Raw genomic sequence first — 53,560 nt, forward strand, 5'->3', positions numbered from 1 at the left:
CATGAATAGTACCGTAACGACGCCGATAATAATCAGCTGTGTACTAAAGCTATTTGGTACATCTGTTAGGAACGATAAACCACCGTTAATTTGAACGGCACCAAATCCTAATGTTGTCGCAACACCAACGATTGTTGCAAAAACCGCTAGCGTATCAATAACTTTACCAAAAAGACCATTCACGCGCTCACCAAAAATTGGATATAAAGTCGCACTAATTAAGCCGGGACGATCATGTCTAAATTTAAAGTATGCAAGAACTAACGCCACAATGGCATAAATTGCCCAGGCATGAATACCCCAGTGGAAAAACGAATACTGCAAAGCTTCCTTAATGGCAGCGGGTGAACCAGTTTCTGCCGTAGGCGCATTAACAGCGAAATGGGACATCGGTTCCGCTGTACCCCAGAAAACCAGTCCAATACCCATACCAGCACTAAATAGCATGGCAAACCAGCTTAACCTTGTAAATTCAGGCTTCTCGTCGGGCTTTCCTAGCTTAATTTTCCCGTACGGTGTGAAAATAATAAACACACAAAAAATAACTAACAGTGTTACAAGAATTAGATAATACCACCCAAACTTATTCGAAATAAATGTTTGGGCACTCGCCGTCAACGACTGTAATGTGTCTGGAGAGATAGCTCCCCAAGCAACCATTAATAAACTTATAATGAGCGTGCTCCAAAACACGGAGGATACTTTTCCTCTCATACACTTCACCTCTACTTAAAATAATTTTCTTTTCCTATAGCTTAAGAATTAGTACCTTTTTACCTATATCTACATATACCACTATAAAAAATGTCGAAACACCGAATTTTGAATCTAAACTAACTCATTTTCGAGATTTTTCAATTAACGTTGCATTTTATAAGGATTTTAAATAAAAAACCGACTTGAAAATTTATTTTTTCTGCTTTCGACTGTTTGCCTTCTTCGTTTTAACACTCTTCGTTCCTGGCTGTTTTTTTATCCACTTCAAATAACGACGAATTCGATCGTCTTCTTTGAGCTGTGGAATGGTATTGAGCCTAATAGCAAGCTCCTTGTTCGTATAAAGAGCATGGATTTGCTTATGACAAGGCACACATAGCCAGGCGGTTGGTTTGAAAGAACCGCCTTCCTCTTTAGGGGTTAAATGGTGAAGCGTGCATTTGGTAACCGTTCTTCCACATAATTCACACACCTCCATCTAAACACCCCTCTGTAAGGTATTGTTTGTTACTTTGATAAGAGCTATTCAAACTACATAAATGCCTTAAGTTCTAGCGATTAGATGCTCAGAATATCTTTTATTTCATCTTCAGATAGACTAGAGATCATCGTTTCTCCAGGTTGGATAACTTTCTCTATGAGTTCTTTTTTCTTTTGCTGAAGCTCATAAATTTTCTCTTCAATGGTACCCTGGGTAATTAACCTCATAACTTGAACAACTTTTTTCTGTCCGATTCGGTGAGCTCGTCCCGCAGCCTGTTCCTCAACAGCTGGATTCCACCACAGATCATACAAAATAACCGTATCGGCGCCAGTTAAATTTAAACCTGTTCCTCCTGCTTTCAATGAGATAAGAAAAATTTCATTCTCACCATCATTGAATCGCTCGGTCATTTCAACTCGATCTTTCGAAGGAGTCTGACCATCCAAGTAGAAAGCGGAATAGCCTAAATCCGTTAACTTGTGATGAATGATCTTTAACATGCTCGAGAATTGCGAAAAGATCAGGAGACGTTTCTTGTTTTCGATTGATGTCGTAACAATATCTAAAAGCTGCTCAAGTTTACCCGATTGACCCTGGTAATTTTCAACGAATAAAGACGGATGGCAGCATAGCTGCCTTAAACGAGTAAGTCCAGCTAGTATTTTCATGCGGTTTTTTTGGAAACCTTCGCCTGCAAGGCTCTCTTTAGTTTCCTGCTGAATACGGTGCAAGTAGCCAATGTACAGTTCTTTTTGCTGCTTTGTTAGCTCTGATACTTGAACCGTCTCAATCTTATCAGGAAGCTCTTTAAGTACATCCTTCTTCACACGCCTTAGAATAAATGGCTTTACCATTCTCGAAATTCGCTCATGTGGTAAATTTCTGAACGTGGATTGATCCGGGAAGAATCCAGGCATAATCGAGTGAAAAAGTGCCCATAGTTCATCAAGTGAATTCTCAATTGGAGTTCCGCTGAGTGCAAACCGCTTCTTAGCACTTAACTGTCTCACAGCTTGTGAGGTCTTTGTGGCAGGATTCTTAATTGCCTGAGCCTCATCAAGAATAACGGAATCAAATTGAATGGTTTCATAATGGGCAATATCTTGCCTGAGCGTCGGATATGAAGTTATCCAAACATCTGGCTGAAGCCCTTGACTTAGAAGCTCTTTCCGCTCATTTGGCGTACCAGTATTCACTTCAATCTGAAGTCCAGGAGCAAATTTCTCAAACTCCTTTTTCCAGTTATAAATAAGTGATGCTGGTGCGACAACTAGCGCCATCGCTTCTGGATTGTCTTTTTTCTCAGACAGCAAGTAGGCAATGCTTTGCAATGTCTTACCTAGTCCCATGTCATCTGCAAGAATCCCACCCAACTGATAATGGGCAAGGGCTTTTAGCCATTGATATCCCGTCATCTGGTACGAGCGAAGATCAGCTTCTAGCCCTGTTGGAAGATCAAACTGAAGGTCTTCCGGGTGCTTTAAACGAGAGATAAGGTCTCGAAAAGCCTTGCTATAACGTGAAGCGTGCTTTCCACCGCTCATTCTTTCGTCGAGCTGGAGCCCTCTATAGAGTGGCAGATGAAGCTCTCCTCTTTCGATATCTTTTTCTTTTATATTCAGGTCGTCGAATAGCTGACTAACATGTTGAAAATCTTCATTTTCAATTGAAACGAAGGCACCATTCGCAAGGCGATAATAGCGATCTTTTTCGATCACAGCTTTAAGAATATGAGAAATTTCTTCTTCATCTAATCCCTTCATGTCAAAGCTTACATCAAGCCAATTTCCACTATGATCCATATCTACTGATGTTACCGGAGCCGATGATTCATCCAATAACCAACCTCGAGCAGATTCTGTTAGAAAAACATCAGCCAGGTCATTTAGTTCTGGGATCGTCCAGTAAAGAAAGTCAAATATTACCGCTTCATCTTCTGCATATAGCTCTTTACCGTTGAATTTTAGTGATGCTTGTTCAATAAGAGACATAATCGTTTGTTCCTTTTCACTGTCTCTTAAGACAATGCCTCCCTGGTCATTTACGATCCGGGAATCATCTTTAAAAGGATTGATCACATCTTCGCCATATTCATATTCAACGTTAACTAGAAGTCGCTGTCCTTCTGCATTTACATAGACTCTCGCTCGCAAATCAGGGTTAATGATTTTTTCATTGATCTGTTCAGAGATCGTTACATCCCCAAGCTTTTTGAGACCTGGTACGACCTGAGAAAGGAATGGTTCAATCTGTGTTTGAGAAATGGATAAGTCACTTTTTCTAGCCGCACTTCGAAAATGAGACAGATCCCTTAATAAGGACTGCTGTTTTTTCGACAGTTTGTAAAGCTTCTCATCATGAAATAACCATCCATAAGTAGGAAAATAAGCGGCACTTTGAAACCCATTTAACTGTAGTACGTAATCATCATCCCGCTGTTCAATTTCAAACGAAAATGGTAACCCACCATCAAAAAGCTCGGTCTCTTCATAAAGCGTCCGATTGTATTCAAACCGAATCAATCGATTTTGCTTTAAAAACTCTGAAAGAAACTCGTTCGCTGTCAGTGGGGGTAAAATCAATTCACGGTTTTCAGTAAAACGCCCCCAGTTATCAGGTAAATCCAAATAAACCTTCTCATTCCTTCTTATTGCGAGTAGAAGTTGAATAAAAGGCTCATCGAGTTCATGAAACGTATGTTCATCTGGTTCATAACTGAACTTTTTCGTAAACAAATAAGATTGCTCATCAAGAACCGCATCTAGAAATGCGCGAATATCTTTCACGACATATAAACGGTTTATCCCCACTTTAAGTTCAAGAGTCCACGGAGAATCTCCTTGAGATTTACGAAGCGTTGGGTAAGAGCTCGCTTTCAATGTAAACTCAATCTTCAACTGATCCGATCTCAATCTTGAGCGGTTCGCTTCGGGTTGATAATCACTTAATACTTGAATGAGCTGATTTGTTTCACTGTAGCTTCGTGGTGATTGAGGTACCTGTGATGGTTTTTCCTTTTCACTTTCTTCCGGCCCCTTCTCGCTAATTGCAATAAGCACAGCAGCAAGATGCTTACAAGTGCCATATGTTTCAAATGCTTGACACTCACAAGACCCAAACCAGTTATCACCAAGTAGCTCAATTAACACGCCATATTCAGAACTTCCGTTTACATAAGCTCGATAAGACTGATCTTCTTTATCATATGTAAGCTCAGATACGCGCCCATTCTGAAAATAGGTGAGACCTCTTTGATAGAAGCTCACTGGAAAACGTTCTTTTATTTCACTTTTAGTAAACATAGAAAAATGCTTCATATCCACATCACATCAATTCCAATGGTAGTAGTAACCTTCATTATACAATTTTCCACATCTTCTTCAAAATATTGCGCGACCCAAAAGAGCATAATAGCATATTTTTCCCTGAATTCAAAATGAGACTTCTAATTTAGGCCGTTTGGACATGTATTAAAGAAAGAGGAATTCCTTATTTCAAGGTTACATTCGTTACGATTAATGATCTCTAGATGTTTGACTCATTCGAGTGAACCCTTCACTTCATTCGAATAAATCAAATATCTATCCACTCCAACAGCCTGCTCAAAAGTATTTATCTTGAATCAGAATACATAGATAAAAGGAGATTGCTCGCCATGCTAGAAATTGCTATTGCTCACATTATCTTAGGCTTATCAATTGCTGCTCCGCTCGGTCCAATTAACATTGAAATCATGAAGCGAGGAATTCATAAAGGGTTTTGGTCTTCTCTCTTCGTAGGAGCAGGTGGAATGAGTGCAGACCTTGTACTCATGTATTTGATGTACTTCGGTATTGCAACTTTTGTTAAGCTGACTATTGTCCAAATTAGTTTAATGATTCTCGGAGCCATTATCTTAACGATTTCAGGGATTCAAGGCTTTCGATCTCAAGTAAGTTTTGATGAAGACGAGGACAAAGAAAAAACGGGTTTATTTCATTCCTACGCAACCGGTTTTATGATCGCTGCATTTAATCCAATGAACCTTCTTTTCTGGCTAGGTATTTACGGATCAGTGCTTAGCGTTTCACTGCAACAGCCAGACAAATGGCAGGCCTTTTTCTTATCTGCACTCGTTTTCATTGGGATCGGCCTTTGGAATGTCAATCTTTGTATGACCGTCCACTTCGGAAAATCACTAATGAAACCTCGAACGCTCCGCGCGATTAGTGTAACCGCCAGTCTCGTATTATTATTTTTTGGTTTACGGTTCGGCTACCTTGCAGCTGAAATGATTTTCGTTGCTTCAAAATAGGATTGGCTATGCAGCCAATCCTATTACGTCTTCATTTATGACTACGAATGTTTTGAAGAAGCATTCTCGTTACAATGATGCGTTTACGTAAAATAAACATAAGCTGCAATGCCTGCTATAGCGAGAACGCTCACAAGAAGATAAATAGCGGAAATGGTGACCGTTGTATTCTTCGCTTTCTTCCCATACCCAGGATCACTTTTTCCGGCAACCATTAGCGTACCAATTAAAATAATAACAAGAAAAATAACAATAAGCGTTGTTGCAATTGTGATCATCCCCATCCCTCCCTACCTTCATCATACACTGTCTCCTTTCTGTAATAAACCTGCAAAAGTGTGACACATTTGTTATGATAGAAAACATGTGCGTTTTCGCACAAAAAATAAGAAAGAAAAAGGAGAGTATCTATGAGGAGAGGAATCTTAGTCCTAGTCATTGCAGCACTTTCAATTCTAGCAGCTTGTGGATCTGGAGAAAGTGAAGAATCGAAAGGAACGGTTACGTTTGGATTAAACAACTGGGCTGAAAATATCGCCGTTTCAAATATGTGGAAAGTGATACTTGAAGAAAAAGGATACGACATTGAACTAAAATCAATGGAAAAGTCACCAGTTTGGGCTGGTATTTCACAAGGCGACCTTGATGTAGCAGCAGAGGTTTGGCTACCTACGACTGATAAACCACTATATGAAGAGTACAAAGAAGATGTTGAGATGCAAGAAACATGGTATGAGGGTACTGGTCTTGGCCTCGTTGTTCCTTCGTATATGGATATCAATAGTATAGAAGAACTGAACGACAAAAAAAGCGAACTTGGATTAGAGCAAATTGTTGGAATTGATCCTGGCGCTAGCTTGATGGAAATGAGCAGAACGGCTGTTGATGAATATGAATTAAATTATGACCTTGTCGATAGCTCTGGTCCAGCGATGATGAGTGAGCTTAAGAAAGCTTATGAAGACGAAGAACCTATTATTGTCACGCTGTGGAATCCTCACTGGGCTTTTGCAGAATATGACTTAAAGTACCTGGAAGATCCCAAAAATGTCTTTGGTGAAGCGGACGATATTTACTTTATGACAAGAACAGATTTCAGTGACGATCACCCTGAAATCGTTAAGTGGATGAACAATTGGAAGATGGATGATGATTCACTCGGTAGTCTAATGGCAACGATTAAGAATGCTGACGACACCGAAACAGGCGCAAAGCAGTGGGTTGAAGAGAACGAAGAGCTTGTCTCTCAATGGACTGAATAACGGCCTGAACTCATCTTCGAATTCTTTATCTATTAGCTCTCATGAATGGCTTTATTTTTTAGTTCATTTGTTTGACTAACCAATATGAAAAGGAACCCGAATGGGTTCCTTTTCGTTATTTGACGTTATATTTAAGAATGTGTCAAATCATTTTCTGCAACAACTTTGCCAATCGTCTTTCCTGATTCAAGTCGTGCATGAGCGTCACCGATTGTAGTAAAAGTAAAGCTTTGTTCATCCAAAACCGGCTTTAATATGCCGTGATCTACCATATGCGCAACGCGGTTTAGAATGTCTCCGTGATGCTCTCTTCCTTCATTCGTTAACATCGGAACGAGCATTAAAACACCATGGTACGAAGCACTTTTCACATAAAGTTGTGTCATATCGTGTTCACCACTGCCAACAATACAGGCAACGTCTCCGCCATTTTTCACTGCTTGAAATGACTTTTCCATGTTATCTCCGCCTACTGTATCAAAAACAGCATCGAAACCTTTTCCATCTGTATAGTGATTAACATATTCTTCGACAGACGTTTCTTTATAATTGATCGCGTAATCAGCACCGAGTTCTTGACCCATCTTCATTTTCTCATTCGTTGAAGCTGTCGTATAGACGATGGCACCTAGTGATTTAGCAATCTGAATAGCGATGTGCCCAACGCCGCCTGTCGCACCGTGAATAAGAACATTTTGTCCTGGCTTTACATTGATTCGATCAATGAGCGCTTCCCACGCCGTGATAGAGATGAGCGGCAATGCGGCAGCTTCTTTCATAGATAAACGCGCTGGTTTCTTAGCTACAAGCTTTTGATCAACAATCATTTGTTCACGCAGTGCTCCGTCGAGGCCTTTTACTCCGCCTGCACAAGCAAATACTTCGTCACCTTTTTTAAACGCGCTTCCTTCATATGCTTCCTCCACAATGCCAGCTACATCTCCATGTAGAACGGCTGGAAATGCTGGAGCAAACGCTTCTGCTTGACCAGATCGTATTTTCATATCCACTGGATTAACGCTTGTTGCTTTCACGTTAATTCTCACTTCACCAGCTTTTAATTCTCTTGATGAGAGCTCTTCTATACGAAAATTTGATGGTGCTCCAAATTCGTTAATCACAACTGCTTTCATGACTAAACACCCTTCCTGGTTCTAATTCAAATTACCTTGTTCATTCTTCTGCGTTTCCCCGATATCTTTCTAAACAAACAGGTATTTCATTCAGAATTTATGACCAAACTCATTATACAGCCGGTCATTATCTTTTCATAATAAAAGGTGCTGTCAGATGACCGGCCTATCAATGCAAGTCATTGAAGTGGCCCTTCTCACTAGTTTGAGAAGGGCTTCTTCACGTTCATTTGGATATGGTTAGTAAGCTGGATGTATCTTGATTACGAAATCCTATTGATGATGTTATTTACCTCTGAGACGCTATCTCGAATTATTTCCTCCGCGGATTTCGAAGTACTCAACCGTGGGTTTTGCCCCGACCACAATGACATCCATTCAGGATGATTTTGCTCAGCTGCTTGTTTACGAATCTCTTTTGTTAAAGTGTTTAACACTGGGTAACCAGGAAACATGGGTAAGTTAGATTCAGTCATTTCGGTCATAAAATCATTTTTTATACCACGAGCAGACTTCCCACTAAATACGGGTGTGATCATTGTTTGTTCTTCCGTGCTCGTTAATATCGCTTGTTTGTGAAGAAGGTGAGCCCCACTTTCTTGACACGTCACAAATGCTGTTCCCATCTGAACAGCTCCAGCTCCAAGAACAAGCATACTGAGAATTCCTCGTCCATCCATGATTCCACCAGCCGCTATAACAGGAATATTTATGACATCAACCGTTTGTGGGATAAGAGAGGAAATACCGACAAGGGACGAATCAACTTCACTTTCAAAAGTGCCGCGATGTCCACCCGCTTCTGCCCCTTGCATCACCACAAGATCCATTCCGCTTTTTTCATTGATAATGGCTTCATTTACCGTCGTTGCCGTTCCGATAAGGATAATTCCTTTACGCTTTAGTTGCTGAACTTCCTCTTTTGAAGGAATTCCAAAAGTAAAGCTACATACGGGTACATCTTCCTCTATTAAAATCTTAAGCTTTTCTTTGTATTCTTTTTTTAAAGCCGAAAAAGGCTTCTCTTTATAACTATAGTCTTCTATACCAAGTTTTGTAGCATAGCGCTGAAGCACCTGCTTCGTCTGCTCCACCACTTCATTGGAGGAGTGATCCTCCTCAGGAATAAACAAGTTAACAGCAAAAGCCCTTGACGTGAACTGTTTAATGTCTTTTATCGCGATCCGCATTTGATCAGGTGTCATGTACCCAGCCCCTAAGCTGCCTAAGCCTCCCGTATTCGATACAGAAGCAACTAATTGAGGTGTTGTCACCCCTCCGGCCATCCCCGCCTGTACGATCGGATATTCGATGTTTAATATGGAAGTTACGAGAGTTTCATTCCACAAGACTACCATCTTCCTTTCTATCTCTTCCTTTGCCCTTTCAAATACTTCTTTATAAAAAGAATGACTCCTTCCAATTACGCTGAGGAATTTATATTGCAATTCGATTGATCTACCGCTATGATAATGTTAACCAAATATACATAAATGGTTAACATTATTGTCGCAGGGGGGAATGAGTCTTGAAAGAAAACGCTTATTTGCCTGAGGAATGGCATGTTGTCGTGGAACAAGCAATGGAAGCTTATGTCACTAAAGAAGAATTCCAAGCATTCTTAATAGAATATAGCCTACAAAAAGCGTGTATCAAAAGCCAGGAGTAAATTCTCCTGGCTTTTTAGTTGCAAAGAACGAAGCTATATAACTGGATATTTTAGAATAGCCTGAGGCCCTGAGCGCCCGTTCTTTTTCTTATTAGTATGAATAAACCCCGCTCCTAAATAAATCTTCTTAGCTGCTTCATTGTCTTCATTAACCCCAAGAACGATTTCATGACAATTAGGGAAATGCCTTTTTACAAACTGTTCTAGCAGCTGTAAAGAGGCTTTCGCAATCCCTCTTCCTTGCTCAGGTCGATTGATTGAATACGCTCTTAACAGAACGGCCTTAGTATTATCTGAATACGAGAAGGTATCATCCCCACGATCTAGAACGAAAAAGCCAACTGGCTGATCCTTTTCCATAATAACCACAGGAAAGCGATCATGATCGATCTGGCATTTCTCATATGCAGGGACTGGCATCGACGTGAAAGCGAGCTGCCTTTCATCTAGAGTGAATGATTTCAATGCACTAATATGATCCTTTTCAGCTTTCACAAGATAGATGTTTTCTTCTTTAACCCTCACATGAAAGACTCCTCTCCAACCTAACTCTTTTGTTCATTATTACTCGTCAACTAAGAGAATTCAATATGACAGTAAGATAAAGAAGCGCTCCTAATTATAGGAGCGCTTCTTTCATTGCTTTTCACGTCTAGCAAAATCAACAAATCTAAATTTATCAAGACGGTGCCTGGATTCAGTATACTCAATTAATGTGGTGTCATTTAGATAAACGTAGTTTCGAACCACGACAACATGATTGTAATCATGCAAATCCAAGTAGAAACGATCCTCTTCATCCGCCTCTTCCACTACAATTTCCTTTTTAGCATAGCTTACGACAAGGCCAAGGTCATTCTCTAAATAATCATAGATCGAATTCTCACAAATTGTTTTTGTGAGCTCTGGAACAAATTCTACTGGAAAATAATCGCGATCAAGTATAATTTTCTCTCCATCTATTTCACGAGCTCTTACAACATGCCATACTTGTGCATTGTCTTTTAGCTCCAACTGCTCAGCAACCCATTTCGATGGAAGTTTTTTTTCTAGATCATGAACGATGGTACGAGAAGAGCGATTCATTTTTTGAGAAATTTCCTTAAAGCTCACAAGACCAGAAACCGGAAATTCATAGCGGTTAAGGTCGAGAACGACAGATCCTCGCGCTTTAATTTTCTGAATCAAACCATTTTGAGAAAGCAAATTAAGAGCTTTACGAATCGTCTCTCGCGATGTTCCGTACGCTTCCGCTAACTCGTGTTCTGAAGGTAATTTAGTATTCGGTTGATAGGTACCATTTTGTATATTCAGAGAGAGATCATTATATATTTGCTGGTACTTGGTTTGCTTCATAGACTCACCTTGCCTTAGTTAGATGATAAGCAATCGACTCATATGGTCGCAATGACACTTTCTTGAAAGTGTTAGGGGTGTCTTCATAATTCGATAATAGAACCTCTGCATGATAACCATTTACTTCCACATCTTCCGGAAGTTCAAACGTTACTTCACTTTCATAGAAATTATTGATCACAAGAAGCTTTTCATTTTCACCGTTCCTTACATAAGCGAAAAGCTGTGGGTGTTCAGCTAAAAGAAGCTCATAGTCACCGTATGTGATCAAATCCATATTTTTTCTAAGTGCGATTAGCTTCTGATAATGTTCAAATACTGAATGACTCTCATTAAGAGTATCTTCGACGTTAATGTCTTCATAGTTTTTCGCAACGGGTATCCATGGTTCCCCTGTTGTAAACCCAGCGTTAGCTTCTGAATTCCATTGAACAGGCGTTCTTGAGTTATCTCTTGATTTATGACGCAAAATCTCGAGTACTTCCTCTTCACTATACCCTTTTTCCTCTTTAAGAATGGAGTAAATATTCAACGATTCTACATCGCGATAAGATGAGATCGCATCAAACTTTGGATTCGTCATCCCAATTTCTTCTCCCTGATAAATATACGGAGTACCTTGCATCAGGTGCATTGTTGTCGCTAGCATTTTGGCTGACTCACGTCTGTACTCCCCGTCATTCCCGTAGCGTGATACGATTCGGGGCTGGTCATGGTTACACCAGAAGAGGGCATTCCAGCCTCCACCTTCATACATTTCCGCCTGCCATGTTGATAGAATTTCTTTTAGCTTTAGGAAATCAAAATCGGCTACAGACCACTTTTCTCCATCAGGATAATCGACTTTTAAATGATGGAAATTGAATGTCATGCTCAATTCATTTCGCTTAGGATTAGAGTATTTAATGCAGTTGTCAATCGTTGTGGAAGACATTTCCCCAACCGTCATGCTGTTATATTTCATAAACACATTGCGATTCATTTCGTTCATATACTCATGCACTTTTGGACCATCTGTATAAAATTTACGTCCGTCTCCAGGCGCTACAGAACCATCATCATTTGGGAAATTCTGATCTTTCGAAATAAGGTTAATCACATCGAGACGAAAACCATCGACCCCTTTTTCAAACCAGAATGTCATCATATCATACACTTCATCTCTTACTTTTTCATTCTCCCAGTTAAGATCAGCCTGTGTGACATCAAAAAGATGCAAGTAATATTGACCGGTTTCTTTATCAAACTGCCACGCATTACCACCGAATTTTGACTGCCAGTTTGTTGGTTCTGCTCCATTTACGCCATCTTTCCAGATGTAATAGTCTCGATAAGGATTATCCTTTGATTTACGAGACTCGACGAACCACTGATGCTCGGTAGACGTATGATTCACAACGATATCCATAATGATCTTAATGTCTTTTGAATGGGCTTCTTGAAGAAGACGATCGAAATCCTCCATTGTTCCATACTCTTCATAAATACTAAAGTAGTCTCGAATATCATATCCATTGTCATTCTGAGGTGAATCATAGATCGGTGTTAGCCAAACGACATCCACTCCAAGTTCACTTAAATAATCCAGCTTTTCAATAATGCCTTGAATATCCCCCGTACCGTAACCAGTCGTATCGTTAAAGCTTTTCGGATAAATTTGATAAACGACTGACTTCTTCCACCATGGTTGTTGCATATCAATCAACTCCTAATTGTATACTTGAAAAAACAAACAAAGGCGATACCATCGGAGCAGCTTAAGTGCCTGATGATATCGCTCCTTTTTATTTACTCGCTTACTTTTCTAACTTTCCCATACAAGAATGTTAAAACAAATGGTACGACGAGTGCGATGGCCATCCCCATAAAGAAAGCACCCCAGTATTCTTTAAAGATTGAAAGGAATCCTGGTATACCACCTACACCGATCGATGTCGCTTCAACACCACTAACCGTAATAACAAGACCAGCCACAGCTGAACCAATAATTGCTGCAAAGAATGGGAACTTAAAGCGTAAATTCACACCGAATAGCGCAGGTTCAGTGACGCCAAGGAAAGCAGAGACTGCTGAAGTACCTGCAAGTCCTTTCGTTTTCTCATTACGTGTAATCAGCATCATCGCAAGTGCCGCTGCACCCTGGGCGATGTTGGAAAGTGCCAGCATCGGCCATAAGAATGCGCTTCCCGTACTGCCGATTAACTGCAAATCTACAGCAAGGAACGTATGGTGCATTCCCGTGATAACGAGTGGCGCATATAAAGCCCCATACACTAATCCACCAATAGCTGGTGCAAAATCAAATAATCCAATAAAACCATCCGTTAAGAGATTTGCAATCCAGAATGTCACCGGTCCAATAAGAGTAAACGCTAGGAATCCAGTTACAAGAAGGGCAACAGGAGCCACTATGAGCATTTGAATAGAATCTGGAATCCGCTTATTAAGAAACGTTTCAATTTTGGCTAATATATAAGCTGACACAAGAACAGGCAAGACTTGCCCTTGATACCCAATCTTCTCTATTTCAAGTCCGAACAAATTCCATGTTGGAATATCGTCGGCTTCTCCATATGCCCATGCATTGAGGAGATCAGGGTGAACGAGAATAAGACCTAGAACAATACCGAGCAATGGACTTCCGCCAAATTGCTTCGCTGCTGACCAACCAATTAAACCAGGTAAAAAGACGAAGGCTGTGTTAGCAATCAGGTTAATAATACTCGCTAAATCTGCCCACTGTGGGTACACCTCTACAAGTGGATCACTAAAGAAAATATCCGGTGCTGTGAGAATATTATTAATCCCAAGAAGCAAACCAGCTGTTACGATTGCAGGTAAAATCGGGATAAAAATATCAGCAAGTGTTTTCACACCGCGCTGGAGGATATTTTGCTTACTTGCAGCCGCATCCTTCACGTCCTGTTTGGACGCGCTTTCAATATCTGCCATCTCAGCAAAGATCTTAAATACTTTATCAACGGTTCCTTGACCGATAACTACCTGAAACTGCCCATTCGCCGAAAAAGAACCTTTGACAAGCTCATTCTCTTCAAGTGCTTTTGTATCTACTTTACTTTCATCATGCAAAACAAGACGCAGACGGGTTACACAATGTGTTGCGGTCGAAATATTTTCCTTACCGCCTATGGCTTCCAGGATCTGTTCGACAGACTCTCGATTAATCGCCATGTTTTCTTCCCCCTTAGAAATAATTAGATAGATCCTAAGAGAGTTGATGTATAGCGCACTCTCTTAGGAACTTCATAACTTTATCCTTTTACTTTGGTTGTCATAATTTCAGTCTCATTTGATGCGCCGACTGTATATTTCTTCTCAACATTTTCAAGAACATCAGCATTTGTAATAATCACAGGAGTGATCGTACTCGCTGCTTTCTCCTTAACAAGATCAAGATCAACTGTGATGAGAGGATCGCCAACTTTTACCTTGTCGCCTTCTTTTACGTGACCTTCAAATCCTTCTCCACCCATGTTAACTGTTTCTAAACCGACGTGGATTAAAATTTCAAGACCTGATTCAGATTCAATTCCAACCGCATGTTTCGTATGGAAAAACTGGATTACTTTCCCGTTGACTGGTGAAACGACTTTTCCGTCTTTTGGATCAATCGCAACCCCGTCTCCCATCATTTTTTGTGAAAATGTTGGATCTGGAACTTTTTCAAGTTCAACAACATCTCCGTTTAAAGGAGCGAAAATAACCTCTTCTGAAGGCTTTTCTTTTTTACCAAATAGTTTTTTCAACATAAGAACATTCCCCTTTCAACCGCTTTCATTTATATCCTATCTTGTCTATACAAGTTTAGCTTACACATGCAGTTTATCTTGTATAGACAAGTTAGTCAACTATAATACTCAACTTTTAAATCACATTTCTAAGGGGGAAGATGTGATTCGATAAATAATTTCCCTGATTGTCATATCCTAAACGCTGATACATGTTTCAAATTTCTCGAAAACGTATACAAAAGGAATAAGGAGTGATCATATGGAAAAGCACCAAATAAAAACGATAACGTTTGAAGACGATGGTAACATTCCAAACAACCGGTTCCATCCGCTTATTCTTTATCCAGGAGCGCTAGATCATCCCGGAAATTGCATGAAGATTTTCAAAGAAAACAATTGGACTAATGCGTGGGAGAATGGCGTGTTTTCTTACCATCATTATCACAGTAACAGCCACGAAGTACTTGGGGTGATCGAAGGATCGGCTTCCATCACATTTGGAGGAGAAAACGGAAAGACAGTTGAAGTGACAGTAGGAGATGTCGTAGTCATTCCAGCTGGTGTGGGACATAAAAAAGAAGCATCCTCGGGTGGTTTCCGCGTAGTAGAGGCTTATCCAAACGGTATGCCCCACGATCTTAGAACAGGAAAAGCCGATGAACGAAAAGAAGCCATCGATAACATTGAGAACGTTCCATTGCCTGCAACAGATCCGATTTTTGGTGTTAATGAACCACTACTTAACGTTTGGGGCCGCTAGAACATAGCAAAAGACGCCTTTATAGGCGTCTTTTTTAGGAAGAAGTATATTCAGATTTCTTAAAACCTGGCACCGTTCTTTCGTAAAAGTCCAGGTTATCAGGATGATGCGCAATACGGCTGTCAGAGTGAAGAGAATCGATGGAAACCATCTCTTCATCAGTTAAATGAAAATCAAAAATAGCTGCATTCTCTTTAATCCGCTCGCTATGGGAGGACTTCACGTTCAATAAAATCTGATGCTGAAGACACCATCTAAGAACAATTTGTGCAGGTGTTTTACCATACCGTTCGCTAACTGCTTGAATCACCGGATTCTTTAACACCTGACCTCGTTTTAACGGTGACCATGCCTGGACCTGAATTCCTTTTGATCGACAGTAATCTCTTAGTTCACCCTGTATTAACTCAGGGTGTAACTCAATTTGATTGAGAACAGGTTTGACAGTTGAGATCCGAGAAATGGCTTCTAGATGGTGCGTCTCAAAGTTACTAACACCAATAGCACATACCTTTCCTTCATGATAGAGCTTCTCTAGCGCTTGCCATGTTTCAAGAAATAAGTGAGGAACTGGCCAGTGAATTAAATACAAATCAAGATAATCAGTGCCCAATCGTTCCAGCGATCTTTCAAAAGCAGCAAGCGTTGCATTATAACCCTGCTCATCGTTCCAAACTTTAGAAGTAATAAATAGTTCATCGCGTGGAATTCCGGAGTCCTTAATCGCGCGACCCACCGCTTCTTCATTCTCATAATAGGAAGCTGTATCAATGCCGCGGTACCCGGTTTCAATGGCAACTTTAACAGCGCTGTAGGCATCTTCCCCTTTTAGTTTAAAAGCACCAAAACCAAGATAAGGCATTTTAACACCGTTTGATAGAACAGCCGTTTTCTCAATCCCCATCTTATTTCGCCTCCTTCTTCAATCACCTTACTCTCTAAATAAATCTGACTTCCTTCTCTAAACTATTTCTTAAGACGCTATGCTATTCCTTACACAAGCTTGCGGTATTCATTAATAAAAACTGTGGGATCCTTTTTGATAATAAATGATTCAACACCACTATTTGTATGAAGATATAAAAAACCATAAAGCGTCGATTGAAATCGATAGGACATATCAAAGACATCTTTGATCGCAAAATGTTTATGTCCAACAACTATCCGATCTTCATATAGTTCTAAATCGTGCTCCTGCTCTAGCGTTTTCTGTTCCGTACGTTCCATTTTTCGAATTACCTTGATAAATGGGTGAGATAAAATAAATTTCAAGTTCATCATCCTATTCTTCTATCATTCTACATATTATCACTCAGTTCCTCTTTAAGAGAAAGGGTAATAAAGAAAAAGAGCAGACCTTTACTGGTCCGCCCCGTTCTTTCGTATCAGTTCATGATAAGCATTAAGCTCAATCATTATATCTTATCTTTATTTGCCTTCAATCGCTTCAATAATTTTATTTGCAGCACTTTCACTTGATTGTGGATTTTGTCCTGTAATTAAATTACCGTCACGAACGGAATAAACTGACCAGTTCTCGCCTAGCTCAAAGTTAGCACCTTTTTCACGTAATTTGGTTTCAAGTAAGAATGGCATTTGTTCAACAAGCCCCATTTCTCGCTCTTCAGAATCAGTAAAGGCACTTACTTTTTTCCCTTTTACAAGAGGTGTACCGTCTTTATAAGTTACGTTCACAAGTCCTGCTGGACCGTGGCAAACGGATCCGATAATGTTATCTGCTTCAGCTTGTTCCTGAAGGATATGTTGAAGAACTTCGCTATCAGGGAAGTCGAACATCGTTCCGTGACCGCCAGGTAGAAAGACAACGTCAAAGTTGTTTGCATCTTCTTTTGTTACTTTAGTTGTATTTTTCAGTTGGTTTTGAGCGTCTTCCCATTCTTTCGGATCTTCTTCTGGGATACTATTTGGATCAAGCTCTACTTCGCCACCTTGAATGGAAGTGACTTTGATGTCATACCCTTTTTCCTTGAAGATGTTATAAGGGACAGCGAACTCCTCAAGCCATAGTCCTGTTTTGTGATCTGAATCGATTTCTGTATGATTTGTTACGACCATTAATACTTTAGTCAATTGAATTCCTCTCCTTTATCTTCTAAGTACTTGTTAGTCTTTATGACCACTTTAGTACAATACCCGATGTTCAGAAAAGTATTCATGGGTTTGAAGAATCCAGAAAATTTTCTAATATAACAATTGAGGGATAATGAAAAACAAATAGAACACATTGAGAAAGATGGCACTCATAACAAGAAGAGTGTTTTTCTTCTTAATTTGGAGGATATAAAGAACGATCCAAAGAACAAATAATCCGATTGGAACGAACAGATAGTTATTATTTTCAGCTAACTTTAAAACACCGAGGAGTTCTAAAATAGAGTATGGAACAATAATGACTCCAAGAATAATATTGATAAGATGAATCCATTTTCTTTCAAGAGCTTTCACTAGAAATGTATCTCCTTTCTGAAAGAACCGATTTCACTAACTATTCTATTTTCCATCTCTATTGATGAAGAGTCAACGATCAATTTGACGAGGGCTTTTCAAACAGCATCCTTCTTTTCTTCACTCTTTCTGCTCCATAATTTGGTCTTTTTCTAATCATATCGTCGGGTATTTGATCAAAATCGTCGAATAGACTCCTTTTCCTCCGAATGCTGTCTCTTGTAGAGGACAATCATTCAAGGAGGAATAAAGATGAAACACAAAATGAAACTCGTAGCAGCGCTACTTATTTCTAGCATCATTTTTGTAGCCACGCCTTCATTTGCTTCTGCAGCATTTGATTCTGTCAACCAACAAGGCGACTCAGGGGGAGAAGTTAAGGAACTGCAAGACTATCTTATGACGAAAGGGCTATTCCCCTACCACACTGCAACAGGCTATTACGGAGAGATCACTGAAAAAGCCGTGAAGAATTTTCAGATGAATCGCAATCTCCAAGTAGATGGGATTGCAGGACCAGAAACAAAACAGGCCCTTCAAGTCCTAAGACGTGGAGACATTGGAAAACAAGTCATACATATACAAAGCCAGCTTAATCAAGCGGGATATGAGAGCGATGCAGATGGGATATATGGTTCAGGTACAGCTACAATTGTAGAGGAATTCCAACGAGACAACGGCCTTTCAGCTGATGGGATTGCAGGGCCATCCACACGTAGAGCGTTAGATCAAATGGCTGCACCAGGTTCAGCTGCAGGGAAAGAATTCACGGCAGAAAGCACCGCATATACAGCCGATTGCACCGGATGTTCTGGTGTTACTAAGATGGGAATCAATTTAGACAAATACCCGGACGCCAAAGTGATCGCCGTTGATCCGGATATGATTCCACTTGGCTCCATTGTGGAAGTTGAAGGATATGGCACTGCCATTGCTGCAGACATTGGTGGCGATATTAATCACAATCGTATTGATGTGTTTATTCCAAGTCAGCAAGCCGCCCTCAATTGGGGACGAAAAGATGTTAAAATACGCGTCATTGAATAAGAAAAAGAACAGGCATTCCATATTTGGAGTACCTGTTCTTTTTTTATGATTTATTCGTTGCATGCTTTCCACGCTGCTGCAGTTTAATTAATCGATACGTATGTGTAAAGATTACTTTTAACACCGCATAAGTTGGAATCGCAAGAATGAGTCCTAGGAATCCAGCGAGACTGCTGGCAACCAATAGTAATAAAATAATCGTTAGTGGATGGATATCAAGTTTTCTTCCCATCACAAGAGGTGAAACAAGGTTACTTTCTATTTGTTGAATTACGATCACAACAAGAACAACCCATAAAGCAGTAAGCGGTGATTGAATTAATCCTACAATAACCCCAGGTGCCGTCCCAATGATAGGACCGATAAACGGTACAACATTAAGGAACAGGGCAATGAGCGCTAGAATTAAGGCATAATCAAGATCAATAATAACGTACCAAATGTAAACAAAGGTTCCAATAAAGATACTTACAATCAGCTGGCCTTGAATAAAGCCACTTAACGCATCATCCATGTCTTCTAGTATTTTCGCCCCTTCTTTTCGATGAGCTCGAGGCACAACGCTAAGTAAAGAAGGCATCAATTTCTTCCCGTCTTTCAACATAAAAAACAGAATAAAAGGAAGAAGCACAATTCCTACTAATACATTCGTCACAACATTTAATATGGAGAAAATGTAGTCTCCGAAAGAGGAGCTAATTTCTCCGATAGAACCAGATATACGATCCGTTAACTCCTGTATATCAACCATTTCACTTTGAAGAATTCTCGCTATGTATGGGTTGCTTTGCCATTCATTGGTCGCCTTTTGTAGATCATTGATAAGGGTCGGTGCACCTTGGACAAGACTATTAAATTGATCAACTAGAACAGGACCAATGCTTAGAACTAAACCAGTCACACCACCAGCAAGGGCAAGATAGACAAGGAGAATACCAAGCGGTCTAGGAATTTTCCACTTTTCTAAAAGGGCGATAACAGGTCTAAGAATATAATAAAACACCCCTGCAGCGATGATTGGGAATGCTAAAGTTGTTACAAGTATCACAAGTGGACGAAAAATAAATTCGATTTTACTCCCTACCCAAATCACTGTAAAAATAAGGAGGAGCCAAATAAAAAAATCGAAACAATCGTGATTGCTGCATGATCGATCATCACTTCCTTTCATTCATTTTGATGAAGCCTTTACGGTAGAGACGAATGATCATCTCGATAAACCAAACGGGGTATTTCTTTGGAAAGAAGCGACGTCGGTAGTAGCGATCATAGGCTGTCTTTAAGTCATCCCAGTGCGTACACTCCTTTGATTGACGGAAGCGAACAACATCGATGACGCGTACTTCTCCATTCGAGAGAAGCATCACATTTTGGAGATGTGTATCGGAAGGATTCAACCCTTTAGAACGGGCATACTGGAGCGCTACATCCACCTGCAGTAGCATATCATCAGTGATGATAATCCCTCGTCTTAAGCACTCGTAGAATGTAATGCCGGCCAAGTATTCTAAAACCACATACCCCTCTCCTCCCTCATAATAAAAAGGAAAGTGGTTATTTTCTTGAAGTACTTGATAAATCGAAGCTTCCTGCATAGCAAGATGAGCACAGTCAGGATAGAAAACCTTAAGAACCTTTTGTTCATTAGGTATTCTAAATACGACTGCACTTCTACCTCTACCGATTAGCTTCAGCTCTTCTGGTTTTTGAAGAACCTCTGTTCCAGATATCTCAATTTGCTGAACCATTCTTCCAATGTCATTCAAATGACAACACCCTCTTCATTTCTCGCATTTGTTACGCGATCTCTATCTTTACACCTATTCGCAACAGATGGCATGGTATAAGGGTGAACCGCCTGGATCGCAATAGAAACCAAGTTTATATAATAGCTTAAGTACACAAGAGGTATAATCTTTGTTTGAGAGAAATCTCATTTTTAAGACTATCCTACACCATTTACGAAAGAACACAAGGAAATGTTTCAGATCTCTAGAAAGTTTCTCCGGTCATCGTACTCATAAATAATTGGTAGAAAGCAAAATAGTTCATTGATATTGCGACTGAATGAATGGGTCTTCCATCAAATTCATCTTGTTCAAAGGATTTCCTAAAATCACCAATACTAAGGCCCCGGGCTTCTCCGGTAATTTCTACTGCTACGCGAGTGCGGTAGAATGTGCAAATGTCCCTCTTTTCAACCCCCATTAACGTAAGCGCATCGTGAACAGGACTACCTTCAATGTCTGGAACCATTTTCTTATAAAATTCCTCATAATAGTAATCTAAAAGTGGCTTAATAAGAGGCGCCTTCCCTTTTGCATGAACATAATTAACCATTCCCGGCGTTACAATCGCATGTTCCGTCACATTTAGTGGAAATAAAAAAACATGCTCAGCATATTTCATCACAATATTTGCCGCAACTGGATCTGCATAAAAATTAGCTTCTGCACTCGGCGTCACGTTTCCTGGTACGTTAAATGCACCGCCCATTATATAAAATGATTTAATTCCTTTCATCGTATCTGGATACAAGAGGAAGAGCGTCGCAAGAGAAGTCATCCTCCCAACATTTACAATCACAAGGTCGTCATACTCTTCAATTATTGAAATCACTTGAAAGAAATTCTCTAAAGGGGCAGCTTCATTTGGCGGTGGCATAATAGGACCTAATCCTTCCGGTCCATGTACATTAGGATAATAAATCGGCACCTCTCCAGTCATAGGCTTTTCTGCCCCACCCATTACAGGGATATCCGTTCGGCCAACTTCTTCAAGTAAGTAGCGAACGTTACGGGTCGTTTGTTTTTTTGATACGTTTCCGTAGCAAGCTACAATACCAATAACATCCACGCCTTCTGATAAATAAGCAAATAAAAGCGCGACCGTGTCATCGATTCCTACATCTCCAAAAAACAAGACCTTTTGCCCCATTCCTTCACCTCATCCCCATACTTATCATAACTAACATATTCACATCGCTGTAAATTAAGAAGCAAGGCAATTGGATAGGTGAATATTAGGAGGAAAAGCTTTTTCATATTAATAAGCTCTAAAGAAGAGTAGGTTTCCCTACTCTTTTGGTACAAAAATATTTAATTCGTTATGCATCACTTCTGCTTCGAACGGAAGGTGAATGCCTTCATCGCCATCGATATTTACAACAAGTTCATGACCCGATTCCACTTTTAATTTCGAGGCTGGAAAATACTCTACTTGAGCATTATTTTGCAACTTTCCAATGAAGAGATCTGGTATGATTTTAAACACTTTTGGTAGAGAAAACTCTCTTAATATAAAGACATGAAAGTAGCCATCGTTCACCTCTGCATGCTGAGCGAATGACTGTATTCCTCCAACTGAGTTTGTTAACGCGATCAGCATTAAATAAGCTTTCCCATCCCATTGCTTACCGTCATATGTAATATTCAAATCGAATGGTGTTTTATCCTTTAATGCTTTGCCACCTTCAATTAAATAAGCGAGTGGACCAAATTTGGATTTTTGATCAGCCGTAACGTCATATACAGCTTCTGCAATGGCGCCAACTGCAAGTACATTCATGAAGTATTGATCATTTATACGTCCAATATCAACCGGTTTTGTATGCTGCTCAGATAGAACCTCTAGCGCTTTCTTAGGTTGCATCGGTATGTTGAGTGCTCTTGCAAAGTCATTCACTGTTCCAAGGGGCACGAAACCAAAATCAGGGCGTTCTGTTTCACGCGCTAAACCGTTCACCGCCTCATTGATCGTTCCATCTCCTCCCATTGCAACAACTGTATTAAAGTGATTCTCACAAGCAGCTCTTGCAAAACGAACAGCATCTCCCTCTTTTTCGGTATACTTCACCGTCACGTCTACATGGTTTTGTTCTAAAATGGCTAAAGCCTCATCTTCATATTTCATCGCTTTTTCTTTCCCTGAAGATGGATTAATAATCAACATGGCTCGCTTCACAGCAACGTCCTCCCTAAAACAGAAATAATAAATCTATTTAGTTCGTTCCCTTCTTTCTAAGCCTTGAAACAGTAGGATTTTATCAAATTGGTGGATACATAGAAATCCTTCTCAGATTAGTCGTTATATATGATTTTTTATAAAACCATATGACAAACATTTCCTCTCCCCTATAATAGAATGGGGTATTCGAACTCATGTAAAGAGAAACTTGATTAAATATGCTGTTTGGAGCACGGAAAGGAACTTTTCAAGTGAGGAATTATATGTATTTTGCAAGTAGTTTTATTTTATTATTCTTTTTTCTACAACTTCTATCGGGGATCATTTTAACAATGTTAGTCGAATCCCCCTCCTATACAAGCTTTGGAAATTATACGAGCGCAGAGAATTCTTTTCTTGTGACGATCATTATCATGGCGGTTTCAGCCGTCATAGCTTTTCTTATTCAAAAGTGGCTCAGTGAGAGACGAAAATAATGAAGATTTCACTCGAATGAGCTAACAAAGTTATTTAAAAAGGTTTATTAATAGGTAACATCTTTTGAAGTAATAGGAAAGATAATCCTCATCCCTGTCTCTTGTAGAGATAGGGATTTTCAATGTGCTCTTTAGCTGTAATAATTGTTTCTAATGAACGAAAATAGGCTATGTTAAACACTAAACGCCATTTATTCAGGAGTAGGAGTCGCATATGAAATATCATTCGCTGTATCGGATCATTGTGATCGTTTGGATGTCAATTAAGTTCTTCATTCAACTCGAGCATTTCAGAAGAAAAAGCAAGCATTCATGGGACCAGGAACGCTGGCAGAAGCTGTTAAAGAAACAAGCGAGAGAATATAAGGAAAAAGCGATTCGTCTTGAAGGATTACTTGTGAAGCTCGGACAGTTCCTCTCTACAAGAGCTGATATTCTTCCAAGAGTTTTTCTTGAAGAAATTGAAGATCTTGTTGACCGCGTCCCTTCTTTCTCTTGGGAGAAAGCAAAAAAGACTCTTGAAGAAGAATGGTCATCTGATTACGAAGATGTCATTGAGCAGCTTTCTGAACGACCAGTTGCTTCTGCCTCTATTGGTCAGGTATACAGAGCAACGTTAAAATCAGGTGAAGATGTTGCTATCAAAATCCGTCGTCCAAATATCCGTAAAATCATACGAGCTGACTTTCAAGCGCTCCGAATTGTCTTTTGGTTGATGGATACATTCACTTCTTATGGAAAACAGCTCGATCTTAGTAGACTTTATGATGAAGTTCGAAGCGTGATTGAAGATGAACTCGATTTTAAAAAAGAACTAAAAAACGGACTACACTTCCAGGAACGTTACAAAGACCGCCCAGGTTATCGCGTACCGAATTACGTATCTGAATGGTCAACGAAAAAAGTCCTTGTCATGGAGTGGATGGAAGGCGCGCGGATTACGAATCTTTCTTACATTGAAGAAAAGGACATAAACCGACAAGAGCTCGCACGTAAACTTTTGAAGGGCTACCTTGAACAGCTTCTTCAAGAGGGACAATTTCATGCCGACCCACATTCAGGGAATATTCTAATCCAAGAAGATAGCACAGTTGTTTTTATCGATTTTGGAATGGTTGGTCATATTGAAGCAAGAGATGCTCTATCGATTCGCAAGCTGATTACTGGAATCGTACTAAGTCAGTATCGTGATGTCACGGATGCCCTTGAAGAACTTCGGTTTCTTCTTCCTAATTCAGACAAGCGTCAGATTGAGAAAGCTATCCAGACACTTGTCACGTTATTTGTCGAACAAGATTTAACGATGATGGATGAAGATACGGCAGATCAAGTGCTGACAGAAGTGCAAACCCTTGTGAATAAACAGCCCATTCAACTCCCTAGTGAATTCGCTTTTCTAGGAAGAGCGATATCAACAATTGTAGGTATTCTGTACACATTGGACCCAGAGATTGATTTAATTGAAGAAGGAAAGCCGATTGTGCAGGAATGGATCAACCGGGAAGAATCAACTGATAAGCGCTATGATCCTAAGAAAATTTTGAAACAACTTTATGCGAGAATCACTTCCTTCGAAAACCCTCTTGACCGATTGTCGGATGAGTTCAACCAACATCGAAAATGGGAAGAATCGATGAAGCAACGAGAAGTTAAAGCAAAAAGCATGTTGTGGAATAAGCATTATGGATTTATCCTTTTTTGCCTCAGTCTAATCGGATTCTTTATTAGTGAAGCCTTTGAAATTCAATCGTTACTCTTCCCTACTATAATTACTGGAGAAATCAGTTTACTTGTCATGCTTCTTGCAGGCACCTTCGAGAAGCGACTATGGAAAAAAAGGAGCAGTAAAAATGAATGATGAAAAAGTTATGAAGGAAACAAGTGAAAAGTTCGGACGCTCTGAAGTAAAAGTGGAAGGTCTTCAAGATGGGTATCGTATTACAGTGAAAGGAAATGAAGAAGAGCTCAAGCAAAAACGACGCGTTGGCGGTGCTTTTATTAACCTTCTTAAACAACTTGAAAGAGCAGGCTATCGATTGCCTTTTCCATTTTCACGGATTCTGCGCTTCTGGAATCGGTATTCAAAACCATAGAAGATGAGGGAGCATTCCCCTCTTTTTTATTTTCACTTCTTCCTCTTATTGGTACAATGAGGAAATGAAACCACTTATCATTGATTCACAAGAAAGGGTGTGCGCCATGGATAAGCAACACGCAGCAGAACTAATTACAAAAGTAAGAGAGACTTCTCCTCTCGTTCACAATATAACGAATACAGTTGTTACGAACTTTACTGCAAATGGTTTACTTGCCGCAGGAGCTAGCCCTGTAATGGCGTATGCACGAGAGGAAGCGGCAGATATGGCGAGAATTGCTGGAGCTGTCGTCTTAAATATTGGTACACTTACAAAGGAAACCGTTGAAGCGATGCTACTCGCAGGAAAAGCAGCAAATGAATTGAACACCCCTGTTATACTCGACCCAGTTGGAGCCGGTGCTACTCCTTATCGAACGTCAACTGCTCGCCGCATTTTAAAAGAAGTCGACGTTCAATATTTGCGAGGAAATGCCGCAGAAATCGCTAATGTTGCAGGAAAAACATGGTCAATTAAAGGCGTTGATTCCACCGAAGGGGACGGAAATCGCGAAGCTCTTGCTAGAAAAGCTGCCAAGATGTTTGGCTGTGTTGTGATTGTAACTGGGGAAATTGATACCATTTCAGACGGCAACACTTCAATAAGACTAGGAAATGGTCATCCCATTTTAACGAAAGTAACCGGCACTGGATGTCTTCTCTCCTCCCTGCTTGGGGCATTTGCAGCCGTTGAACCAGACCCTATGCTCGCAGCCTATGGCGTTCTTGCTTTCTATGGAGTGGCTAGTGAAAAAGCCGCTCATCTCGTTGGAAACAGGCCTGGAGATTTTCAAATTGAATTACTTAACCAACTCTCTCTGCTCTCATCAAAAGAAATTGAAGAAAGCATTCAACTCATGCCGAACTAACGAAAAGGGGAGCGCGAATCAACATTCGCGCTCCCCTTTTCGTTCAAGGAATCAACCTCTTCTTCATCAAAAAACATACTCCTATCAATGAGCAATAAAAAAGCAATCCTCCACGCCTTTGAATGTATAGACTACTTTTTTCAAGCAACGGATGGAAGTAAACAATGAGATAATCTCCGCTTCGATCGATGACTCGTTTACCCCAATGATACACTGGATAATCCTGCATGGTGCATGATTCTGTTTCGACTTCGGAAGTGATCCAATCGATCACTTTTGCTTCCTCATCCATTACTTCCCCCTCGAGAACTTACTGATAGGTGAATGTGTACTACACTTTCTTCTCTACACCATGACGCCCATCCACCGAAAGTGCTCTATTGTTTAAGACATATCTCACTCGTTTTTCTATTATTACTTTCAAAGAATATCCCAATTCATGTAAAAACCTGAAGCAAATGCTTCAGGTTCGTACTAAAACAAGAGGCCAATAATTCCGGCCAGGATGCCAAAGACGATGGCGATAATATACCAGATCACCGCAAGAACAACGATAAGCCAACCGATTCCTTTTCTACCTGTTTGAATGAAATAAATCCCAAGTACGATTGGTCCAAATATCAAACCGATAATGGCCCAAAAGAAGGAACTCTTATCTTGTTTTTTAGCATCTATAAATAAGAAAATGGCGATAACCACATTTACAATAAAGCCAAATGACATTTCCATACGCTCACCTCATTTCTAGAAAACTGTTTCCCTTTTGTCTTTCATTCTAAACTGGACATCTATGGTGTTTACGTGAGATCAACGATTAACGTATCGAATGCAAAGGATATCTTCTTGTTTTGTAGAATGGTGTTCTCCACTTGTTTTAGATCATCAAAGCTTAATTGATCGGGTTCTTCGATATGTGTTAGGAAGACTTCCTTCACTTGAAGCTTCTCAATGATTTCAAGCGTCTGACGAAACGTTGCTTCTTCTTTGAGTACAGGGTGATCAGCGTTTATTTGGCGCTCCCCAGTAATCGGATGAAATTCGCATACACCTGTAGGCAGCACCGCAAGATCCAATTCTCCAAGCTCCGGTGGCTCCCAACCAAATAACTCGTCAGGCGCAATGAGAATACGTTTGCCCTCCCCCTCAAACAAAAAGGCATAAACATAGTCCCCCGAAAGCCGAAACGGTGTAATCGTTATCCCATTAAGACTCACCTTTTCTCCATCACTCAGTTCATAAAGCGATATGTACTTCTGACTTTCAAAGAAAGTTAGATGCTCAGCTGTACCTAATCTTGTCTGAAAATCGATGGCTACTTGTTCTGGAAGATAAACGTCCGTCGTTGTTCCTTTTGCAGGATGATTGATCCAATCGGCATTCACTGATTCGAGTACTCGTCTCCCCATCACATGGTCGGGGTGCCAATGGGAATAAAAAACGCCATCAATGTTTGAAATACGTGATCGATTTAACTGCATATAACTATCTTCAGGTGTATCAATTAAAACATTGGGCCCATGAATAAACACGCTTGGACCAGATCTACTGTAAGGAAGTCCTTTTTCTCTTGCTTCCTTGCATACGTCACATTGACAGAGTGGGCGCGGGATCGCCATAGCGCCACCAGTGCCGAGAAATTCGATTTGCATCTCCTTACTCCCCTCTCATAATTTGGAATCATTTACTTCTCTCATTCTATCTTTTCCTTTCTATAAGAAAAAGACTAATTTTAACAATTGTCACAAAATCGACTGTTTATTTCAAAATGAGAAGGGAACACCATTCATAGATTCAAATTGAAGGAGGATGTTTTGAGATGTCAGAACAACAAACTGAAGTCACATACCAGCTTCCAAGGATCGGTTCACCTGCCCCCGATTTTACTGCAAACACAACTCACGGACAGATTTCATTAGACGATTATAAAGGTAAATGGTTTGTCCTATTTTCCCATCCTGCAGATTTCACACCTGTATGCACAACAGAGTTTGTCGCTTTTCAGGAAATTTATCCTGAGTTGCGTAAACTTGACGTTGAGCTAATTGGACTCAGTGTAGATAGCGTTTCCTCTCATCTGGCATGGGTGCGTAACATCGAGAAAAACTTTGACACCGAAATTGAGTTCCCCGTGATAGCGGATCTTGATCGCAACGTAGCGACACGATACGGCATGATTATGCCTGATGAAAGCCAAACTGAAACGAGTCGAGCCGTATTCGTGGTAGATGATAAGCAGGTTGTTCGAGCTGTTATCTATTATCCTCTTACTACTGGACGGAATATGAATGAAATCATGCGATTGGTTAAAGCTTTGAAAACAACCGATAATCACGGTTCACCAACTCCTGCAAACTGGGAACCAGGAGATAAAGTGCTCGTTTCTCCTCCTAAGACACAGGAAGCAATGAAGCAACGTGAAAATGACGATGATCTCGAATGCATCGACTGGTATTTATGTAAAAAAGAACTTAATGAATAAAGCTGCTATCAAATCGGCCTAATTGGCCGATTTTTTTTGGGGAAATAACTTAACTTTTTTATTGTACGTTATCCCCTCTAGTTCTTTTGGATTATTTTCCAAATTGCACTTTCCTAGATTACGATTATAATAGAAGGGAAAGCGTATTAGTTTGACGGAGGTAATGTTATGAAAAAGGAAGAGAATAAGCTTCCAAATGCAACCATTAAGCGGCTCCCACTCTACCTCTCTTACTTAAAAAGCGTTAAGAAATCGGGCCAAAAATCGATTTCATCTGTAGAGATTGGAAATGCACTTAATTATAAATCAGACCTTGTAAGGAGAGATTTTTCTAAGATAAAAGCCCCAGGACGAAAAGGGGCTGGATATGAAGTGAAAAAGTTAGTCAACCACCTTCACCTGATCGTGAACGAGAAGACTGAACCTGAAGCTGCGCTAATTGGCGCCGGTCGCCTTGGGACAGCACTTCTTCACTATAACCATTTAAGAAAGTCGACTCCTAAAATCAAAATGGCGTTTGATAATAACCCAAAAATAGTAGGCAAAACGATTGCTGGTGTTCCGGTCTATCATATCGATGAAATGTATGACCGCTTAACCCCCACCGTCACCGTTGCTATTCTCGCTATTCCTGCCGCTTCAGCACAGTTAATTTCTGAAAAACTATCTGAGACAGGAATTATTGGGATAATGAATTTTTCTTCGGCCTACTTGCAACTTCCCGCCAACGTTCACCTACAGCAAATTGACTTGGCGAGAGAGCTTGATACATTATCCTTCCTCATTCACTTCTTCTAAACGATTGCAGAAGTAAAATAGGTTAAAAAAACCCATCACCAAATTCGTTAGCGAATTTTTGGTGATGGGGTTTTCTTTGTCACTCGTTTTTTATTTAACTTTGCTGGTTCATACCCATTATCGAACAACACACCGTTTGCCGTACCTGTTCTATCCACAAGTTCATTTACATCGCTTGCATTTAATGTCTCTGCCGCTTTCAAGAAAATCAGAGCCGAAGCACGTGCATCATCCAGCGCGTGGTGATGATCAAGATCGATCCCAAGGTAATCAGACACAACATTTAATTTATATCGGGGTAATGCCCACGTTTTTTTCGATAAATTCACCGTACAGTTATAAGCAAGTATCGGATAAGGTAGGCTATATTGATCGAGAACAGCGCGTAAGACGCTCATATCAAATTGAGCGTTATGCGCGATAAGGAATTTCCCCTCTACTAACTCACGAATTTCCTCTTTCCATAGAACGTCGAACTCAGGCGCGTCGGCTACGTCCTCTTCTGTAATCCCATGAATGCTAATGTTAATGCCTGCAAAATAATTTTGTTTTGGTCTCACCAATCGATAGTACTCTCGAATAAGCTCCCCATTCTCGTATTCTACGAGACCAATGGAACAAACGCTTCCTCTTTGCGAATTAGCCGTTTCAAAATCTAGTGCAACGAAATTCATATCGTAACTCCTTTATCACTCAATACTTCCATCTTAAAATGTTCTCCTTAATCCGTCTACCTATTTGATTGTTTCAATATAACTAGCCTTTGTATTTAGTAACAAAATTCCATAATTACTCTATTAATAATGAATAAATTCTTTCCCAAAGCCAATAATGGATATCACGTTAAGAATATAGAGGTGAAACCATGAATTCAATTGATATTTCGCTACACATTTTTTATTTTATCGTCATGATCTCAAGCGCCATTTATTTTTATCTCCTAAGTCGAAACCCAAAAGGCGTTCCCTTGTATGAATATGTTGTTGCCATTCTAATCACAGGATGGTCTGGGGTCGCTTATTTATCGATTGCTTTAGGGCAAGGAATATTAGAAAGACCGGAAAAAACAATTTATTTTGCACGCTATTTAGATTGGGTCGTCTCGACTCCTCTCTTACTACTATCACTTGCCTTAACTGCTATGTTCTACCAAAGTAAAATCAATCGCACACTCATCGCTTCTTTGATTGCAGCTGATGTATTCATGATTTTAACTGGTCTCATTGCAGATTTTTCATCTGAATCACTAAAATATGTTTGGTACACAATGGGACTAGTTGCTCTCGTCATCATATTAGTCATTATATGGGGACCGCTCAAGAAAATAGCGGATGGTTCAAACGAGCAACTTGCAAAGCATTATAAGCGAGTAGCGATTTACTTAACATCTTTTTGGGTTCTTTACCCTACCGCATGGTTTTTCGGATCATCAGGAGTTGGCGTAACTGCAGGCATTATTGATACTCTAGCCTTTATCGTTCTTCCGATATTCTCGAAAGTAGGATTTGGTCTACTCGACCTTCACGGATTACGAAAACTAAATGGATAATACCATAAAGAGCTACAACTCCCAGTGGAACACTGGTTTTTGTAGCTCTTTATGATTTCTAACCACTATTCAACGTGCTCTAAAATGGTCTCTCTGAATTCCGCTAAAGCTCGATCCGTTTCTATCGTGTAGCCGCATTCCAATCCAACAAAACCATCAAACCCTGTCTCTTTAATTGCTTTTAAGATGTTCGTATAATTTAACTCACCTGTCCCTGGCTGATTTCGCCCAGGGTTATCAGCGATATGATAGTGATGGATACGATTCCGATAGTTCGTCGCGTTTCGAATCACATTCCCTTCCGTAATTTGCTGATGATAAACGTCGAAAAGAAGCTTTACATGAGGACTATCAACTTGATCGATGATCGAGACCGCCTGATCTGAATATTGAAGAAAGTGCCCTTCGTGATCAACAAGGCCATTTAAAGGTTCTACTTCAAGCACCATTCCAGACTCTTCACATAGCGCTGCACTCCGCTTAAGAGTATCAATCATGGCATCTTGTTGCATCTTAATTGGCGCATCGATCATAACGTTCCCCGTTTGTGTAATTATTGAAGTTGTTCCAAGCCTTTTGCATGCTTCAATTGTTTCAGTTAGTCCACTAAGAAAAAGCTCACTCATTTCAGGATTAACTAGATTGAAAGACCTTGTACATGTTGCTGTAATTCCTACCCCAATACGACGTTGTGCTTTAGCCACTTCTTTTAGATCCAGCTCTGTCCAATCATAATATTCGAGTCCATGAAAGCCGTGTTCTTTCACTTTCTCCAAATGAGTAATCACATCTTTACCAGGATAAGCACCGATACAAAGAGAATATTTCAACAATCACTCAGCTCCTATTAGTTGTTATGACGGTCCATTTCACTTCTTAAGCACCTTTTTTATAGGTGTTTCCTACACTTATTAAGGTAATCATCTCTACTTAACTGCTTTCAAAGAATGCTCGTTTCGCTAAATGAAATATGGAAAATAATATCCGAAAGAAACAAAGAGTCCAACCGTCGTAAAAAGAAGTGTTCCAACAAAAAAAGGGATGACGTGATCCTCCCCTATGGATGGCAACCGCACCTGATTCAAAACCACTATGAAACTTTCTAACAGTGCGACTTGCGTTTTCTTGAAAGGGTCTAAAATAAGCGGGTAGCCAAATAATAGCTATAAGCAAAATACTTCCTACGAACCATGAATCGATGATATTCCAGCCGCTCATGACAGATATGGTCCCCACTATTCCACTCTCAAACAGTAGCGTAACGACGAGAAGAAACCCATACCGGTTGAAAGTGCTGAGTTTACTTAACAAATGTTTTTCAATGAACGCAGAAATTTTACTTAACGCTCCTGCTACTGAAACAGCTACTATTAAAAAGCCCATGCAAAAAAAGAATTTTACAACTAGATTAATCACATCCTCTAAGAGATAGTGGCTTCTGCTTCGAAAGAAATGCTTCTCTTAAAGTACGGATCAGCTTACAATAAGTTCCATATCATTCGATGGAAAAACTATAATATCTCCCTCAAAATCCAGAGCTTACTAACTTATTTAACCGCTTTAATAATCATCGTAGTTGGAAATTTCTTTGCTTTGTACAAAGAATAATATCGATCTGAAACAGTTATGTCTTCCTCAGACATAGAAGAAGAAACATCACTTTCAATCACCTTTTTTATCGTAAACCCCGCCTGGATTAATTCATTTATGTAAGTGGACATTTTCCGTTTATGGATCGTCATGGTGACGCCTTCGCCTTTGAAATCTTCAAATGTATGAAGGCCTTCATTTTGATAAGAACCGTTAAGTGTCACTGCTCCTTCTTTACTTTTCAAATGAACATATAAAGGATGATCCCAGCTAAAAACAAAGCTTCCTCCCTCCTTTAAGTAAGAGTAAATCAATGCGAAAGTTTTCCTTAGATCTGTTGTCCATCCAATCGCATAAATAGAAAATACATGATCAAAATAGTTTTTAGGAAGGCCAATCTCTTCTTCCATTGGCGCACAAAAAAGATTGGGGGATAAACCTGATAACGTTTCCTCAGCCTTATGTTTTTGTTCTTCAGATAAATCGACGCCCCACAGTTCTTCTGCTCCATTATTCGCCATATACCGTAATGAATGCCCACTACCATACCCAACCTCAAGTACTTTACTTTTCTCAAGCTGATCAAATAGCTGGAGCTCGTTCTCCGTTTGAGCAAAAGGGCCATACGCAGGTAACGCATCTACCCCGTTAAAATGATGAGCAACTTTATTCCAACTTCCTTTGTTTTGTTCCAAAATCGTATATTTCATATTCCTCTCCTCCTCCAACTACTTTCATTTCGAGAGGATAATAGGAGAATCCTTTTTCTCAAACAAACCTTACAGCAATGGTGGCTTATTATGAACGAACTGGATTGCGAGAGAACATCAAAAAGGACAGGCATCTGCCTGTCCTAAATGTTATCCTGCTTTTGCAGTGTCTTTCAAAGTTGCTTTCTTCGATGTTAATCGATCCACAAGGCCTGACAAAGCCCCATCACCTGTTACGTTACAAGCTGTACCAAAGCTATCTTGTGCAAGGTATAAAGCGATCATTAGTGAGATCATCGTTGAATCGAATCCAAGCATTGTTTCTAACAGTCCGATCGCCGCCATAACAGCACCACCTGGTACACCAGGCGCCGCAATCATGGTAACCCCAAGCATAAGGATGAATGGAATGATCGCAGCGAATGTAGGCTCCTGTCCATTCAAAAGCATAACCGCCATCGCACACGAGACAATCGTAATCGTGCTTCCGGAAAGGTGAATAGTCGCAAGGAGCGGAACGCTGAAATCAGCAATTTTCTCTCGTACACCATTCTTTTTCGTTTGTCTTAGCGTGACTGGAATAGTAGACGCTGAAGACTGAGTACCGAGCGCTGTAAAATACGCTGGCATCATTCCTTTCAGAAGCTTAAAAGGATTACGAGATGTCGCTGCACCAGTAATGCTATATTGAATCAAAAGCATTGTCATATGAAGAAGAATAATCATGACGAACACTTTGGCAAAAACACTTAAGATTGTTTGGACTTGTCCAGCACTTGTCATGTTTGCGAAAATGCCAAGAATATGAAGCGGTAGTAATGGAATAATGACGTAGCTAATCACTTTCTCAACGATTGTTCTAAACTCAATCATAACCCCTTTTAGCATATTCCCCTTCATCGCAGCCATGCCAAGTCCAAGTGTAAACGCTAGAACGAGTGCCGTCATAACGCCCATCATAGGAGGAATCTCAACCTCGAAGAAAGGCTTTAATAACGATTCTTCAGGATTCGCCATCTCTGAAGCGGCTCCCCCGGTTTCAAGGAATAAAGGATATAAATTTCGTGCAGCAAAGAAAGCTAGCAAACCAGCTAGAAACGTAGAAAGGTACGCAACTGACGTTGTAACCCCAATTAACTTCCCTGCACCCTTCCCAATTTCACCAATTCCCGGTGCAATAAATCCAATAATAATGAGAGGAATCGCGAAACCTAGAAAGTTTCCAAAAATCCCATTGAATGTAGCAAATAATCGTACGGTCCATTCAGGGAAATAAGCTCCAATAACAATTCCAAGGGCAATGGCAATAAGAATACGTGGCAACAGTCCAATTTTCTTCATAGTGTCCTCCATACAAAAACATTTGTCCATCTCGGGTGTAATATATGTGTACTTTACTAAAAAAAGAGTCATCCTGCAAGACATATTCGTTAGAAACAAATAAGAAAGTTTGATCAACAAAGTATTATATGGATAAGTTGGATATTATTCTCATATCGGATCAAAAAAACGAAAGACGCAAGCGCTACGGTAAACCGTAACATGCTTGCGTCAGATCTCGCTCCTTCTATGATCATCAAGCACAGTGCTCAGCTATGAGCGAGCATCAGTCGCTTCCTGTTACAAAATCATCTTCTTTCATTGAGGCAAGAATGTAACCGCCAGTTACGCGATCATTCTCCTTCACATGAAGTTCAGAAATTTCCCCGCTTACTCCAAGCGTAATTTTCTCGGTATTGCCCTGTCCATTGCGAATGACAAACATTGGCTCCCACTCATATACTCGAGATGCATGTTTGACGAATACTTTCTCGATAACTCCCTCACATGGACAGACCACTGAACGATTCATGGTTTCTTTCCCCTTTCCAGCTTGTAATAGTTCCTGTATGGAACAGTTTGTTTTCTATACTTCCATGATATGTTTCGCATGCTTTTCTATGATGCAAAACGAATGTTTTCTTTAACCTTGCGTCCATTTTACCTGCTTTTTTCTTTTTGACAACCCCTCTATTTTTTGAAAACCCTTTATAAGCTAGCAGATTTAATTTAATAATTGACCAATTACATTTTGCTAAGATAGCGTCTCTTTCTTGCGAATTACTATTTGATTCATCACTTCATGTAACTAGTAATCTCATAACCTCGCATACTATATTAGCTACACAGTGTTTATTGAAGCACACAACATTGCTGAAAATATTTCAACATAGTAAAATCCGAGCAAAAAATAAAAAGTAAAATGATTCGTTCTATTCTTTCCAATACGTAACACAAGCCCAATTGGCTGAGGCTTTATCTCCCTGTAACTTCCAGCTTCGCTTCTCTAACTCCCGTCCAATAAAGCGATTGAAAAAGCCATGCCCAACTAAAACGAGAGATTCCTTTGCCATTGCACATTCCTCTAAAACATCAGCGACTAACTTGGCACGCTTTCTCGCTTCCTTTCGAGTTTCTGCTTGGTTTGATAAACCAATAAACCAAAGAAACCGATAAAAGACTGTCCACATTTGAGGTTTGATCTTTAGGAAGCGTATGTTGTAAAAGGGGAGTTCCAGTTCTCGGAAGATTGGATCGCTTTGAATCGTACTTGCCTGCTGCGCTGATTCTAGAGACCTCGGCAAGTCACTCGTTAATACTAACGGTGCTTGTTGTAAAATAGCTTGAACATGTTTCGGAGCTTCATCACATATGCCTTCTCTATTATATTGACTAACCCATTGGCAATAAGCCTCACTAGTTAACCGGTTCGAAAAATCGCAGGCCGATTTTCCATGTCGTATTAAACTTATTTTCACCTAATCCCATCCCTACCTTTATTAGCTCATGCTTCCTCATTCATTTTCATTATCGTTGCTTTATCAATTTCTTCACGTATGGATTTCATTATACCGTGATCCTTCACATACTCTTTCCCATAAGTAAGGTTAAATTCATAGTCAAAACCAGGGGGATTCGTGCCCTGGGTATGTTGTATAATCGTTTCCATTTTATCGAGTGCTTTTACAAACTTGGCTTCTTTCGTGTAGCCTCTATTATACTCCTGACAGATTGTAAGAATGTCATGCTTTCCCTTCTCACCAAGGGATGATGTGAGACGTTGAACAGCCTCTTCTTCCTTTTGTACTTTCTCCTTTTGATCGACTTGAACCGTAGCAGAGATATCCCCGTCATATGCTTCTCCAAGATCGTGAACAAGGCACATAATGAGTACTCGTTTTGTATCAAGCTCTGGAAACTGATCACTTAAAGCAAAAGCAAACATCGCTAGCCTCCAGGAATGTTCGGCAACGCTCTCTCGTCGACCGCTTCTCATGTAGGCAGTTCTTGTCGTATCCTTTAATCTTTCAAGTTCCTTAATGAACGTAATCATTTGATAAGCATCCATGAATGATATCCTCCTTCTTCCAAGATGCTGTGACATCCTTGATTCAATAAGTGCGAAAAACGTGATTGTAGCATTGCTTATTGTTCTTTATATGTAACTAAACTCTCTTTCGTCCCCTTAAAAGTCGATTTTCCATTCAAAAATAGTCGTAAGATGACTCTTAGATACAAACATTTAACTTTACCAACATTTAATTATGAGTTGTCCGCTAATCACCAACCATATTATTCCATTATCATTACCTTTTTCTCCATAGTAAAAAAGAGAACAGGCGATACCTAAAGGTACCACCTGCAGAGAGTATATAGGTCTTATTTCTTTTAGGACGGAGATGGTAAAGAACCAACGGTAAACCTACACTAAGGCTAGCACGCTCTTCTCCAATTCGTTCTATTAAATCAACTTTCTACCTTTTGCAACTAGAATTAATAACATGGGGAATCCAACTCCATAGATCGATGCATAAAGGGTCCATGTTTTCGATACAAAATCCTGCATATAAATAATGTCAGGATAACTAATTTGTGCTAAAACCAAGCTCCCTATTCCAAGAGGAAATAACAGCAGTCGATAGTTTTGAACGCGAAAGATATGCGTTAACGAACGTGCTGAGGTGTAGAACAAAAGAACTAACTTAAAATAAATAGAAAGCATCCAAACAATCGCCACGATGACTTCAATTCGTTCGACGATTTTCCCGATGCTAATTTTCTTTGCAAGAATATACGTAGGATACGTATATCTTGCTGTGAAATCCGCTCCTAATACAAGGATTGTGGCACAAATAATAACAAACAAAACGACGCTACCCATCGCAGTTCCTTTTAAGAATGAAATGCTCAATTTATTATGTTTGTCTACGTGTCGATAGATCATCAGAAAGGCAACTAATTCGAGAAATGGCAAACCAATAAAGGGAATAGAAGCCTTGATAATTGGCTTAACACCGTTTTCCATTATCGGTTTAATCGCTTCAAACTGCATTTCAGGCACTAGGAGAATGGTTAGCAAAATGAGCAGACAGAAAATCCAAGGGAAAAAGATTTCACATGCTCTTGCAATGGTTTCTATCCCCAGACTTGCGCCCATAATAACGACGATCATAAAGATGGTGAAAATAATATATAGCGGCGTTTCAATCAAGATTTGGGTCGTTAAAAAGTCTCCAATATTTCTGAGGACAAGAGCTGCAAGAAGAAAGAGAAAGGTGAAAAATAAAAGCGATGCAATCTGACCAATCCATTTACCGAGTACTTTCTCACTCGCTTCCACAATCGTCATATCAGGAAATTTCTTCATAAAATACCCATAAAAAACGACGAGCATTGTTCCGACTCCAATTGAAACGATCGCTGAAATCCACGCATCTTGTTTTGCTACAGCAGCTAGACCCGCAGGAATAATTAAGATGGAGCTTCCAATTATGTATAAGGCAACTAACCATGAGAATTGACGCGTATTAATGATTTCCTTTGCCATCGCTCAGACGCTCCTTTTGATAGCTGGAACCTTATAGTTTTACTTCTTCCTTATCGATTATACATAATGAAAAATGACTAATAGAAGCATCGAGATGCCTATCGATAATGGAAGTGCAATCGTTTTATTCCGGTGATGAAGGTGCACCATCGGAAACATCACAGTAATAAATAATAGTGACCATGCCAGGTTCCATCCATTGTGATAAGTAATCATCTCAGCTTTAGAAGCTATACATTCCACAAGCCAAAATCCTGAAATCCATTTCACATTGTATAGAAACCTTCTTTTTCGCATTGGATAATTAGACAGATAAAGTAGAACAACTAAAGGATTAACAACGAGGTTATGTAGTAAATGAACATTAAATTTACTAAAGAAAATGTCTTTTTTAAACTCCCAAAGATGAAATTCTTCATACGATATCGTTTCATAAACGGTTGCTGCTAAAGCAATATAAAGCATACTAGGATAGTATTTTTCCCAATTTCTCCAATCGCCTTTCCAAAAAACAAAAAACAGTAGCGTGATAATGAGGACAATGTTCATTGTTATTCTCCTAATTCATAACGGTATGTGTTTCGTATCATCATGTTTATTTTGGATAAAGATACGCTACTTACCATAGCAAAAACATTTTTACATATTTATACAAAAGTAGTATGCATCTTTCGGAGCCGTTTATGCATAATAGGGGAATTTTCGCTCAGTTTTATGCCCATATCGATTTATGACGTTGAGGTGGATAAAAACTATTCGATGTGAAAACCTACTTATGTGAAGAAAATAATGTGGGGGATTTGTGATGAAACGCATAAGGCGATTAAGGGAAACCAAAAAACGTAATGAAAAGGACTCTTCCACCGATAGTACTTCTAAAGACATTAGCCTGGATCTTCAAAAAAACATAGTGAACATAAAGAAAATGCTAGGAGAAAGTTCTGATTTAACGATTAGAGAGATTCATTCTGGTACAGATGAGACAAAACTTATCGCTGTCATTTTTATTGATGGACTTGCAGACAAAGTAATGGTCCAGGAAAGCGTCATTGATCCATTGATGCTCGATATTCGAAAAACGGATATAGCGATGAACGTCATACAACATGCTAGCTTTTATGAGATCCTAAAGCATTTCTCTCTTGCTGCCTGTGAATTAACAGAGATTCATCGTTTTCAACCCTTATATGATCATCTCCTTTCTGGAGATACAATCATACTTATTCAAGGTGAGTCTAAAGGATTTGCTATTGGTTCAAGAAACTGGAAGGATCGCGACGTTAATGAACCCACTTCCCAAACTGTCATTAGAGGGCCGAAAGATGGTTTTACGGAAACAATTCGAACGAACACCGCGCTGCTTAGACGAAAAATCAAAGATCCCTCTCTTTGGATCGAAACGAACCCCATCGGCCATAAGACCAAAACAGATGTTGCCCTCGTTTATTTAAAAGGTGTTGTTGATGAGAGTATCTTGAAAGAAGTGCGCGATCGGTTAACGAAAATTGATACTGATAGCATTTTGGAAAGTGCCTATATTGAGGAATATATTCAGGATAATACCTACACTCCCTTCCCAACGATCTTCAACTCTGAACGACCTGATACGATTGCTGCTGGCATATTAGAAGGCCGAGTAGCCATAATCGTTGACGGAACACCATTTGTCCTTCTTGTCCCAACTTTATTTGTTCAATTCTTTCAATCAAGTGAAGATTACTATCAACGTTTTGATATAAGCGTAATGGTTCGTTTCTTGCGATATATCTCCTTTTTCCTTGCTTTATTAACACCTTCTGCTTATATTGCTGTGACAACCTTTCATCAAGAGATGCTTCCTTCCTCCCTTCTCATTAGCTTAGCAGCACAGCGAGAAGGGACGCCTTTTCCAGCACTGATTGAAGCTTTGTTAATGGAACTTACCTTTGAGGTGTTACGTGAAGCGGGTATTCGTATGCCTCGCGCTGTTGGCTCTGCTATATCTATTGTTGGCGCACTAGTTCTTGGACAGGCTGCAGTTGAAGCAGGTATCGTTTCTTCTGCAATGGTAATCGTCGTCTCAATCACAGCTATTAGTAGCTTTGTTATGCCTTTATTTAACTTAGCCATTTCTCTTCGAGTGCTTCGCTTTCCGTTCATGTTTCTTGCTGCAACATTTGGTTTATTTGGGATTATCATCGGTATTATTGCAATGGTCCTTCACTTATGCAGTTTGCGCTCATTTGGCGTGCCATATATGTCTCCTATGGCGCCCATTATCCCGAAAGACCAAAAAGATAGTATTCTACGTGCGCCGCTTTGGAAACTACGGACACGCCCTTCGTTCATTAGCAAAGGCGATGAAACAAGAAATACCACTCCTCCACCAAAACCAGAATCAAATTAATTTGAGGATAATAAGAAGGTGATCATGGACATGAGAGCTTACGTATATCGACTTGCCACTTTGTTAACATGTTTATTTCTGTTAACAAGCTGTTGGAGTAGTAGAGAGCTTAACGAAATAGCGATTGCTACAGCCATCGCTATTGACAAAAGCGATGAAGGTTATTTGCTGACCGTTCAAATCATTAATCCAGGAGAAATCGCCTCAGATAGTCCAACAAATCGGACGGCTACGACAACATATCGTTCTTCTGGCGAAACGCTATTTGAAGCTTTTCGGAGATTAACGGTGCAAGCACCTCGAAAGGTTTATTTTTCTCATGTTCAAATGATTGTGTTTGGCGAAGAAGCAGCCAAAAGCGGCATTGTCCAATCGCTTGATTTTCTTTCTAGAGACCATGAGATGAGAACGGACTTCCTTCTTGTTATCGCAAAAGACACACGCGCCGGTCAACTCCTAAACATTTTAACACCTATGGATAAAATTTCGTCTAGCAAAATTGTCTCCTCACTCAAAATGTCTGAACAAAACTGGGCCCCTACTTATGCAGTAAAGCTTGATGAATTATTAAATAAGCTGTCTAATGAAGGAATTAAGGCTGTACTTACTGGGATTGTTGTCAATGGCGATCCTAATGTAGGCAAGAATAGCAAAAACCTCGAAAAAACAGAGCCCTCAACTACTATTCAAATTGCTCATATCGGAGTCTTCAAAGGAGATAAACTAATCGGCTGGTTGAACGAGGATGAAAGTAAAGGTTTTAATTATTTTATCAACAATGTCACAAGTACTATTGTAAATGTCCCTTGTTCACAGAAGAATGCTTCCATTGAAATCATTAGTGCAAAATTGTCCATTGAGGGACACATGGAGAAGAACGTCCCACATATCGAGGCAACCGTTCGAGTAGATGGGAATGTAGGTGATTTGGAATGTAATGTGGATCTTACAAACCCAAGGACAATACGAATGTTAGAAGCAATGGTCGAAAAAGACATTCAATCTAAAATGGAGTCAGCTGTTTCTGCAAGTCAAGATAAATTCAACAGTGACATCTTAGGTTTTGGTGCCCTCATTCATCGCGAACATCCAGATCAGTGGCGAATGTTGAAAAATCATTGGAATGAGGAATTTAAAAACGTCGAAGTGGATTACACCATCCACGCAAACATTCAACGTACCGGAAACATCACCGATTCTGTTCAAAGAAAGGATGGTGAGTAAAAAGATGTGGTTTATTATCGCTGTGGGTGTAGCCTCGATTCTAGTTACCGTTATGGAAGCAGCCAAATTACGAAAGAAAAAGCAATTGAAAGACCTTTGGGTATATAGCATCCTTCTATGTATCAGTTTTACTTTCTTAGTTCTAAATAAACTTCACATCCATATCCCAACCCCACTTACGATCGTGAATTTCATACTCGAACCATTGAGTAACGTATTGTATGGATGGTTGCAATAGGTAGGCGGTGCCTGTCACCACCCGTTAATTGTCATATTGTGTCGTATATAAGCAAAGACGCCGTTGAATTCGGCGTCTTTGTAATATCTCTAATGTCCTTCTCTTTTCCATACATAATACGCTTCAGGATTTTCTAATTTTCTCACCCATGTGCTTTTCTTCGGAGCGACACGATCAGAAACTTTGTACCATACCCCACCTTTCATTTTTCGATATAGCTTTAAACGGGCAAATACTCTGTCACTAAAACTTAGTGAAGGCAATAGTTTCCTCAAGTATTTCATCATGCCTTCACGCACCTCCCTTACTTTCAAGTCAACAGAACATCGTATGCGCTCGTTTTAGACTTCATGACTAAAATAGGCGTTATTTACCAGAAAGGAAATGTCACTCTTGTGGAACAATGAGGAAGAAGAACTTGAAGGAGTGATAAAGAATGGACTTGCACGATTCCACTTACGAGTCAGGACAAGACTACCAAGCAGGTGATGTTGTCTATGTGATGTACCGCAATCCTCATACGTACAGCGTGGCTAACATTCAGGAAGCAGCCGTTGTGAACGATCCTGATGAACCTGGTAAGCTTGCCTTATTTTTGTATGAAACATACTACCCGCTTGATTCTGATATGGCGATCTATCATTCAGAAGCAGAAGCTGAACAGGCCTATGCCACATACTTTGGATCCATAGAATAGGAGGGCTTCCATTGGTCAAACCCTTTGTACCACAGCTCGTCTACATGGAACCACGAGCGTTAGAATATCCACTTGGACGGGAACTACACGAGAAGTTCTCTAAAATGGATATTGAGATTAGGGAAACAACATCACACAATCAAGTACGAAACCTTCCTGGGGATAATCACTTCCAGCAATATCGTGTCGCTAAATCTACTCTCGTCGTTGGGGTAAGGAAAACGTTGAAATTTGATACGTCTAAACCTTCCGCGGAATATGCGATCCCTTTTGCAACTGGTTGTATGGGGCACTGTCATTATTGCTATCTCCAAACAACGATGGGCAGCAAGCCCTACATACGAACGTATGTAAATACCGATGATATTTTTGATGCTGCAGAAAAGTACATGCAAGAACGAGCACCTGAACCTACCCGATTTGAAGCATCCTGTACATCAGACATCGTGGGCATTGATCACTTAACGCATACATTGAAGCGTGCGATTGAGTACTTTGGTAAATCTGATCATGGACGTCTTCGGTTTGTGACGAAATTTGCACATGTGGATCATCTACTAGATGCGGATCATCAGGGAAGGACACGGTTCCGTTTCAGTATGAATGCAGATTACGTTATTAAATTTCTAGAACCCGGAACTTCCAGACTTGATGAGCGCATCGAAGCAGCCGCTAAAGTCGCTGAAGCAGGCTACCCACTGGGCTTCATCATCGCGCCTATCTATTTGTACGATGATTGGAAGCAGGGCTATCTGACTCTATTTGAGAAGTTAGAAGCCAAACTTCCTAAGAGCGCAACGAAAGACTTAACATTTGAACTCATCCAGCATCGATTCACAAAACCAGCTAAGCGCGTTATTCAAAAAAATTACCCAATGTCTAAGCTTGAAATGGAAGAAGAAGATCGCCTTTATAAATGGGGAAAATATGGTATTGGAAAGTACGTTTATCAGAAGGATCAGCAGCAGGACATGAAAGACACATTCGGAAGCTATATAGATAAGTTCTTTCCAAATGCAAAGCTAGAGTATTTCACGTAAGGACTTAGGCGGTTTGGGCGGTGACAGGCACCGCCCGTTTTAACTCGAACGATGTCGAAACACCAATACTCATAAAAGGCATGGAAGCGAAGTCGCTTCCATGCCTTTTATATGTACAGCACCATTTAATTTAAAAAGAAAAAATAAGCAAATTTAAACCCAACCCCGCTTCGTCGTCACTATAAGTGTCTCAAAGCCCGCGTAAAAGCAGGTGGGTACCCGCACAGCTACCTTTAACGTCCCGCTCAGAAGGCCGGCTTGTTATTAGCAACTGGATTTAGAGTTCCCGGAAAACTAGCATCGGTTTGAGACAACCGTTGTTAACGTGCGTTGCAGGAAATGGGTATTGCTTATGACTATACTCTACACCTTCGTTTACTAAAAATCAATGGTTGCGATTTCCAGTTCCGTACACTTTCTCCCTTTCAATAGTAGGACAAAAGAGTACCAGTCCATCTAAAACAACCAGCGACTTAATGAAATAACAGCCGTAACTGTGATCATGCTGAGAACGGTTGAAGCAAGTACAATCTGTGCAGAGAGTTCCGGCTCATTTTCATACTCCTGAGCAATAATAGCACTGTTCACAGCTGTCGGCATGGCTGATGAAATCAATAACGCTTGGGCCGTAATCCCGTCAATACCTAGTACAAAAATAATCCCCAGTGCAATGGCAGGTCCAAGCAACAGACGTAGCATTAAACTTACATAAACAACAGATAAATTTTTCGCGAACCGAAGCTGAGCCACCTGAGCTCCTAACGTTAACAAAGCGATCGCCACCATCGAATCACCAATGTACCCGGCAGGTATTAATACAAATTCAGGCAGTTCTACATGGAGTAAATTAAATCCGACTCCAAGAACCATCGCATATAAAACAGGCATTTTAAAATACCCAAGAAGCGCATTTAATTTATTTCCTTCTACCGTCTTTAAAGAAAAGATTCCCCATGAGAACGTGAGAATGTTTTGAAACGTTAAGATAATAACTTGAATCGACATAGCAAACGGATCATGCTTAAAGACAAGATCATTTACCGGTACGCCATAGTTCCCTGAATTGTAGAATAAGATGCTGTTTGTAAACGATGCGCGTACACTTCTACTATAGCCGAATAAACGGCTAATTAAATAAGAAACAACATATAAAATCACAATTAACAAACTAAAAAAAGTAAGCACCGATAAAAACAACGATAGCGAAAAAGCTGTTTCATACAGTTTCAAGAAAATAAAGCCTGGCACAATGAAATAAATATTTACTTTCGCAAGTGTGTACAAATCAAATTGAAAAATACGATGCAGTAAAACACCGATGCCAATGAGAATGAACACGGGTACAATAATTTCAATAAATACACCAATCACAAAGAGTCCCTCAATTCAGTACTGCATTTTATCTACGTATACAGTTTACATGAAAGAGAGCATTTCTTCAGGACGTATGCTTATTCGAAAGAGTTCCTAGATGATTCCACACGATTGAAGCTGCGGTTGTTAAGAAACCTTTTCCTTAAGTGCTTCTCGAAGAATCATGTTAACGCCCTTACGTCGCTTCCATAAGAAACCTATTAGTGCACGATCATCTAAATACTTTTCCTGATCATCACAATAAGAGGCTCCTTTGCAATGCACGGAAAATGAAGCACCTTGGTATTTCATGACCGTACACTGTCCTTCTCTTTCTGTATCGTCAAAAACGAGGTAATGTTTTTGACCTATTTGGTCAAATTCAGCAATTTGCTCAAAATTCTTCAACAACGTCTCAACATCTGTTTTACGCTTAATAATGTTCATGGTCTTCCTCTCCTCTTCTCAATAAATAACCCTCTCTGTATTCATATATCATTCGATTTAACTCGCTAAATTCCTTTTTTCCTAAAAACACAACAAAAAGCCAGCCGGTATGGCTGACTTTTTCATAAGGATTATTGAAATTCTTCAATCTCATCATATTTCACATCGATTAACTGGTCCTTCTTAGGGTTAACAAGGACATACACTCTGATCTCCCTTGATTGTCCATTTTGCTTTAACGTAAATTCAAAATCGTATTGCTCACGTACATCGGATATAAAAACCTTCCCATCATATCTGTAGTCTGTAATTTGTTGATCGGGATACCTTTGACTCGTCTCTTGAATCGCTGTTTTCCCCCACTTCGCATAAGAAGGTGGTTCAGCTCCAACTTGTGCGATCGGAACAAGGAGTATGAAAGTCATTCCTAAGACGGCAATCAGTTTATTTAACAAAGTAACTACCTCCATTCAGTTTACTCTGAAGATAGTATTCATTCCTTTCCTTCTAATCATTCACATACCAGTTAAATCCCTTCGCTAATTTTTAACGGGTGGCAGGAACTTGACAATCATGCGGATGAGCACTAACACAAAGATTGTACTGATAAATGTATACATCCAAGTCCAGCTTATATAGTGTATAAGATTTGTGTATCTTTCTAAAAAGTATTCCATAATAGTAATAATAGAAGAAAACACTGCAGCCTTCACGATAAAACCCAACCACCCAGATCGATAAGTACTTTGATAATAGTAAATTCCTAATACAGGAAATAAGATATATTCATATGTAAAACTGGAATCGAAATGCGTATTAAACAAGTTCACTGGATAGGAAAGCAAATTCTCTTCAACCACAATGACACCAATAATCGATGACAAATAGCCTGTTAATAAAAAGAAGAGAAGCCATTCCTTTATTGGCGGCTTTCTAAGACTGTAAGCAAACAAAAGAACACCAATACTAATTAAAATCCACAGTATTGATTCTTCTGATATCACGATTCATCACCTTCAATTTAATCCTCTATTCTATTACTATCTCCTCTATCCCATCTTCATATTCACAGTTGAACGAGGGACAGGGTTTATCCCTTTGAACCAGATATAAAAAAAAGAAAGGAATTCCTGCTCACACGGTTTAACGCCGCACTCTTAGGGGAATTCTAAAGTGTTAGTGATGAAATTGAAGGGAGCCCCTTGCCATGATAAAAAAATTATTACCATGGCAGCTACGAAAATATTTCGAAATGTCTAAACGCATTCGAAAGCATGAACTTCAGGCCACGCTTTGGTATATGCCTGGCTTATACATTTTAGGAGCCTTTGTATTTGTAGCTGTCACACTTTATTTTGATTTAGTTTTTGAACTATCTAGATATGCGCCTGAGATGTTTCGCACAACAGCTCAGCCAACACGATTGCTAATTAGTGCCCTCATAGGCGGTATTTTAACTCTTAGCGCCTTTACACTCAACTCGTTACTCGTTGTTCTCACAACGTTCAGCGGGCAATTCTCACCTAGAATGCTTCTTAACTTCGTTGCTGACCGAACGACACAGCACTTCATTGGAATATTCCACGGTAGCTTTGTTTATGTTCTCGTCATTTTCTTATTTATTACGAGCAAAGAAGACGAATATTTTGTAGCCATACCCGGCATGACCGTACTACTCGCATTTATAACCGTTGTGACGTTTATTTTCTTTATTAACCACGCTACGAGTTGGATGCAAGTACACAATATAGCTACAAACATGAAGGAAGAATCCATTTCCATTGTAAGAGAAACGCTTCGAAACGATCTTGAACAATTTCGTGCTGAAGAACCAGGAGATTTAATGGAAAAAGAACGGGAGACCGAAACGCTTATTACAGCTCCTAAATCTGGCTATATTCAGCTCATTGATTTCAAAACGATGATTGACGAAGCTCGGAAAGATCAAGTCATTATTAAACTCCATAACAAAGTAGGAGATTATGTTCTAGAAGGTAACCGCTTCTTCTCATATTGGGGTGCCGGGGGTGAACGAGTTAACCTAGAAAAATATTGCAGCTTTATTGAATTAGGTTATAAAGAAACAGAGATTCAGGACCTAAAGATGGGGATGACCAAGCTATCAGAAATTGGTGTGAAATCACTCGGTAACGATGACCCCCAAACTTCAATCACCATTATTCATCAAATGGCTGACCTCCTTCTTGAAGTGGAACGAGACATTACCTTCACGCCGTACCTTGCCGATCATGAAAAACAAGTAAGAGTTGTGATGGATGCTGAAGACTTCAGTTATTACCTATATCGAGGATTTGGGTACTTAAGACACTACGCCGGTGATAACTATCCAATCATTACGGAAATCATTTCAGCACTTAGCATGGTTTCACAATCCATTAGTAAGGACAAACTGGATGTTGTATGGAACTTCGCCAAAAATTCAATGGATCACATTCCAAAAGAATTCATCTATGATCTTGATCGAGATTATCTCCTGCAGCGTCTCTATGATCTCGCTGTATTTACAGGGCATCAGGAAGATTACAAGCCCATTGAGAAACGTTTAATCCAAATTGAACAACGGCACTCGTAAGGATACAAATTCAAATTCATATAAAAAAGGTGACCTCCAGAGGTCACCTTTTTCATTTAGCGATATGTTGCTACTTTGCTTACAATTTCATCTTCCTGCTGAAGCTCTTCAAAGGAATACACGCCTTCAACAAATATTTGGTGCCAGAGCATAAAGATTAGCACGGTCCAAATTTTCCTTGCGTAATCACCTTTTCCAGCTTTATGCGCTTCAAGAAGTCTCATCACAAGTGATTTATCAATCAAGTAATCTGTTTCACTCACATGAATAAGCTGCTTCGCCCATTCGTACAATTCTTGCCTTAGCCAATGACGTATCGGCACAGGAAAACCAAGTTTTTTTCGGTCAAGAACATGGTCTGGCACAACACCTCGTGCCGCCTTACGAAGAATTGATTTTGTTGTGCCATCTGCAATTTTTTCACAAACTGGAATTTCACGTGCTACTCGGAACACTTCTTTATCAAGAAACGGCACACGAAGTTCTAACGCATTTGCCATTGTCATCTTATCCGCTTTTAAAAGAATGTCTCCTCGTAACCACGTTTGAATATCAACATATTGCATTTGATTCACTAGATTATCTTTCTTCACATTCTGATAGAACGGTTTTGTGATCTTTTGATAATGCTCGTTTTGATAATAAGTCGTTAAAAGCTCTTTCTTTTCACTTTCTTCGAACATCTTCGCATTTCCAATATATCTCTCTGAGAGCGGTGTGGATCCACGCTCAAGAAAGCTCTTTCCTCGCATTCCTTCAGGAAAAACTTGAGCAACGCGATTCACCATTTTTTTCATCATTACCGGCATAGGCTTGAAAAGACGGAGCGCATCGGGCTCGCGGTATATGTTGTATCCACCAAAGAGCTCGTCTGCTCCTTCACCTGAGAGGACAACCGTTACATGCTTCCGTGCTTCTCTTGCAACAAAATAAAGCGGAACACAAGCTGGATCAGCAAGTGGATCATCCATATGCCACATGATTTTTGGTAACTTTTGAACATACTCTTTTGCAGAAATCATGTAAGAATAATTTGGAACGTCCAGCTTATCAGCTGTTTCTTTGGCAACATCAACTTCTGAATATCCGTCTCGTTCAAAGCCAACAGAAAATGTTTTAATTTGAGGATTAAATTTCTTGGCCATCGAAACGATAATGGAAGAATCTATCCCCCCAGACAAAAACGAGCCAACTGGGACATCACTTCGCATGTGAACATTAACGGAATCATAAAGAACATTCTGAATGTCCTTCACCCAATTTCGTTCTGTCGTGATCGGTTTAAATGTCGCATGGAAATAGCGTCTCATCACCATGGGCTCATGATGCTTTTTAACAAAATAATGACCAGGCTCAAGCTTCTTTATTCCTTCTGTCATCGTTAGCGGTTCTGGTACATATTGAAAACTTAAATAATGTTGAAGAGCAGAAGGATTCACGGCTTCGAATTCTTCTATCATTGTAATACTTTTTTCTCTGAAGCAAAAATCAGCTCCTCATCATTCTGCATATAGTAAAGGGGTTTAATTCCAAAAGGATCGCGTGCGCCCACTAATTTCTTTTCTAGCTTGTCCCAAATAAGAATCGAAAACATTCCTCTTAAGTCAGCGAACGCCTTCTCCCCTTTATGTACAAATAACGTAAGAACCACTTCTGTATCCGATTCCGTGTCAAACGTGTAACCTTCTCTCTTCAACTGTTCACGAAGTTCTACATAATTATAAACTTCCCCATTGAAAACCATCCAATATCGCTTATTTTCGTAATGATAAGGCTGATGCCCACTTTCAAGGTCAATAATACTAAGCCTTCTAAAACCAAGAGAAATCGATTCATCTGTATAATAACCTTCGTCATCTGGTCCTCTGTGTGTAATAATTTGATTCCTTTTCACGAAATCCGAATGATCGTAACGGTCCGATTTTCCTGGTTCTGTACGTAACACTCCAACAAAACCACACATAGTTGTAGCCACACTTTCGTTTGAATTAACACTCCCATTGTAACATGGTTGTAATCTAACCGCAACCTTATCGTTATAAAAATTCGTTAGATCGACTGCATTTATGACAGTATCTGTCATTTAATTCGGAAAGAATTCAATCTATTAAACGATTTCAACTTGTTAAATGTTTCATCTGATTTATAAATGCGGTAGCTTTCTTTATTCGAGAGGTAGTAGGAGAAGTAGGTTGTTATCAATTAGTGGAAAGAAGTCGTTCGTCTTATCTAGGAAATTAATTGGATGTGATCCCTTCTATTAAATCACACTCCACTTTCAATTCGAAAGCTAATCCGAAAAGAAGTCAACTTTCGACATAATTAGAGGAATTGAATAAAATCTATAGAAAAAAACCTCTCTCATTATGTAGCTCAGAGAGAGGTTTACTTATCATTCTATTGTTGCAAAAACGAGATGAAATATACCCAATAAATGGCTTTCCACTGCTGTCACACGAAGACTAGAATTTTCTACAAGTTGGACTATATTCCGATCAAGGTGACATCCGATTTTTTCTGATACTATTGGATCAAACTTCCTTTGAAGATGTGAAACTATGCGATTCGAACTTATTCCGTGTTCAAACAGTAATACTTGTCCACCTGGTTTACACCACTTCGCCATTTGCTCCAATACAACGTTGGGATGAGGATAGGAGCACATAGATAAGGTAGAGACGACCGTATCAAAGGTATTTTCTTTGAAATCAACCATTTCTACATCTTCCTCGACGATCGTACAGGGATACTGCGTTTCTTTTGCAGCCTCTCTTGCATAGCGAACCATCTCTTCACTAAAATCAACTGCTGTTAGTGAATGAATGTTAGGGTATAGTGGGAAATTCGTTCCTGTTCCCACCGATAATTCCAAAACATCACCACTCGCTTTAGCTAAAAGTTTCTTTCGAAATTTTGTATCTATGGTTGTTTTCTTTCTTCTTTTCTCATACATCTTTGCGTGCTTGTCGAATATCTTTGATTGTTTGGTTGGATTAATAATGAATCATCCTGCCTTCCTTGATCAAAAGTCCGATAGTTATGACCATTCCTACCCTTAAAAGGAACTCTATTTATGATGATACCAAGAATTCAATAGTTAGATGGGAAAACCGCGAAAAAATAAACTACGGTAAACCGTAGCTCTATACTCTTCCTATATAAGTTGCGTTCCGATTGATCCCTTGCTGACCAGGTACCCAATTGGCTTGAACGCTTTTTCCTGTCTTCTCATTATATTGAAGTGCCTGAATTAGTCTTAGAATCTCATATGCATTTCTACCTACCTCAACAGGATAAACCATTTTCGAGACGATCACACCTTTTGGGTTAATAATAATCGTTCCTCGATAGGTAGCACCCGCATTTTCATTTAATACACGGTAATCTCGACTGATTTTATGATTTCGATCACTCACAAGCAAATAATTCACTTTCGATGCAGCCGGGGATACTTCGGTGAAAACCTTATGTGCGTAAACGCTATCTGTACTAATTCCTAAGACTACCGTATTCATAGCCTGAAGCTCAGGATAAATAGCAGCGACCGCTGCTAATTCTGTCGGTCAGACAAACGTAAAGTCGCTAGAATAGAAAAAAAGAATGACCCATTTCTCCCGGTAATCCTCTAAGCTGATTCTCTTTATTTCTTTTTGAATCGGATCAAAGGCCTCAGCACGAAATAATGGCGCCTTGTCTGTTGTTTGTGCGCAGTTTAGTCGGTGATAAAATTGCTGCTCTTCATGCTCCACGTCCCCACCTCTTTTCACAGGCAGTATATGTACAAGAGGCTGTCCATTTGTCTCTTTCTTTTATTCCTCTAATCCCTAACGATCATAACCGTTCACTTAAAGCGTTTTATATCATAGAAAAAGAGACTTTCTTTTTACTAAAGAAAGTCTCTTTCATTTAAAGGTTTACCCTTTCATTGCTGCCCATTCTTCACGAGATGGTCCGACCATTCCAGGTACAGTAAGACCAGCCTGGCGCATAAGCACTGTCATTTGTCCTCGATGATGCGTCTGATGTTGGAGCAAGAGAAGAAGAATCGTTCCGTAAGTTGTCTCACTGCCAAAGAATGTGGTTGTTTCTGTTAGCTTCTCATCATTCCACTGCTCCTGAAGAGTGCTCACGAACTCTTCAGCAGTTTCTTTATACAAAGCTGAGATTTCTTCTGCCTTAAAGGATTCACGTTCCTTCATCGGTTGAAGATCGAGCCCAGCACTCGACATCATATAAGTAATCGCTTGTGACAAGTGAACACCTAGCTTTTCAAGTGTAAAATGATCTGGCGCTACTTGCTGTGAAAGAGATTCATCTGTTAGATGATCCATTAGTTTAACTGTTTGAGCCGTCTCACGTTCCCATGTTCGTACAAAATCTTCAAGTGATCGAAACATCAAATAACCTCCTGAATATGTATTCATTCTTTACTTCATTCATTTTACACCTCATTCTTGAGCAAATAAAGGGAGAAACGTTCAGAAAACAAAAATACCCCTCACAAAGAGGGGGGAGAGAATAGGCTATATATCACTCTATGCTAATACATCTCTTCATATGCTAAAACACAAAACCTTCTTTCCTCTTAGCTATGTTAACTGTAACGGAGGATTTCGCGAAAATTAGCGATTAAGCTCGATATTCCTTGTATTTATCGAGGCTTATCAACCCCAAAGTGGTTTTTCAACAAAAATACAATTGATTTTTTCAGATCGTTAGGCATCCTATATGAATTATGTTATTATATAAATCAGTTTAAATGGAAAAGAGGGATTTACATGGAGGAAGAACAGGAAATCATTCTCCCTGAAATCGGAAGTCTAGTCGAAATCGATAACCGAAAAGCTAAAGTCGTTAGCTTACTAAACAATACGATTGTAGCCGAATGGGAAGAATACTCAGAAGACGAATCAAAACGAATCGTCGTAAGACACGAAGAATATAAAATGCTTTAATAAAAGAAAAGCTCCAGCGCCCGGTAGGTCCGACAAGCGCTGGAGCCTTTTAATTTGAACACGTCCTTTGTGTTCGAAGTAAAAGGCGAAGCGACTCGATGACCTGGGTGCTGGAGCTAGATCAGAAAAGCGCAAGCGCCCGGTTAGGTCCGACAAGCGCTGGAGCCTTTTAATTTGAACACGCCCTTTGTGTTCAGAGTAAAAGGCGAAGCGACTCGAGGACCTGGGCGCTGGAGCTAGATCAGAAAA

The 53,560-nt window shown here is 39.8% G+C and carries 58 protein-coding genes, 1 other RNA gene and 1 pseudogene (1 of these 60 cut by a window edge); 19 read left to right on the forward strand and 41 right to left on the reverse strand.

All coding sequences use genetic code 11. The features are described 5' to 3' along the window. The 3 genes from ACIFPW_RS04440 to ACIFPW_RS04450 all read right to left on the reverse strand — a co-directional run. A protein-coding gene (locus ACIFPW_RS04440) for a glycine betaine uptake BCCT transporter (protein WP_430242312.1) crosses the window boundary here: on the reverse strand, positions 1–714 show its beginning. It extends 858 nt beyond the left edge of the window; the window shows 714 of its 1,572 coding nt (coding positions 1–714); the start codon lies at positions 712–714; its stop codon lies beyond the left edge, outside the window. A 193-nt stretch (positions 715–907) separates the two neighbouring features. Next, entirely contained in the window at positions 908–1,195 is a 288-nt protein-coding gene (locus ACIFPW_RS04445) for an HNH endonuclease (protein ID WP_430242314.1), read from the reverse strand. Between the two features lie 80 nt (positions 1,196–1,275). Further along, the gene (locus ACIFPW_RS04450) at positions 1,276–4,518 is read right to left on the reverse strand and encodes an SNF2 helicase associated domain-containing protein (RefSeq protein WP_430242317.1); all 3,243 of its coding nucleotides are present in this window, start codon (positions 4,516–4,518) and stop codon (positions 1,276–1,278) included. 338 nt (positions 4,519–4,856) lie between these two features. On the opposite strand from ACIFPW_RS04450, the gene ACIFPW_RS04455 reads away from it, so the two are divergent. Next, positions 4,857–5,495: a LysE family translocator gene (locus tag ACIFPW_RS04455; protein ID WP_430242319.1), complete on the forward strand. Its 639-nt coding sequence runs from the start codon at positions 4,857–4,859 to the stop codon at positions 5,493–5,495. Between the two features lie 83 nt (positions 5,496–5,578). Here the strand turns inward: ACIFPW_RS04455 and ACIFPW_RS04460 are convergent, their stop codons facing one another. Then, entirely contained in the window at positions 5,579–5,773 is a 195-nt protein-coding gene (locus tag ACIFPW_RS04460) for a hypothetical protein (RefSeq protein ID WP_194221031.1), read from the reverse strand. Between the two features lie 132 nt (positions 5,774–5,905). Here ACIFPW_RS04460 and ACIFPW_RS04465 point away from each other — a divergent pair, with 132 nt between their 5' ends. Then, positions 5,906–6,757: a glycine betaine ABC transporter substrate-binding protein gene (locus ACIFPW_RS04465; protein ID WP_430242321.1), complete on the forward strand. Its 852-nt coding sequence runs from the start codon at positions 5,906–5,908 to the stop codon at positions 6,755–6,757. A gap of 131 nt (positions 6,758–6,888) precedes the next feature. Here the strand turns inward: ACIFPW_RS04465 and ACIFPW_RS04470 are convergent, their stop codons facing one another. Next, on the reverse strand, positions 6,889–7,890 hold the full coding sequence (locus ACIFPW_RS04470) for a zinc-dependent alcohol dehydrogenase family protein (protein WP_430242323.1): 1,002 nt from the start codon (positions 7,888–7,890) through the stop codon (positions 6,889–6,891). A gap of 263 nt (positions 7,891–8,153) precedes the next feature. Continuing rightward, positions 8,154–9,248, reverse strand: coding sequence for an NAD(P)H-dependent flavin oxidoreductase (locus ACIFPW_RS04475; RefSeq protein WP_430242325.1), 1,095 nt, complete (start codon positions 9,246–9,248; stop codon positions 8,154–8,156). A gap of 170 nt (positions 9,249–9,418) precedes the next feature. On the opposite strand from ACIFPW_RS04475, the gene ACIFPW_RS04480 reads away from it, so the two are divergent. Further along, on the forward strand, positions 9,419–9,559 hold the full coding sequence (locus tag ACIFPW_RS04480; RefSeq protein WP_430242327.1) for a hypothetical protein: 141 nt from the start codon (positions 9,419–9,421) through the stop codon (positions 9,557–9,559). 33 nt (positions 9,560–9,592) lie between these two features. Here ACIFPW_RS04480 and ACIFPW_RS04485 read toward each other — a convergent pair whose 3' ends face one another. From ACIFPW_RS04485 to ACIFPW_RS04505, 5 genes are all read right to left on the reverse strand, one after another. After that, positions 9,593–10,084 carry a GNAT family N-acetyltransferase gene (locus tag ACIFPW_RS04485; RefSeq protein WP_430242330.1) on the reverse strand — a complete coding sequence of 164 codons (492 nt, stop codon included), beginning with the start codon at positions 10,082–10,084 and terminating at the stop codon, positions 9,593–9,595. A 111-nt stretch (positions 10,085–10,195) separates the two neighbouring features. After that, positions 10,196–10,915 carry a trehalose operon repressor gene (gene treR / locus ACIFPW_RS04490; protein WP_430242332.1) on the reverse strand — a complete coding sequence of 240 codons (720 nt, stop codon included), beginning with the start codon at positions 10,913–10,915 and terminating at the stop codon, positions 10,196–10,198. Between the two features lie 4 nt (positions 10,916–10,919). Further along, positions 10,920–12,611, reverse strand: a complete 1,692-nt coding sequence (gene treC, locus ACIFPW_RS04495; protein WP_430242334.1) for an alpha,alpha-phosphotrehalase — start codon at positions 12,609–12,611, stop codon at positions 10,920–10,922. 92 nt (positions 12,612–12,703) lie between these two features. Then, a complete protein-coding gene (gene treP, locus ACIFPW_RS04500; protein WP_430242337.1) occupies positions 12,704–14,107 on the reverse strand; it encodes a PTS system trehalose-specific EIIBC component in 1,404 nt (467 codons plus the stop codon). A gap of 80 nt (positions 14,108–14,187) precedes the next feature. Continuing rightward, positions 14,188–14,685: a PTS sugar transporter subunit IIA gene (locus ACIFPW_RS04505; RefSeq protein WP_430242339.1), complete on the reverse strand. Its 498-nt coding sequence runs from the start codon at positions 14,683–14,685 to the stop codon at positions 14,188–14,190. Between the two features lie 241 nt (positions 14,686–14,926). On the opposite strand from ACIFPW_RS04505, the gene ACIFPW_RS04510 reads away from it, so the two are divergent. Beyond that, positions 14,927–15,427 (forward strand): cupin domain-containing protein, encoded by a 501-nt coding sequence (locus tag ACIFPW_RS04510; RefSeq protein WP_430242342.1) that lies wholly within the window; start codon positions 14,927–14,929, stop codon positions 15,425–15,427. Positions 15,428–15,461: 34 nt separating this feature from the next. Here ACIFPW_RS04510 and ACIFPW_RS04515 read toward each other — a convergent pair whose 3' ends face one another. The 4 genes from ACIFPW_RS04515 to ACIFPW_RS04530 all read right to left on the reverse strand — a co-directional run bounded on the left by ACIFPW_RS04515 (position 15,462) and on the right by ACIFPW_RS04530 (position 17,893). Continuing rightward, the gene (locus ACIFPW_RS04515; RefSeq protein ID WP_430242345.1) at positions 15,462–16,331 is read right to left on the reverse strand and encodes an aldo/keto reductase; all 870 of its coding nucleotides are present in this window, start codon (positions 16,329–16,331) and stop codon (positions 15,462–15,464) included. A gap of 89 nt (positions 16,332–16,420) precedes the next feature. Beyond that, positions 16,421–16,699, reverse strand: coding sequence for a hypothetical protein (locus ACIFPW_RS04520; protein ID WP_226612359.1), 279 nt, complete (start codon positions 16,697–16,699; stop codon positions 16,421–16,423). 156 nt (positions 16,700–16,855) lie between these two features. Then, a complete protein-coding gene (locus ACIFPW_RS04525; RefSeq protein WP_430242348.1) occupies positions 16,856–17,518 on the reverse strand; it encodes a type 1 glutamine amidotransferase domain-containing protein in 663 nt (220 codons plus the stop codon). A 111-nt stretch (positions 17,519–17,629) separates the two neighbouring features. After that, positions 17,630–17,893, reverse strand: a complete 264-nt coding sequence (locus ACIFPW_RS04530) for a hypothetical protein (RefSeq protein WP_194221019.1) — start codon at positions 17,891–17,893, stop codon at positions 17,630–17,632. 252 nt (positions 17,894–18,145) lie between these two features. On the opposite strand from ACIFPW_RS04530, the gene ACIFPW_RS04535 reads away from it, so the two are divergent. After that, positions 18,146–18,940, forward strand: coding sequence for a peptidoglycan-binding protein (locus ACIFPW_RS04535; RefSeq protein ID WP_430242351.1), 795 nt, complete (start codon positions 18,146–18,148; stop codon positions 18,938–18,940). A gap of 43 nt (positions 18,941–18,983) precedes the next feature. Here the strand turns inward: ACIFPW_RS04535 and ACIFPW_RS04540 are convergent, their stop codons facing one another. The 4 genes from ACIFPW_RS04540 to ACIFPW_RS04555 form a co-directional block, all read right to left on the reverse strand. Then, positions 18,984–20,111 carry an AI-2E family transporter gene (locus ACIFPW_RS04540; RefSeq protein ID WP_430242353.1) on the reverse strand — a complete coding sequence of 376 codons (1,128 nt, stop codon included), beginning with the start codon at positions 20,109–20,111 and terminating at the stop codon, positions 18,984–18,986. Next, positions 20,098–20,706 (reverse strand): serine/threonine protein kinase, encoded by a 609-nt coding sequence (locus tag ACIFPW_RS04545; protein WP_430242355.1) that lies wholly within the window; start codon positions 20,704–20,706, stop codon positions 20,098–20,100. Before ACIFPW_RS04545 ends, ACIFPW_RS04540 begins: the two co-directional genes overlap by 14 nt. Positions 20,707–20,932: 226 nt before the next feature. Then, the gene (locus ACIFPW_RS04550; RefSeq protein WP_430242358.1) at positions 20,933–21,877 is read right to left on the reverse strand and encodes a nucleoside hydrolase; all 945 of its coding nucleotides are present in this window, start codon (positions 21,875–21,877) and stop codon (positions 20,933–20,935) included. A gap of 138 nt (positions 21,878–22,015) precedes the next feature. Continuing rightward, positions 22,016–22,903, reverse strand: coding sequence for a diacylglycerol/lipid kinase family protein (locus ACIFPW_RS04555; RefSeq protein ID WP_430242359.1), 888 nt, complete (start codon positions 22,901–22,903; stop codon positions 22,016–22,018). Positions 22,904–23,169: 266 nt separating this feature from the next. On the opposite strand from ACIFPW_RS04555, the gene ACIFPW_RS04560 reads away from it, so the two are divergent. The 4 genes from ACIFPW_RS04560 to thiM all read left to right on the forward strand — a co-directional run bounded on the left by ACIFPW_RS04560 (position 23,170) and on the right by thiM (position 26,385). After that, positions 23,170–23,382 (forward strand): hypothetical protein, encoded by a 213-nt coding sequence (locus ACIFPW_RS04560; RefSeq protein WP_430242361.1) that lies wholly within the window; start codon positions 23,170–23,172, stop codon positions 23,380–23,382. 214 nt (positions 23,383–23,596) lie between these two features. After that, on the forward strand, positions 23,597–25,240 hold the full coding sequence (locus ACIFPW_RS04565) for an ABC1 kinase family protein (RefSeq protein ID WP_430242363.1): 1,644 nt from the start codon (positions 23,597–23,599) through the stop codon (positions 25,238–25,240). Further along, on the forward strand, positions 25,233–25,475 hold the full coding sequence (locus ACIFPW_RS04570) for a hypothetical protein (RefSeq protein WP_430242364.1): 243 nt from the start codon (positions 25,233–25,235) through the stop codon (positions 25,473–25,475). Before ACIFPW_RS04565 ends, ACIFPW_RS04570 begins: the two co-directional genes overlap by 8 nt. Positions 25,476–25,581: 106 nt before the next feature. Beyond that, on the forward strand, positions 25,582–26,385 hold the full coding sequence (gene thiM / locus ACIFPW_RS04575) for a hydroxyethylthiazole kinase (RefSeq protein ID WP_430242366.1): 804 nt from the start codon (positions 25,582–25,584) through the stop codon (positions 26,383–26,385). Between the two features lie 43 nt (positions 26,386–26,428). Here the strand turns inward: thiM and ACIFPW_RS04580 are convergent, their stop codons facing one another. From ACIFPW_RS04580 to ACIFPW_RS04590, 3 genes are all read right to left on the reverse strand, one after another. Continuing rightward, the gene (locus ACIFPW_RS04580) at positions 26,429–26,677 is read right to left on the reverse strand and encodes a hypothetical protein (protein ID WP_430242368.1); all 249 of its coding nucleotides are present in this window, start codon (positions 26,675–26,677) and stop codon (positions 26,429–26,431) included. 182 nt (positions 26,678–26,859) lie between these two features. After that, positions 26,860–27,114 carry a hypothetical protein gene (locus ACIFPW_RS04585; protein WP_430242369.1) on the reverse strand — a complete coding sequence of 85 codons (255 nt, stop codon included), beginning with the start codon at positions 27,112–27,114 and terminating at the stop codon, positions 26,860–26,862. A gap of 68 nt (positions 27,115–27,182) precedes the next feature. Next, a complete protein-coding gene (locus ACIFPW_RS04590) occupies positions 27,183–28,034 on the reverse strand; it encodes an MBL fold metallo-hydrolase (RefSeq protein ID WP_430242371.1) in 852 nt (283 codons plus the stop codon). A 167-nt stretch (positions 28,035–28,201) separates the two neighbouring features. Between ACIFPW_RS04590 and ACIFPW_RS04595 the strand changes: the two genes are divergently transcribed. Both ACIFPW_RS04595 and ACIFPW_RS04600 read left to right on the forward strand, forming a co-directional pair. Further along, positions 28,202–28,864: a peroxiredoxin gene (locus ACIFPW_RS04595; protein ID WP_430242373.1), complete on the forward strand. Its 663-nt coding sequence runs from the start codon at positions 28,202–28,204 to the stop codon at positions 28,862–28,864. A 168-nt stretch (positions 28,865–29,032) separates the two neighbouring features. Then, entirely contained in the window at positions 29,033–29,662 is a 630-nt protein-coding gene (locus ACIFPW_RS04600; RefSeq protein ID WP_430242375.1) for a redox-sensing transcriptional repressor Rex, read from the forward strand. A 47-nt stretch (positions 29,663–29,709) separates the two neighbouring features. Here the strand turns inward: ACIFPW_RS04600 and ACIFPW_RS04605 are convergent, their stop codons facing one another. Beyond that, a complete protein-coding gene (locus ACIFPW_RS04605; RefSeq protein WP_430242377.1) occupies positions 29,710–30,336 on the reverse strand; it encodes a 3'-5' exonuclease in 627 nt (208 codons plus the stop codon). Between the two features lie 191 nt (positions 30,337–30,527). Between ACIFPW_RS04605 and ACIFPW_RS04610 the strand changes: the two genes are divergently transcribed. Then, the gene (locus ACIFPW_RS04610; protein WP_430242379.1) at positions 30,528–31,211 is read left to right on the forward strand and encodes a bacteriorhodopsin; all 684 of its coding nucleotides are present in this window, start codon (positions 30,528–30,530) and stop codon (positions 31,209–31,211) included. Between the two features lie 65 nt (positions 31,212–31,276). Here the strand turns inward: ACIFPW_RS04610 and ACIFPW_RS04615 are convergent, their stop codons facing one another. From ACIFPW_RS04615 to ACIFPW_RS04650, 8 genes are all read right to left on the reverse strand, one after another. Next, the gene (locus ACIFPW_RS04615; protein ID WP_430242380.1) at positions 31,277–32,044 is read right to left on the reverse strand and encodes a TIM barrel protein; all 768 of its coding nucleotides are present in this window, start codon (positions 32,042–32,044) and stop codon (positions 31,277–31,279) included. Between the two features lie 714 nt (positions 32,045–32,758). Beyond that, positions 32,759–33,511, reverse strand: coding sequence for a class I SAM-dependent methyltransferase (locus ACIFPW_RS04620; protein WP_430242382.1), 753 nt, complete (start codon positions 33,509–33,511; stop codon positions 32,759–32,761). Positions 33,512–33,661: 150 nt separating this feature from the next. Further along, entirely contained in the window at positions 33,662–34,852 is a 1,191-nt protein-coding gene (locus ACIFPW_RS04625) for a dicarboxylate/amino acid:cation symporter (RefSeq protein WP_303529194.1), read from the reverse strand. Between the two features lie 265 nt (positions 34,853–35,117). After that, positions 35,118–35,363 carry a biotin/lipoyl-binding protein gene (locus ACIFPW_RS04630; protein WP_226612333.1) on the reverse strand — a complete coding sequence of 82 codons (246 nt, stop codon included), beginning with the start codon at positions 35,361–35,363 and terminating at the stop codon, positions 35,118–35,120. 400 nt (positions 35,364–35,763) lie between these two features. After that, the gene (locus tag ACIFPW_RS04635; protein WP_430242384.1) at positions 35,764–36,309 is read right to left on the reverse strand and encodes a histidine phosphatase family protein; all 546 of its coding nucleotides are present in this window, start codon (positions 36,307–36,309) and stop codon (positions 35,764–35,766) included. A 26-nt stretch (positions 36,310–36,335) separates the two neighbouring features. Next, on the reverse strand, positions 36,336–36,899 hold the full coding sequence (locus tag ACIFPW_RS04640; RefSeq protein ID WP_430242386.1) for an HD domain-containing protein: 564 nt from the start codon (positions 36,897–36,899) through the stop codon (positions 36,336–36,338). 393 nt (positions 36,900–37,292) lie between these two features. After that, positions 37,293–38,378, reverse strand: a complete 1,086-nt coding sequence (locus tag ACIFPW_RS04645) for a GerAB/ArcD/ProY family transporter (RefSeq protein ID WP_430242388.1) — start codon at positions 38,376–38,378, stop codon at positions 37,293–37,295. A gap of 57 nt (positions 38,379–38,435) precedes the next feature. Continuing rightward, complete coding sequence (locus ACIFPW_RS04650; RefSeq protein WP_430242389.1) at positions 38,436–38,927, reverse strand: CBO0543 family protein; 492 nt, start codon at positions 38,925–38,927, stop codon at positions 38,436–38,438. Between the two features lie 256 nt (positions 38,928–39,183). On the opposite strand from ACIFPW_RS04650, the gene ACIFPW_RS04655 reads away from it, so the two are divergent. From ACIFPW_RS04655 to ACIFPW_RS04665, 3 genes are read left to right on the forward strand one after another with little or no spacing between them, the layout of a single operon-like run. Next, complete coding sequence (locus ACIFPW_RS04655; RefSeq protein WP_430242391.1) at positions 39,184–40,764, forward strand: spore germination protein; 1,581 nt, start codon at positions 39,184–39,186, stop codon at positions 40,762–40,764. Between the two features lie 30 nt (positions 40,765–40,794). Beyond that, complete coding sequence (locus tag ACIFPW_RS04660; RefSeq protein ID WP_430242393.1) at positions 40,795–41,988, forward strand: Ger(x)C family spore germination protein; 1,194 nt, start codon at positions 40,795–40,797, stop codon at positions 41,986–41,988. Beyond that, positions 41,981–42,226, forward strand: a complete 246-nt coding sequence (locus ACIFPW_RS04665; RefSeq protein ID WP_430242395.1) for a hypothetical protein — start codon at positions 41,981–41,983, stop codon at positions 42,224–42,226. The genes ACIFPW_RS04660 and ACIFPW_RS04665 overlap by 8 nt, the downstream gene beginning before the upstream one ends. Positions 42,227–42,315: 89 nt before the next feature. Here ACIFPW_RS04665 and ACIFPW_RS04670 read toward each other — a convergent pair whose 3' ends face one another. Further along, complete coding sequence (locus ACIFPW_RS04670) at positions 42,316–42,513, reverse strand: hypothetical protein (RefSeq protein ID WP_430242396.1); 198 nt, start codon at positions 42,511–42,513, stop codon at positions 42,316–42,318. A gap of 149 nt (positions 42,514–42,662) precedes the next feature. On the opposite strand from ACIFPW_RS04670, the gene ACIFPW_RS04675 reads away from it, so the two are divergent. Further along, positions 42,663–42,923 carry a transcriptional regulator SplA domain-containing protein gene (locus ACIFPW_RS04675; protein ID WP_404682603.1) on the forward strand — a complete coding sequence of 87 codons (261 nt, stop codon included), beginning with the start codon at positions 42,663–42,665 and terminating at the stop codon, positions 42,921–42,923. Between the two features lie 11 nt (positions 42,924–42,934). Beyond that, positions 42,935–43,963: a spore photoproduct lyase gene (gene splB / locus ACIFPW_RS04680; protein ID WP_194220991.1), complete on the forward strand. Its 1,029-nt coding sequence runs from the start codon at positions 42,935–42,937 to the stop codon at positions 43,961–43,963. Positions 43,964–44,121: 158 nt separating this feature from the next. Here the strand turns inward: splB and ssrS are convergent. From ssrS to ACIFPW_RS04705, 5 genes are all read right to left on the reverse strand, one after another. Continuing rightward, positions 44,122–44,305: non-coding RNA, 6S RNA (gene ssrS / locus ACIFPW_RS04685), on the reverse strand. Between the two features lie 114 nt (positions 44,306–44,419). Next, positions 44,420–45,334 (reverse strand): AEC family transporter, encoded by a 915-nt coding sequence (locus ACIFPW_RS04690; RefSeq protein ID WP_430242398.1) that lies wholly within the window; start codon positions 45,332–45,334, stop codon positions 44,420–44,422. Between the two features lie 129 nt (positions 45,335–45,463). Next, positions 45,464–45,763 (reverse strand): hypothetical protein, encoded by a 300-nt coding sequence (locus tag ACIFPW_RS04695; RefSeq protein WP_430242400.1) that lies wholly within the window; start codon positions 45,761–45,763, stop codon positions 45,464–45,466. Positions 45,764–45,894: 131 nt separating this feature from the next. Further along, positions 45,895–46,218: a DUF3889 domain-containing protein gene (locus ACIFPW_RS04700; protein WP_206759479.1), complete on the reverse strand. Its 324-nt coding sequence runs from the start codon at positions 46,216–46,218 to the stop codon at positions 45,895–45,897. Between the two features lie 84 nt (positions 46,219–46,302). Continuing rightward, positions 46,303–46,767: a CBO0543 family protein gene (locus tag ACIFPW_RS04705; RefSeq protein ID WP_430242401.1), complete on the reverse strand. Its 465-nt coding sequence runs from the start codon at positions 46,765–46,767 to the stop codon at positions 46,303–46,305. A gap of 203 nt (positions 46,768–46,970) precedes the next feature. Between ACIFPW_RS04705 and ACIFPW_RS04710 the strand changes: the two genes are divergently transcribed. Continuing rightward, positions 46,971–48,356 carry a DUF2254 domain-containing protein gene (locus ACIFPW_RS04710; protein WP_430242403.1) on the forward strand — a complete coding sequence of 462 codons (1,386 nt, stop codon included), beginning with the start codon at positions 46,971–46,973 and terminating at the stop codon, positions 48,354–48,356. A gap of 56 nt (positions 48,357–48,412) precedes the next feature. On the opposite strand, the pseudogene asnB reads toward ACIFPW_RS04710, so the two are convergent. The 4 genes and pseudogenes from asnB to ACIFPW_RS04730 form a co-directional block, all read right to left on the reverse strand. Beyond that, positions 48,413–50,319: pseudogene (gene asnB, locus ACIFPW_RS04715) on the reverse strand (asparagine synthase (glutamine-hydrolyzing)). Positions 50,320–50,748: 429 nt separating this feature from the next. Then, positions 50,749–51,309, reverse strand: coding sequence for a class I SAM-dependent methyltransferase (locus ACIFPW_RS04720; RefSeq protein WP_430242405.1), 561 nt, complete (start codon positions 51,307–51,309; stop codon positions 50,749–50,751). A 190-nt stretch (positions 51,310–51,499) separates the two neighbouring features. Then, positions 51,500–52,105, reverse strand: a complete 606-nt coding sequence (locus ACIFPW_RS04725; RefSeq protein WP_430242407.1) for a peroxiredoxin — start codon at positions 52,103–52,105, stop codon at positions 51,500–51,502. A gap of 165 nt (positions 52,106–52,270) precedes the next feature. Continuing rightward, positions 52,271–52,753, reverse strand: a complete 483-nt coding sequence (locus ACIFPW_RS04730; protein WP_430242409.1) for a DinB family protein — start codon at positions 52,751–52,753, stop codon at positions 52,271–52,273. A gap of 381 nt (positions 52,754–53,134) precedes the next feature. Between ACIFPW_RS04730 and ACIFPW_RS04735 the strand changes: the two genes are divergently transcribed. Continuing rightward, a complete protein-coding gene (locus tag ACIFPW_RS04735; protein WP_194220982.1) occupies positions 53,135–53,311 on the forward strand; it encodes a hypothetical protein in 177 nt (58 codons plus the stop codon). The last annotated feature ends 249 nt before the right edge of the window (positions 53,312–53,560 follow it).

It is taken from the genome of Pseudalkalibacillus sp. NRS-1564 (genome assembly GCF_050467905.1).
Classification (GTDB): Bacteria; Bacillota; Bacilli; order Bacillales; family Guptibacillaceae; genus Guptibacillus; species Guptibacillus hwajinpoensis_B.

Coding starts and splice junctions, on each gene's coding strand:
- treC (WP_430242334.1), bottom strand. CDS start 12,611: ATGCAACAACCATGGTGGAAGAAGTCAGTCGTTTATCAAATTTATCCG.
- ACIFPW_RS04455 (WP_430242319.1), top strand. CDS start 4,857: ATGCTAGAAATTGCTATTGCTCACATTATCTTAGGCTTATCAATTGCT.
- thiM (WP_430242366.1), top strand. CDS start 25,582: ATGGATAAGCAACACGCAGCAGAACTAATTACAAAAGTAAGAGAGACT.
- ACIFPW_RS04540 (WP_430242353.1), bottom strand. CDS start 20,111: ATGAAAGGAAGTGATGATCGATCATGCAGCAATCACGATTGTTTCGAT.
- ACIFPW_RS04670 (WP_430242396.1), bottom strand. CDS start 42,513: ATGATGAAATACTTGAGGAAACTATTGCCTTCACTAAGTTTTAGTGAC.
- ACIFPW_RS04730 (WP_430242409.1), bottom strand. CDS start 52,753: ATGTTTCGATCACTTGAAGATTTTGTACGAACATGGGAACGTGAGACG.
- ACIFPW_RS04655 (WP_430242391.1), top strand. CDS start 39,184: ATGAAACGCATAAGGCGATTAAGGGAAACCAAAAAACGTAATGAAAAG.
- ACIFPW_RS04475 (WP_430242325.1), bottom strand. CDS start 9,248: ATGGTAGTCTTGTGGAATGAAACTCTCGTAACTTCCATATTAAACATC.
- ACIFPW_RS04585 (WP_430242369.1), bottom strand. CDS start 27,114: ATGGAAATGTCATTTGGCTTTATTGTAAATGTGGTTATCGCCATTTTC.
- ACIFPW_RS04535 (WP_430242351.1), top strand. CDS start 18,146: ATGAAACACAAAATGAAACTCGTAGCAGCGCTACTTATTTCTAGCATC.
- ACIFPW_RS04505 (WP_430242339.1), bottom strand. CDS start 14,685: ATGTTGAAAAAACTATTTGGTAAAAAAGAAAAGCCTTCAGAAGAGGTT.
- ACIFPW_RS04645 (WP_430242388.1), bottom strand. CDS start 38,378: ATGGCAAAGGAAATCATTAATACGCGTCAATTCTCATGGTTAGTTGCC.
- treP (WP_430242337.1), bottom strand. CDS start 14,107: ATGGCGATTAATCGAGAGTCTGTCGAACAGATCCTGGAAGCCATAGGC.
- ACIFPW_RS04515 (WP_430242345.1), bottom strand. CDS start 16,331: ATGGGGATTGAGAAAACGGCTGTTCTATCAAACGGTGTTAAAATGCCT.
- ACIFPW_RS04570 (WP_430242364.1), top strand. CDS start 25,233: ATGAATGATGAAAAAGTTATGAAGGAAACAAGTGAAAAGTTCGGACGC.
- ACIFPW_RS04710 (WP_430242403.1), top strand. CDS start 46,971: ATGATAAAAAAATTATTACCATGGCAGCTACGAAAATATTTCGAAATG.
- ACIFPW_RS04565 (WP_430242363.1), top strand. CDS start 23,597: ATGAAATATCATTCGCTGTATCGGATCATTGTGATCGTTTGGATGTCA.
- ACIFPW_RS04595 (WP_430242373.1), top strand. CDS start 28,202: ATGTCAGAACAACAAACTGAAGTCACATACCAGCTTCCAAGGATCGGT.
- ACIFPW_RS04445 (WP_430242314.1), bottom strand. CDS start 1,195: ATGGAGGTGTGTGAATTATGTGGAAGAACGGTTACCAAATGCACGCTT.
- ACIFPW_RS04605 (WP_430242377.1), bottom strand. CDS start 30,336: ATGAATTTCGTTGCACTAGATTTTGAAACGGCTAATTCGCAAAGAGGA.
- treR (WP_430242332.1), bottom strand. CDS start 10,915: ATGAAGCAAACCAAGTACCAGCAAATATATAATGATCTCTCTCTGAAT.
- ACIFPW_RS04450 (WP_430242317.1), bottom strand. CDS start 4,518: ATGAAGCATTTTTCTATGTTTACTAAAAGTGAAATAAAAGAACGTTTT.
- ACIFPW_RS04510 (WP_430242342.1), top strand. CDS start 14,927: ATGGAAAAGCACCAAATAAAAACGATAACGTTTGAAGACGATGGTAAC.
- ACIFPW_RS04620 (WP_430242382.1), bottom strand. CDS start 33,511: ATGAAATATACGATTTTGGAACAAAACAAAGGAAGTTGGAATAAAGTT.
- ACIFPW_RS04630 (WP_226612333.1), bottom strand. CDS start 35,363: ATGAATCGTTCAGTGGTCTGTCCATGTGAGGGAGTTATCGAGAAAGTA.
- ACIFPW_RS04650 (WP_430242389.1), bottom strand. CDS start 38,927: ATGAACATTGTCCTCATTATCACGCTACTGTTTTTTGTTTTTTGGAAA.
- ACIFPW_RS04550 (WP_430242358.1), bottom strand. CDS start 21,877: ATGGGGCAAAAGGTCTTGTTTTTTGGAGATGTAGGAATCGATGACACG.
- ACIFPW_RS04675 (WP_404682603.1), top strand. CDS start 42,663: ATGGACTTGCACGATTCCACTTACGAGTCAGGACAAGACTACCAAGCA.
- ACIFPW_RS04580 (WP_430242368.1), bottom strand. CDS start 26,677: ATGGATGAGGAAGCAAAAGTGATCGATTGGATCACTTCCGAAGTCGAA.
- ACIFPW_RS04735 (WP_194220982.1), top strand. CDS start 53,135: ATGGAGGAAGAACAGGAAATCATTCTCCCTGAAATCGGAAGTCTAGTC.
- ACIFPW_RS04465 (WP_430242321.1), top strand. CDS start 5,906: ATGAGGAGAGGAATCTTAGTCCTAGTCATTGCAGCACTTTCAATTCTA.
- ACIFPW_RS04560 (WP_430242361.1), top strand. CDS start 23,170: ATGTATTTTGCAAGTAGTTTTATTTTATTATTCTTTTTTCTACAACTT.
- ACIFPW_RS04625 (WP_303529194.1), bottom strand. CDS start 34,852: ATGAAGAAAATTGGACTGTTGCCACGTATTCTTATTGCCATTGCCCTT.
- ACIFPW_RS04600 (WP_430242375.1), top strand. CDS start 29,033: ATGAAAAAGGAAGAGAATAAGCTTCCAAATGCAACCATTAAGCGGCTC.
- ACIFPW_RS04660 (WP_430242393.1), top strand. CDS start 40,795: ATGAGAGCTTACGTATATCGACTTGCCACTTTGTTAACATGTTTATTT.
- ACIFPW_RS04610 (WP_430242379.1), top strand. CDS start 30,528: ATGAATTCAATTGATATTTCGCTACACATTTTTTATTTTATCGTCATG.
- ACIFPW_RS04640 (WP_430242386.1), bottom strand. CDS start 36,899: ATGGATGCTTATCAAATGATTACGTTCATTAAGGAACTTGAAAGATTA.
- ACIFPW_RS04460 (WP_194221031.1), bottom strand. CDS start 5,773: ATGATCACAATTGCAACAACGCTTATTGTTATTTTTCTTGTTATTATT.
- ACIFPW_RS04470 (WP_430242323.1), bottom strand. CDS start 7,890: ATGAAAGCAGTTGTGATTAACGAATTTGGAGCACCATCAAATTTTCGT.
- ACIFPW_RS04720 (WP_430242405.1), bottom strand. CDS start 51,309: ATGTATGAGAAAAGAAGAAAGAAAACAACCATAGATACAAAATTTCGA.
- ACIFPW_RS04695 (WP_430242400.1), bottom strand. CDS start 45,763: ATGAACATTATTAAGCGTAAAACAGATGTTGAGACGTTGTTGAAGAAT.
- ACIFPW_RS04590 (WP_430242371.1), bottom strand. CDS start 28,034: ATGCAAATCGAATTTCTCGGCACTGGTGGCGCTATGGCGATCCCGCGC.